Genomic DNA, 46,392 nt, shown 5'->3' on the forward strand with positions numbered 1-46,392 from the left:
GACGCGCTGCAGCGCCTCGGCCTCGTCGATGAGGCCCTGGTCGACGAGCTGGGTCGCGATCCGGAAGGCGGCACCGGCGGTGCGCTTGCCGACCCGGGTCTGCAGCATCCACAGCTGGCCGCGCTCGATGGTGAACTCGATGTCGCACAGGTCCTTGTAGTGCGTCTCGAGCGTCTCCATGATCTGCATCAGCTGGTCGTACGACTTCTTGTCGATCGTCTCCAGCTCGGCGAGCGGCACGGTATTGCGGATACCGGCGACGACGTCCTCGCCCTGCGCGTTCTGCAGGTAGTCGCCGTAGACGCCCTGGTGGCCGGAGGCGGGGTCGCGGGTGAAGGCGACACCGGTGCCCGAGTCGGGGCCGAGGTTGCCGAACACCATGGAGCAGACGTTGACGGCCGTGCCCAGGTCGCCGGGGATGCGCTCCTGGCGGCGGTACAGCTTCGCGCGGTCGGTGTTCCAGGAGTCGAAGACCGCCTTGATGGCGAGGTCCATCTGCTCGCGCGGGTCCTGCGGGAAGTCGCGGGCGGTCTGATCCTTGACGATCTTCTTGAACTGCTTGACCAGCTTCTTCAGGTCGGCGGCGTCGAGGTCGGTGTCGACGGTGACCTTCTTGGCCTCCTTGGCCGCCTCCAGGGCCTCCTCGAAGAGCTCGCCGTCGACGCCGAGGACGGTCTTGCCGAACATCTGGATGAGCCGGCGGTACGAGTCCCACGCGAAGCGCTCGTCGCCGGCCTGCTTGGCCAGGCCCTCGACGGACTTGTCGGAGAGGCCGATGTTGAGGACGGTGTCCATCATGCCCGGCATCGAGAACTTGGCTCCGGAGCGTACGGATACGAGGAGCGGGTTGTCGGCCTGGCCGAGCTTCTTCTCCATCCGCTGCTCCAGCGCGTCGAGGTGCGCACTCACCTCGTCACGCAGTGCCGCGGGCTCCTCGCCGCTCTCGAGGTAGACCTTGCACGCCTCGGTGGTGATGGTGAAGCCCGGGGGAACGGGCAGCCCGAGGTTGGTCATCTCGGCGAGGTTCGCGCCCTTGCCACCGAGGAGGTCCTTGAGGTCCTTGTTGCCCTCGGTGAAGTCGTAGACGAACTTCTGATCTTTGTTTTCCGACACGGGTCTCGACTCCTCGAGGACTCGGTGGCTGCCCTGACGGCGAGGAACATACCCAGATCGAAGGCGCCTGGGTACGTCTACTTGTCCGTCATTCGGCCGTAACCACCCGTCCGCCAGCAGATCGCAGGTTACTGAAGCGTAAAAAGTCACCACTCGACTTCTTCATGCCTCGAAGAGCGCTTGACCCAAAGCGGGCAATGCGCGCTCGAATGAGCGCTCTTCCGGGCATCTGAGTTCAACTCTTGAACACAGAAAGGGTGGCACTCAGTGCCACCCCTTCTAAAGGTGGACCCACCCAACTTTCGCTCATCTGAGCGCAACCCTTATCAAGGGTGGCGAGAATCACGCCGCTCCGGACGGCGTGATACCAGCATCCGGACCCGTCCGCGCCCGAAAACGGACACGGGTCCGGAGCCCGGTCCGGTGCCCGGGCCGAGGCCCGGCAAGCGGCCTGCCACCAGCCCGGATCCAAGCCCTGATCAGCCCCCCGAGGTGTCCAATTCCGCATCCTCGCTCACACCCGCACAGTCGTAGGGGTCCTTCAGCCAGCCGTCCGGGAGGACGACCCGGTTGTTCCCGGACGTACGCCCACGCGGCCCGTCCGCGCCCACCGGCCACGGCTGGTCCAGGTCCAGCTCGCTCAGCTGAGCGCGCAGCTCGTCCAGCGACGACGTCACCGCGAGCTTCTTCCGCATTTCGGAGCCGACCGCGAAGCCCTTGAGATACCAGGCCACATGCTTACGGAAGTCGATCACTCCACGGGACTCGTCACCGATCCACTCGCCCAGCAACTGGGCATGGCGCACCATGACGTCCGCGACCTCGCGCAACGACGGGCGCGCATAGGTGTTCCTACCCTCGAAAGCGGCGACCAGATCGCCGAACAGCCACGGCCGCCCCAGGCAGCCGCGCCCCACGACCACGCCGTCGCAGCCGGTCTCCCGCATCATCCGCAGCGCGTCGTCCGCCGACCAGATGTCGCCGTTGCCGAGCACCGGGATCTCGGGGACGTGATCCTTGAGGCGGGCGATCGCGTCCCAGTCCGCCGTGCCGCCGTAGTGCTGCGCCGCCGTGCGCCCGTGGAGCGCGATCGCGGTGACACCCTCCTCGACCGCGATCCGACCCGCGTCGAGGTAGGTGATGTGGTCGTCGTCGATGCCCTTGCGCATCTTCATCGTGACGGGGAGGTCCCCGGCGTTGCCGACGGCCTCGTTGAGGATGGCCCGCAGCAGATGCCGCTTGTACGGGAGCGCCGAGCCGCCGCCCTTGCGCGTCACCTTCGGGACCGGACAGCCGAAGTTCAGGTCGATGTGGTCGGCCAGATCCTCGTCCACGATCATCCGCACCGCCTTGCCGACGGTGACCGGGTCCACTCCGTACAGCTGGATCGAGCGCGGCGTCTCGGTCTCGTCGAAGTGGATGAGCTGCATCGTCTTCTCGTTGCGCTCGACCAGCGCCCGCGTCGTGATCATCTCGCTGACGAACAGTCCCTTGCCGCCCGAGACTGTGCCCATCGGGGGGCGACCCCCGAACCCCCGCACGCCTTCGGCGAATTCGCGGCAGAGGGTGCGGAACGGGGCGTTCGTGATGCCGGCCATGGGCGCGAGTACCACAGGGGGCTGTACGGCGTGCGGGCCGATGGACAGCGTCGAGGGCTGGGCGAGCGTGGTCATTCGCCCATTGTCGCGCATTCCCTGGTTCATTAGTTAGGCGTACTATGCATACATGTCCGAGCCTGTGCCCGAGCTGAGCCGCCGGCGACGGCTGCTGATCCTGGCCATCTGCTGCATGAGCCTGCTGATCGTCAGCCTGGACAACACGGTCCTCAACGTCGCGCTGCCCTCCATGCGCCGGGAGCTGGGCGCCACGGTCGCCGGAATGCAGTGGACGATCGACGCGTACACACTCGTCCTCGCCTCACTGCTCATGCTCGCCGGCTCGACCGCCGACCGGATCGGCCGCCGCAAGGTCTTCAAGACCGGGCTCGTCCTCTTCACCCTCGGCTCGGTCCTCTGCTCGCTCGCGCCGAACCTCGAATCGCTCGTGGCGTTCCGCATGATCCAGGCGGTGGGCGGCTCGATGCTCAACCCCGTCGCCATGTCGATCATCACCAACACCTTCACCGCCCCGCGCGAACGCGCCCGCGCCATCGGCGCCTGGGGCGGCGTCGTCGGGATATCGATGGCCGCGGGCCCGCTCATCGGCGGCCTCCTCACCGAGACCGTCGGCTGGCGCTCCATCTTCTGGATCAACGTCCCGGTGGGCCTCACGGCCCTGCTCCTCACCTGGCGCTACGTCCCCGAGTCCCGCGCCCCGAAGCCACGCCGCCCCGACCCGGTCGGCCAGCTCCTCGTCATCGCCCTCCTCGGCTCGGTCACGTACGCGATCATCGAGGCGCCCGACAAGGGCCTCGGCGCCGTGCTCCCCTTCGCCGCGATCGCCGTACTCGCCCTCGCCGGACTGCTCGCCTACGAGCCCCGGCGCCACGAACCCCTCATCGACCTGCGCTTCTTCCGCTCCGCACCCTTCAGCGGCGCGACCGTCATAGCGATCAGCGCATTCGCCGCGCTCAGCGGCTTCCTCTTCCTCAACACCCTCTATCTGCAGGAGGTACGCGGACTGTCCGCGCTCCAGGCCGGCCTCTACATGCTGCCCATGGCCGCGCTCACCTTCGTGTGCGCCCCGCTGTCGGGCCGTCTCGTCGGCGGCCGCGGCCCGCGACTCCCGCTGATCGTCGCGGGGGTCTCGATGGCCGCCAGCGGCCTGCTCTTCGCCGCCTTCGAGGCCGAGACGTCCACCCGTCCCCTCTTCACGGGATACGTCCTCTTCGGCCTCGGCTTCGGCATGGTCAACGCCCCCATCACCAACACCGCCGTCTCCGGCATGCCCCGCTCCCAGGCGGGCGTCGCCGCCGCCATCGCCTCCACCAGCCGCCAGACCGGCGCCACCCTCGGCGTCGCGGTCATCGGCTCGGTCCTGGCAGCGGGCACGAGCGCGGCCGCCCCCGCGGCGGGCTTCGTCGACGCGAGCCGCCCCGCCTGGTGGATCATCATGGGCTGCGGGCTGTCCGTACTGCTCGTCGGCCTCGCGACCAGCGGACGGTGGGCACGGGAGACGGCGCGGCGGACGGCGGAACGGCTGGAGTCGTCGAAGGCGCGGGTGCCGGCGGAAAGCCGTACGTCCTGATCACCGCGAACCGACGCCTGCTGTCACACCCCATCGATACTCTGAGTGCTCGACGCATTACGCGTGGCTGTATGGCACCGTGCACGAGGAAGGGCGCATCATGACAGCGATGCTTGAGCGACCGACGACCATAGAAGCTGCCGACGGCTCACCGCGCTTCGAAGCGCTCTGCCGGACATTGCTGACCATGGAGGTGCCCGACGGCTACCGGGCGGAGATCGTCGGGGGAAACATCGTCATGTCGCCGTGGTCCAGGGGCTTCTATCTGCCGATAATGCGCTCCATCCGTTCGCAGCTCGAACCGCACGCGCGCAAGGACCATGTGCTCGACCACGCCCCGTTCCTGTTCACCTTCCCCGGTGAAGAGCGGGCGTACGGTCCCGACATCTACGCCGCCGCGGCGTCCGCCTTCCAGACCGAGGCCCAGCACATCGACGGCGAGGCCCTCTCCTTCGTCTGCGAGCTGACGTCGTCCTCGACACGGCTCGTCGACTGGCAGGACAAGGTCCCGGTCTACGGCAGGTCAGGCGTGCCGGTGTACCTCCTGATCGACATGCAGGAGAAGGCTGCGACGGTGTTCTGGGAGCCGTCCGCGAAGGGCTACTTGTCGCGGACGACGGTTCCGTTCGGTGCCAAGCTCGAGATCCCCGATCCCTTCGGCTGCGAACTCGACACCTCGACGTTCCAGGTCCCTGCCGAGGCCGCCGAAGGCTGACGGCACCGCGCGAGCTGCGACGCGTTCATGGATCGCAGGCTCCGAAAACGCCGACGGGCCCGGGCCGCATGATGCGACCCGGGCCCGCGGTGTGGCGAGTGAGCGTCAGCCCTGCGCGCTCGGAGCGGCGGAGCCGCTGTCGTCCTGGGCGGTCTGCTCGCCATGGGTTCCCTGGGTGCGCTCCTTCATCTTGCGCAGCAACTCCTGCTTCTGGTCCGAGGCCGCCTTGCGCTCGGCGTTCCGCGTCGGACCGTTTCCTTGCTGGTCGGCGCGGGACAGCTTCTTTCGCTGTCCGCCGACGCCGAGGAGGTTGTTACGGCTCTTGGCCACGGGGTTCTCCCATCGTGGTGAGAAGTGATCCGGATGTCATCTGGTGGGGGCGGAACGCGGTCCGCCGCACTCTCACTCGTAAATCTGGAAGAAGGAGGACATGCGGGCGACGCTACCGCCCCGAAGGGGCCGGAGCATCCGGATTTCCACGCTGCCTCTGCCGTCACCGATCAGACACGGAGAGCATCGCTGACACATGACGAATGACAGATATTGAAATCTGTCATTCGTCATGTCATAGTCGTTATACGACATCCCCCCACACCCCTCCCCAGGAGTCCCCATGACGTTCAACGTCCCGCAGCCCATCCCCACCCGCACCCTCGGCACCACCGGCCCCGAGGTCTCCGCCCTCGGCCTCGGCGCCATGGGTATGTCCGCGCTGTACGGAGACGCCGACCGGGCCGAGTCCATCGCGACGATTCATGCCGCGCTGGATGCCGGGATCACGCTGCTCGACACCGGCGATTTCTACGGAATGGGTCACAACGAGCTGCTGATCAACGAGGCGCTGCGCACCGCCCCCGCCGCGGCGCGCGAAAGGACGCTCACCAGCGTGAAGTTCGGGGCACTGCGCGATCCGGACGGAGGCTGGTCCGGTTATGACGGCCGGCCCGCCGCCGTGAAGAACTTCGCGGCGTACTCGCTGCAGCGCCTCGGCACGGACCACATCGACATCTACCGGATCGCCCGCGTCGACCCCGATGTGCCCGTCGAGGAGACGGTCGGTGCGATCGCCGAGCTTGTCCAGGCGGGTCATGTCCGGCACATCGGCATGTCCGAGGTCGGCGCGGAGACCTTGCGCCGGGCTGCCTCGGTCGCCCCGATCGCCGACCTCCAGATCGAGTACTCGCTGATCTCGCGCGGCATCGAGGACGCGATCCTGCCCACCGCCCGCGAGCTGGGCATCGGCATCACGGCGTACGGCGTGCTGTCGCGCGGGCTGATCAGCGGCCACTTCACCAGCGACCGGAAGTTCGCCGCCAATGACTTCCGGGGCATGAGCCCGCGCTTCCAGGGCGAGAACCTGAAGCACAACCTCGACCTGGTCGAGCAGCTGCGCAAGATCGCGGAGCAGAAGGGTGTCTCGGTCGCCCAGATCGCCATCGCCTGGGTCCTGGCGCGCGGCGAGGACATCGTGCCGCTCGTCGGTGCGCGCCGCCGCGACCGGCTCTCCGAGGCGCTCGGCGCGCTGGCGGTCACGCTCGACGCCGCCGATCTGGACGCGATCGAGCGTGCGGTCCCGGCGGACGCGGCGGCCGGTGCGCGCTACTCGGAGGCGCAGATGGCGCACCTCGACAGCGAGCACTGAGCGCATTGCCGCCGGTCCGGCCGGGTACCGTCAATGCCATGTCCACCAGCGAAACTCTGACCACTGATCGCATCCTCGAAGCCACGGAGGAGGTGCTGCGTCGGTACGGCCCGGCGAAGGCCACGGTCGTCGACGTGGCGCGGGTGCTCGGCGTGAGCCACGGGAGCGTCTACCGGCATTTCCGTACGAAGGCGGCGCTGCGCGAGGCAGTGACGGCGCGCTGGCTCGGCCGGACGGAGGCGCTGTTGTCGGAGATCACGGAGGCGCCTGCCCGGTCGGCCGAAGAGAAGCTGCGTGCCTGGCTCGCGGGTCTCTTCGAGGCGAAGCGTCACAAGGCGGGCGACGATCCCGAGCTGTTCGCCACGTACGGTGTGCTGATCACGGAGGCCAGTGACGTGGTGGACGAGCATCTGGTGGTGCTGGTCGGCCAGCTCGCACGGATCATCGAAGAGGGCGTGCGCGGCGGGGAGTTCGAGGCCCCGGCGCCGATTTCTGCGGCGCAGGCGGTGTTCCACGCGACGGCGCGTTTCCATGATCCGGTGTATGCGCCGGAGTGGCGGCGGGCCACGATCGACGACGAATTCCGCGCGGTGTGCGAGCTGTTGCTGCGCGGGCTGCGGGCCTGAGCCCGCGGGTCGTCACGGGGTGCCGTTTCCTGCTGCCGGGTCCACCGTGGCCTGGTGGGCCTCCGCCAGGTGTTCCTCTGCCTTGAGCCAGGGCAGGAACTGCGCGCCTTTGCGCCAGCCGCAGGTGTCGCAGGTCAACGACCGCTGTACGCCTGCTTTCTGGACCCTGACGACATGTTCCCGCCCGTGCTGGTCCCATCTGCTGACTTTGCTGCTGGTGGTGGACGGCATCGTGAGCCTCCCTGTCGACGAGTGGGCCCCAGTGTGCAACGAAGCCCCCGGTTCCGGGTACGGAACCGGGGGCTTGTTGCTGTCGTAACGGTGAACTGATGTCCGTCAGCAGCCGATGAGGCGGGTGGCGAGGTACGCCTGGATCTGGTCCAGGGACACGCGCTCCTGCTTCATGGTGTCGCGCTCGCGCACGGTCACCGCGTTGTCGTCGAGCGTGTCGAAGTCGACGGTGACGCAGTACGGCGTGCCGATCTCGTCCTGGCGGCGGTAGCGGCGGCCGATGGCGCCGGCGTCGTCGAACTCGATGTTCCAGTTCTGCCGCAGGTCGGCCGCGAGGCCCTTGGCCTTCGGGGAGAGCTGCGGGTTGCGGGACAGCGGCAGCACGGCGACCTTGACCGGGGCGAGGCGGTGGTCGAGGCGAAGCACGGTGCGCTTCTCCATGACGCCCTTGGCGTTGGGGGCCTCGTCCTCGTTGTAGCCGTCGAGGAGGAAGGCGAGCATGGTGCGGCCGACGCCGGCGGCGGGCTCGATGACGTACGGCGTCCAGCGCTCGCCGGCTTCCTGGTCGAAGTACGACAGGTCCTGGCCGGAGGCCTTGGAGTGGGCGTTGAGGTCGTAGTCGGTGCGGTTGGCGACGCCCTCGAGCTCGCCCCACTCGCTGCCGCCGAACTGGAAGCGGTACTCGATGTCGGCGGTGCGCTTGGAGTAGTGGGAGAGCTTCTCGGCCGGGTGCTCGTACCAGCGCATGTTCTCCTCACGGAGACCCAGGCCGGTGTACCAGTTCCAGCGCTGCTCCATCCAGTACTCGTGCCACTTCTCGTCCTCGCCGGGCTTGACGAAGAACTCCATCTCCATCTGCTCGAACTCGCGGGTGCGGAAGATGAAGTTGCCCGGCGTGATCTCGTTGCGGAAGGATTTGCCGACCTGGGCGATGCCGAACGGGGGCTTGCGGCGCGAGGTCTGCTGGACCTGGGCGAAGTTGGTGAAGATGCCCTGGGCGGTCTCGGGGCGCAGGTAGGCGACGGACCCGGAGTCCTGCGTGGGGCCGAGGTGGGTGGAGAGGAGACCCGAGAACTGCTTGGGCTCGGTGAACTGGCCCTTGTTGCCGCAGTTCGGGCAGTTGATGTCGGCCAGGCCGTTCGCGGGGGCGTGGCCGTGCTTCTCCTCGTACGCCTCCTCGAGGTGGTCGGCGCGGAAGCGCTTGTGGCAGGAGGTGCACTCGGTGAGCGGGTCGGTGAAGGTGGCGACGTGGCCGGAGGCCTCCCAGACCTCGGTCGCCAGGATCACAGAAGAGTCGATACCGACGACGTCCTCACGCGAGGTGACCATGTAGCGCCACCACTGGCGCTTGATGTTCTCCTTGAGCTCGGTGCCCAGCGGCCCGTAGTCCCAGGCGGCACGCTGCCCGCCGTAGATCTCGCTGCACGGGTAGACAAAGCCACGGCGCTTGCTCAGGTTGACGATCGTGTCGATCTTGTCGGCGGCCACGGTGCTCTCTTCATTACGACGACGGGCTGAAGCGAATGCTTCAGATTACCGGCGGGCGCACCCCCCGGATCAAATCGGTACCGGGTAGGGAGCCTGCCCACCCTTTGTTGACAATCGTTTCCATGTTTGTTGAAAATGACTGTCATGAACGTACGACGCCTCATACCCACCACCGCCGTCGCCGGCGTGGCCGCTCTCTCCCTCGTCACCCTCTCGGCCTGCTCCGGTTCCTCCAGCGCTGCGAAGAACGGCGACAAGGGCGACGGCAAGCTGGATGTGGTGGCGTCGTTCTATCCCATGCAGTATCTCGCCGAGCAGATCGGCGGTGACCATGTCTCGGTCACGACCCTGACCAAGCCCGGCGTCGAGCCGCACGACCTGGAGCTGAAGCCCAGGGAGACCTCCGAGCTCCGCCAGGCCGACTACATCCTCTACCTCAAGGGTATCCAGCCCGCCGTCGACGAGGCGATCAAGCAGGCGGACGTCAGGAACACCGTCGACGCGGCCACGCTCACCGAGCTCGAGGACCACGGCACCGCGGTCGGCCACGACCACGGCCATGAGGGCGAGACCCCCGAGGAGCACGCCGAGCACTCCGACGAGCATGCGGGCGAGGAGCACTCCGACGAGCACGGCGCGGAGGGTGCCGCCGCCGACCCGCACATCTGGCTGGACCCGGTCAAGTACGCCGAGGTGGCCAAGGGCGTCGGCGCATCCCTGGAGAAGGTCGACCCGGCCAACGCGGCCGACTACAAGAAGAACACCGACGAGCTGGTCACCAAGCTGAACGGCCTGCACACGAAGTTCGAGCAGGGCCTGAAGAACACCGGCACCAGGACCTTCATCACCACCCACTCCGCCTTCGGCTACCTCGCCGAGCGCTATGGCCTGGAGCAGGAGGGCATCGCCGGCATCGATCCCGAGAACGAGCCGACCCCCGCCCGTATCAAGGAGCTCCAGACCATCGCGAAGCAGGACAAGGTCACCACGGTCTTCTTCGAGACGCTCGCCAGCGACAAGACCGCGAGGACCCTCGCCGAGGACGCGGGCCTGAAGACGGACGTCCTGGACCCGCTGGAGGGAATCACGAAGCAGTCCAAGGGCGATGACTACATCGAGGTGATGGAGTCCAACCTCGCCGGGCTGCAGAAGGCTCTCGGCGCGAAGTGACCAGCACTACCGCAGCCGTGGCAGCGGCAGCCACAGCCACAGCCACAGCAGCCGAAGCCGAAGCCGAAGCAGCAGCAGTCACGGCAAGAGCAGCATCCGAGGAGCAGTTGTGAGCGTGAGTGATCCCGTCATATCCGTCCGCGGGGCAAGGGCCACGCTCGGCTCGCGCCCTGTGCTGCGTGGTGTCGACCTCACCGTGGGCCACGGTGAGGTCGTCGCGCTGCTCGGCGCCAACGGCTCGGGCAAGTCGACGGTCGTTCGGTCGTTGATCGGCCAGGTGTCGCTCACGGGCGGCTCGGTGTCCCTCTTCGGTACGGAGCTTCGCCGCTTCCGTGACTGGTCGCGCGTCGGGTACGTACCGCAGCGCACGACCGCGACGAGCGGCGTCCCGGCGACCGTCCGCGAGGTCGTGTCGTCCGGCCGGCTGTCGCGTACGAAGCTGCGTTGGCCGTCGAAGGACGACAGGGCGGCCGTGCAGCGGGCGATCGAGCTGGTCGGGCTCGCCGACCGGACGAAGGACGCGGTGAGCGCGCTGTCCGGCGGTCAGCACCAGCGGGTGCTGATAGCCCGCGCGCTGGCGACCGAACCCGATCTGCTGATCATGGACGAGCCGATGGCGGGCGTGGACCTGGCCAGCCAGGAGATCCTCGCGGCGACGTTGCGCGAGCAGGTCGCCGCGGGGACGACGGTGCTGCTGGTGCTGCACGAGCTGGGGGCGCTGGAGCCGCTGATCGACCGGGCGGTGGTGCTGCGCGACGGCTGCGTCGTCCATGACGGGCCGCCGCCCGAGGCCGTCGGGCAGCATGCGCTGCCGGGCCATGACCACGTACATCCGCACGCGGCCGACGAGCCGCTCCGCACGGGACTGCTGACCTGATCATGGACATCCTCCAGGACCCCTTCATGCAGCGGGCGCTGCTGGCCGCCGTGCTCGTCGGGATCACCGCACCCGCCCTCGGCATTCATCTGGTGCAGCGTCGGCAGGCGCTGATGGGCGACGGCATCGGCCATGTCGCGATGACCGGCGTCGGCCTCGGCTTCCTGCTCTCCACCAGTCCCGTGTGGATGGCGACGCTGGTGGCCGTCGTCGGCTCGATCGCGATGGAGCTGATCCGGGCGTACGGGCGCACACGCGGCGACATCGCGCTGGCGATGCTCTTCTACGGCGGTATGGCGGGCGGCGTCATGCTGATCAACCTGGCGCCGAACGGCTCGAACGCCAACCTCGTGTCGTATCTCTTCGGTTCGCTGTCGACGGTGTCCGACGAGGACGTCACCTCGATCTGTCTGCTGGCGGGCTTTGTGCTGCTGATCACGATCGGTCTGCGGCGGCAGCTCTTCGCGATCAGCCAGGACGAGGAGTTCGCGCGGGTCACGGGTCTTCCGGTGCGGACGCTGAATCTGCTGGTGGCGGTGACGGCAGCGGTGACGGTCACGGTCGGGATGCGGGTGGTCGGTCTGCTGCTGGTCAGTGCGCTGATGGTGGTGCCGGTGGCGGCGGCGCAGCAGGTCGCGAAGTCGTTTGTGGTGACGTTCGCCGGCGCGGTGGCGATCGGAGTGTCGGTCGCGCTGTCGGGCACGGTCGTCTCGTACTACCAGGACGTGCCGCCGGGCGCGACGATCGTGTTGCTGGCGATCGGGGTGTTCGTGCTGCTGACGATGCTGGCGACGCCGCTGGCGCGACGGCGGGCGAGAGCCCTGGAGGCGGCGGAGACGGAGTGCGATCTGGACCTTCCGGTCACGCGTCGTCCCGCGGACGGTGCCATGGACGACGTCCGGGTCTGATTCCGGCCCGGACCGGACCGGGCCGGACCCGCGCCCGGACCGGGCCAGGATCCGCGCCTGGCAGAATGGCCCGACGAGGAGCGGGCGGAACGTAAGGAGGCACCTGTGGCGACTGCTGGACCCCCCGTACGCGGCCGGGCGACCCGGCAGCGGGCTGCGGTGGCGGCGGCGCTCGACGAGGTCGACGAGTTCCGCAGTGCGCAGGAGCTGCACGACATGCTCAAGCACCGCGGCGACTCGGTGGGCCTGACGACGGTCTACCGGACGCTGCAGTCCCTTGCCGAGGCCGGCGAGGTCGATGTGCTGCGTACCAGTGACGGCGAGGCGGTGTACCGGCGCTGCGCGTCCGGTGAGCACCACCACCATCTGGTCTGCCGCGTCTGCGGCAAGGCGGTCGAGGTCGAGGGCCCGGCCGTCGAGCAGTGGGCGGAGACGATCGCGGCGGCGCACGGGTATGTGAACGTGGCGCACACGGTGGAGATCTTCGGTACGTGTGCGGAGTGCGCGGCGGCGCAGTAGGCAGGTCGACGTGGAAGGGGCCCGCACCGGATGCCGGTGCGGGCCCTTTCGCGTACGTCAGACGCGGGTGGTGTGCCGGTCCAGGACGGCCCGCAGCCGGTCGGCGTCGTCGGGCGTGCTCAGCCCGTGTTTGGGCAGGACCGAGAGACACATGATGTTGGGGTCCCGGCTGAGGAGGACGAAGTGGCCGGGCGTCTCACGGTAGCCCTTGAGGACGGACCACTTCTGGATCAGCGTGCTGTGGTCGGTGCTGCAGGTGATCCCGGCCGGAGACACGGTGGTGCGGTACTCGCCCTGCCATCCGATGATCCGCTGCACATGGGCGGCGTGTATCCGGGGATAGCCCCACACGAACAGGACGACGGCGAGGAACAGAGCGGTCGAGATGGGCTCGATGCTTCCCCGGCGTACGGTGCCGAGCAGATGGACCCCGGTGAAGAGTGTGAGGAACACGCCCCGCAGCAGGAGCCCGGTCCTCTTGATCCGTTCGCGGACCCGCAGGGCGACCAGTGTGTCGGCGGGGGTCGGCCGGTAGACCAGCTCCACGCTGTCCGTGCTCTGGTCCGTCTCCGGCATGCTCGTGTCCCCGGCCATGGGCCCTCCCCGGTGTCTGCGGTGAATCGGCCGTGATCGTAGCGGGCAGGCCGGCGGCCGGGGAGCCGGGTCCGCGGTCGGGTCACATGCGGGTGACGTGCCGGTCGAGGAGCACCCGCAGCCGGTCCACATCGGCCGGGCCGGTCACGCCCCGCTTCGGCAGGACCATCATGCCGATGGCCGCCCTGTCCGGGCTGAGCAGGACGAAGACCCCGTCCGTCTCGGCGTATCGGCCCCAGCTCTGCCACCCGTACCGGGCCGAGTTGTTGTCGGTGGCGATGAGGATGCCCGTGTCGTCGACGGCCACCCGGAACTCGCCCTGCTGCTCGGCGTGCTTCGCCACGGCCCGGGCCTGCAGCCGCGGGGTGCCCCAGAGTGTGAGCGGGAAGACGATCATCACCACCCACACCGCGGGCGGCATCGCGCCGAGGCCGCGGCCGGTCAGCAGCAACAGCAGGATGAGGAGGGCGACGATCACGGCGCAGAAGACGCCCATCACCCAGGCGAAGCGCCAGCCCAGGGACCGCTTCAACCTCGCCCGGAGGGCCTGGTTCACATCGTCCGCGGTCGGACGGTAAACCAGTTCCACCGCCTGCCCGTGCACGACTTCCTCCGCGTTCATGCCCTCGGCCATGGCCCCTCCCCGGTGCGAACAACGTACGGAGCCTACTGGTCGGCCCTCAATGCTGGAGTCGGCGGCGGCCGAAGCGGGGCAGGTGACGGTCGAGTATGCCGCGCAGGCGATCGGTGTCGGCCTTGCCCATGGAGCGCTTCGGCAGATAGTGGACGACGACCGAGTACGGGGCCGGCGACAGCAGGACGAATCCGGCGGCGGTCTCCACGTACCCGCCGAAGGCCCGCCAGCCCCGGCGGGTCTCCATGTCCGTGCCCGTGAAGCGCACCGCGTCGTCGGAGTCGGTGACGGTCACGGTCCAGGGCCCCAGCGGGGCGCCCATTCCGGCGTGCCGCGCGGCCAGGACGCCTGTCCTGGCGACGAGGCCGAACAGGCTGCCCACGAAGGCGAAGCCCGCGGCCATGGCGTCGTCGGCGAGGAGCCACACCGCCGCCGCGAAGAGCACCGGCGTGAGCAGGCCTTGCAGCCGGCCCTTGATCCCCCGTACCCGCCCGCGGGCACGGAACGCGTCGGACCAGTCCGGCTGCCTCAGCTCGTATCTCAGCTCGACGACGGCGTGCGCCTCCGTCACGCCTTGCCCCTCGGTCACGGCCCCTCCCCTGTCCTCTTCCTCGGACGAGCCGTGATCGTAGCGGGCAGGTCGGACAGCGGGTCGGCCGGTCAGACGGCCGGGTCGGGGGCCGGGTTCTCGGCCGGGTCCTGGCCCCGCATCGCCAGCAGTTCCTCGTTCGGGATCGCCCCGCCGAAGCGGCGGTCGCGCTGCGCGTACTCCAGGCAGGCCCCCCACAGGTCGCGGCGGTCGAAGTCGGGCCACAGCACGTCCTGGAAGACCATCTCGGCGTAAGCGCTCTGCCAGATCAGGTAGTTGGAGGTGCGCTGCTCGCCGCTCGGCCGCAGGAAGAGGTCGACGTCCGGCATGTCCGGGTAGTACAGGTACTTCTGGATCGTCTTCTCGGTGATCTTCGACGGGTCGAGCCTGCCCGCCTTCACCTCCTCCGCCAGCGCCTGCGCCGCGTCCGCGATCTCCGCGCGCCCGCCGTAGTTCATGCAGAAGTACAGCGTGAGCCTGTCGTTGTCCTTGGTCTGCTCCTGCGCGATCTGGAGCTCCTTGGCCACCGACTTCCACAGCTTGGGCATCCGGCCCACCCAGCGCACCCGGATGCCGAGCTCGTCGAGCTGGTCGCGGGTCTTGCGGATGAAGTCGCGGTTGAAGTTCATCAGGAAGCGCACCTCGTCCGGCGAGCGCTTCCAGTTCTCGGTGGAGAAGGCGTACAGGGAGATGCTTCCGACGCCCATCTCGATCGCGCCCTGCAGTACGTCCAGCACGCGCTCGGCGCCGACCTTGTGCCCCTCGGTGCGCGGCAGACCGCGCTCCTTGGCCCAGCGGCCGTTGCCGTCCATCACGATCGCCACGTGCTTCGGCACCAGCTCACCGGGGATCTTCGGCGGGCGTGCCCCTGACGGGTGCGGCTCGGGGACCTTGTGGTCGCGGCGGGAACGTCCCAGGATTCCGCGTCGTGCCATGGGGGTCACACTCTCCTAGCTTTCGCTTTCCTAGCTTTTCTCTACGTACCGCAGCGAGCGCAGGCCGCGCTCCAGGTGCCAGTGCAGATAGGCGGACACCAGCCCGCTCCCCTCCCGGACGTGGCGCGCCTCGCAGGCGTCCGCCGTGTCCCAGTCTCCGGTGAGCAGTGCGCTGAGCAGACCGATGGCCTCCGCAGAGGGTACGACGCTGCCGGGCACCCGGCAGTCGCCGCATATGACGCCGCCGGCAGCGACGGAGAAGAAGCGGTTGGGCCCGTGGAGGCCGCATCGCGCGCAGTCCTCGAAGCTGGGCGCGTAGCCGTTGACGGCGAGGGAGCGCAGCAGGAAGGCGTCGAGGATGAGGTTCGGCGCATGCTCGCCCTGGGAGAGGGAGCGCAGGCCTCCGACGAGCAGCAGGTACTGCTGGACGGCCGGCTCGCCCTCGTGGTCGGTGAACCGTTCCGCCGTCTCCAGCATCGCCGTCCCGGCGGTGTAGCGGGCGTAGTCGGTGACGATCGCGCCACCGTACGGAGCGATCGTCTCGCTCTGCGTGCACAGCGGCAGCCCGCGTCCGACGAGCTCGCTGCCGCGTGCGAAGAACTGCACGTCCACGTGCGAGAAGGGCTCCAGCCGCGCCCCGAACTTCGACTTGGTGCGCCGCACCCCGCGCGCGACGGCACGGACACGGCCGTGGCCGCGGGTGAGGATCGTGATGATCCGGTCCGCCTCACCCAGCTTCTGGGTGCGCAGCACGATGCCGTCGTCGCGGAACAGACTCATGGGGTCATTGTCCCGTACGTGACGAGCGGGCCATCAGCCGACCTGGAAAGTCCGTCGGCGCAGCACCGTGCGCGCCGACCGCTCGGGTGATCAGGGCACCTCGCCCCGGCTGCGGGCGTTCGCGTAGGCCGTCGCCGCGCTCAGGCGCTCCTGGGCCGTCGCGATGCGCAGCGTCTCCGGGGTGCAGTCCCATTCGCGGCCGCCGCCGATGGGTCTGAGCTGGACGTACGGCCCCTCGTGGCCCATGACCTGCCCCACCTGTCCGGTGCTCGTGTCGATCACGTACGACCCCACGGCCGGTGCCGTCATCGGTCCGTCTCCTCCCCCGGTCCGGGGAGCGCGGCGGCCAGCTGCCGCGCGGTCTCGACCGTGCAGCGGCCCAGCTCGACCAGCACCCTCGGACTCCTCCCTGCGCACGTGACCGGGTCCAGTCCGAGCGACGGCAACGTCACTCCGGCCCGGGCCAGTGCGCACCTCAATTCCGTCACAGCCGCCTCGGCTTCTTGGAGATGGCCCATTTCTTCCACGGCGCTCCTCTCGTCATGCCTCGGATTCTTTTTCTGTCTTCCCCTCATGAGTGTGAGGACACAGACCTAGAATCGGCAGACATACGCGCGCTACAACTGCACGGCAGCACAAAGGAGTTAATCCATGGCCAACGCAGGTAAGGGGCGAGGGGTGGGGTCCAGGCAGGCGGCCTGGGAGTTCTTCGGGCAGGAGCTCAAGGCGAGGCGGGAGGCGGCGGGGCTGACGCAGGGGGAACTGGGGCGGCGGGTATTCGTATCCGGCGGTTACATCGGCCAATTCGAACAGGCTATTCGGAAGCCGCAGAAGGATGTGGCGGGGCGGATTGACGAGACGCTACAAACCGACGGTTTTTTCGAGCGGATGTGGAAGAAGATGATCGCCAAGTCGCCATATGCGGACTATTTCGCGGCGGTGGCGGAGCTGGAGGCGCTGGCGACGAAGATCTGCGAGTTCGCGCCGACGGTCGTGCCGGGGCTGTTGCAGACTGCCGAGTACGCGCGGGCGGTCACCCTCGCCGCCAACCCGTTCGTCTCCGAGCGGTACGTCGAGGAGAAGGTCACGTCCCGGATGGAACGGGCGCACATCCTCAAGGACGCTACAAGGCCGGAGTATTGGGCGACCCTGCACGAGAACGCGTTACGTGTCCCTGTGGGCGGCCCGGCCGCGATGGCCCGGCAGTTGGAGCACATCGTGGCGATGATGTGCGAGCGCACCACGCTGGTGACGGTGATCCCGTGCGAGGCCGGGGCACATGCTTCCATGGCCGGGACCCTGAAGCTCATGGAGTTCGAGGACGCACCGCCCACCGCCTATACAGAGACGTCGTTTTCGGGGACTCTGCTGGACGATCCGGCGGTGGTGAAGCGAGCACAGCGCGCCTACGATCTGCTCAGGGTCGCCGCGCTGTCGCCGGAGGCGTCCCTCGCCCTGATCGAATCGGCGGCAGAGGACTACAGACGATGCGCGAGTACGACCTGAGCAACGCCCGCTGGAGCAAGAGCAGCTACAGCAACGGCGAGGGCGGCGACTGCGTCGAGGTGGCGTACGACTTCCCGGGCGCCGCCCCGTGGCGCAAGAGCAGCTACAGCGACGGCGACGGCGGCGAGTGCGTCGAGGTCCTCGACGACATCCCCGGCGTCGTCCCCGTCCGCGACTCCAAGAACCCCGCCGGCCCCGCGCTCATCGTCCCGGCCGCCGCCTGGACCGTCTTCGTGGACGGCGTGGTCAAGGCCTGACAGCGGTCCGGTCCCGGGCCGTGCGGCCCGGGACCGGTGTGCGTCGGGCCGTTTGGCCGTCAAGCCGTCAGCGTGCCCTTGCCGCTTGCCAGGGGCCATTCGCGGTGGAGGCTGCCCAGCGGGATGCGGTGCTGGAGGATCGGCGTGCCGAAGATCGACAGCTGGAGCAGGAGGTTTCCGCTCAGGTCGAAGCCGCCGTGCAGTGCCCACGTACCGGTCAACGACGCCGTGCCGTCCGTGGATGCGTCGGCGCGGGCCTCGGCCTCGGCGCGCAGGTACGGGGCGAAGTCGGCGGTGAGGCCGACCATGCCGTACAGGCCGACGGACGCCTCGGCGCCGAGGGTTGTCTTCGCCCGGCCCGCGGCGGTGACGGTGGTGGTCACCGGGGTGCTCTTCACGTCGGAGGTGCTGACCGGGGTCCAGCCCTTGCCCGGGGCGTAGCTGCCGCCGACGCGGAAGTCGCCCTTGACGCTCTGCTGGACGTCGAGGGTGATGCGGCCGTCGGCCTCGACCTGGAGGTAGCAGGTCAGGTCGAGGTTGACGACGACGGGCACGGGGCCGACCTGGATCACCGGGTCGGCGTGGAGCTTGGCGAAGGGGATGCGCTGGGTGGCCTTCGCGGAGGCGCGGCCCTTGAGGGCCCACTGGGCGGTCCAGTCGCCGGTCATGCCGAGGAACGCGGAGCCGGGCGCGGGGCGGCCCGACTGGCCGTTGGCGCTGCCGTCGTAGGAGAACTCCACCTGCGGGGCGAGCTGGACGAAGCCGGAGACGGACGCGGCGGCGGAGACGGGTGCGTCCTCGGCGGTGGCCAGGGAGGCGCCGACGTCGAGGCGCAGGCTGCCGAGGGGGACCTTCGCTCCGTTGGGGCCGAAGGTGGCGCCGCCGGTCCTGGCCCAGGAGAGCTTCACGCCCTTGACGAGGGGCTCGACGTCCATGGTGGACGGGTCGACGGGGACCTGGCCGTCGGCCTTGTCGTCGCGGAGGAGGGCACTGAGGGTGGCGGGCTTCGTGCGGACCTCGGTGCCCTGGTCGGTGGTGCCGACGACCTCGGTGACCTGGGCCAGCAGACCGTCGGGCGCGCCCGGAGCGGGGGCACTGGCGATGACGTCGCCGGTTCTGACCGGGGCCTCGGCCACCGCCGACGGGGTGGCGGTGGGGGCGGGGGTGGGGGCGGCCGACGGGCTCTCGCTCTTGTGCGGGTCGGATATGACGGCGCGTCGGGTGCGCTTGTCGTAGGAAGCGACCTTCAGCGTGCTCTTCTTCGCGCCGCTGCCGCCGTTGGCGGCCTGGCGGGCCACGGCCGTCGGGGTGGGTGCACCGTCCGGGGCCGCTTCGACGTCGAGCTGCTCGCTCGCGTCGTCCGCCGCTGCCGCGGCTGCGGCTGGAGTGGGCCCGGTGGCGGGGCGGTTGGTGCTGTCGGGGGCGGCCGAGCAGCCGCTCGCGACGAGCGCGAGCGCGGTCAGCGCGGGGACCAGGAGTCTCCTGGTGGAATGACGCACGGGGGTGTCCTCCGGCGAATGTGATGAGGGGGGTGGCTGCTGTCACCCGTACTTACTCGGAAGTAACAGCGGGGGAATCATGCCATGTGCGCACGGGTCATTCACAATCAGTCCGACCCTCAACAGCCCTATGAACAGGGATAGTTGAGCCCTTGATCACATGCTGAGCTTGCGTCGCACCTCGGCCTCACGGACGTGGTCGCCCAGCCCGCCGTAGACGGCCGCCGCGTGGCGGTACTCCGCGTCGGCGCCCGCTTCGTCGCCCTGCGCAAGCAAGTTGTCGCCGATGGCCTCGGCCGCCGCGGCGACGCCCGTGCCGTAGCCGACGCGGTCGAAGGCGGCCAGGGCGGCGCGGTGGTGGTCCGCGCCCGGCCCGAACGCCCATCGCCGCTCTTCCAGGTAGCCCAACTCGCGCAGGGTCCAGCCCTCCCCCACCGCGCGACCCAGGTGCCGGTACGCCGCGAGGGCCGATCGCAGGCATCGCTCGGCGGCGGTGAGGTTGCCGGTCTGGACGTACGCCGAGCCCAGGATGCGGCGGATGTCGGGGCAGCCCGTGAGGGGGACGGCCGCTTCGAGGCAGGCGATCGCCTCGTCGGGGCGGCGGCGGTCGAGGTGGAGGGCGCCGAGGCCGCGGAGGATCTCCGCCTCGCCCGTCGGTCCGCACAGGGCGCGGCAACCGTCCAGGGCCGTACGGAACTCGCGCAGTGCCTCGTCGTAACGGCCCGCCCGGTGCAGGGCGTCGCCGAGGAGCCGGCGGGTCTCGATCTGGACGGCGCGGGCGCCCGCTCGCTGCTGGACGGCGATGGACATGCGCAGATGGTCCACGGCCCGGTCGTACCGGCCCTCGTGCCGGTAGGCGTCGCCCAGGCCGCGGAGGGCCTGGGCGGCCCAGTCGTGCTCGCCCGCCCGACGGGCCGCGTCGAGGACGGCCGACCACATGGCGATGCGCGGGAGCTGGCCCGGCTCGTCCCTCATGCGGCTGTCCGCCGTGGTCGCCAGGCGGTACGCAGCGCCGTGGAGGCCTTCCCGTACTCCGGCGCGTACGAGGCGGGAGACCGCGGTGGGATCCGCCGGGTCGGCGGCGAGGAGCCGTGCCAGGGCCGCTCGGCACCCGGCGGGTCCCGTGTCGTGTTCGAGACGCTCGGCGGCGAACCGGTGGATCAGGTCGTGGAGGCGGTACGCGCCGGGGGCCTCGGCGGGCTGCACGAGTTGGGCGGCCGTGAGGCGCTCCAGGCCCTCGTGGGCGGCCTGCTGTTCCCAGCCTGCCGCGGCGGCGGCGATGCGGGCTGTCAGGCGTGCACCGGGATACGCGCCGAGGGTGCGGAGCAGGTGACGGTCGGCGTGCGTCAGCGCGGCGTAGGCGGCCTCGAAGGCGGCGCGGGCGGCCACGTCGCCGATGTGGAGGGCGTCGAGGCGGGCGCGTTCGGCGGCGATGCGGTCGGCCACCTTGGCCGGGTGGGCCCCTGCCGCGGCGGCCATGCGGATCGCGAGGGGCAGTCGGCCGCAGACGTGGACGAGGTCGAGTGCGCCGACGTCGTGGGCCGGGTGCGGGCCTGAAGGTGAAGGTGGGCACAGCCCGAGCGCATCCGATTCCGTGAGGGCGTCCAGGGGGAAGGGGGTGGCCTCGGGCAGGTCGGTCAGTGCGTTGCGGCTGGTGATCAGGGTGAGGCAGCCGTCGCCCGCCGGGAGCAGAGGGCGGACCTGGGATGCGTCGGTGGCGGCGTCCAGGACCAGGAGGATGCGGCGGCTCGCGGTGCGGCTGCGGAAGCGGGCGGCGAGGGCGCCGGGCTCGCCCGTCCGTTCCTCCTCGGGCGTGCCGAGGGCGCCGAGGAGGCGCGCCAGGACGTCACCGCGGGCGGCGCCGAGGTCGGCGTACAGACGGCCGTCGGGGTAGAGAGGCCGCAGCTCGTGCGCGAGGCGGACGGTGAGCGCGGACTTGCCGAGGCCGGCGGCGCCGGTGACGGCGATGGCGCGGTGGCCTGCGTGGACGAGGCGGAGCAGCGCGGCGAGATCGTCCGCCCGGCCCACGAAGTCGGGTATGGGGGCGGGCAGTTCGGCCCCGCGGGTCGTCTCGGGCGTGGCGGGTGCGGCCACCGGGCCCGTCGGGGCGGCCTCGGGGTGGCGGGCGCCGCGCAGCCGACGTAGTAGCAGCACGAGGGCCGTCGGGACGAGGATGAAGGCGACCACGAGCAGCAGCACAGTCCCCCCGTCCCCCAACCGCCGTACCTGTCCGCCCATTGTGGCGCAGAGGATGGTGGGCGCGTATGTGCCTTTTCCCCACCCCGCCCTTCCCGAACTGGGGCTCCGCCCCCGAACCGACCCCGCCCGGACGGTAACGGGCACACTTCAAGCCCGTCCGGCGCTTGAGGACGGACATCCCGTCCCACTGCACGTTGCAGGGCACACTTCACGCCCAGACCGTCAGCCCGCGCCCGTGCCCGCGCCCGTGCCCGGGGTCACCAGGCCCGACTCGTAGGCCGTGATGACGAGTTGGGCGCGGTCGCGGGCCGCGAGTTTGCCCATGATGCGGCTGACGTGGGTCTTGGCGGTGAGGGGGCTGAGGGCGAGCGTTTCGGCGATCTCGGTGTTGGTGAGGCCGCGGGCGACGAGGGTGAGGACCTGGCGTTCGCGGTCGGAGAGGCAGCCGGGGCCGGGGCCGCCGCGCGGTGGGACCGCCGGGGCGGCGAGGACGCGGGCGATGAGGCGGGCGGTGGGGCCGGGCGAGAGCAGGGAGTCGCCCGCGGCGACGGTCCTGATCGCGGCGAGAAGGTCGGCCGGGCGGATGTCCTTGACGAGGAAGCCTGAGGCGCCCGCGCGAAGGGCCTCCAGGATGTGGTCGTCGGTGTCGTAGGTGGTGAGGACGAGGACCTTGACGCCGGCGAGGTCGTCGTCGGCGGCGATGCGGCGGGTGGCCTCGATGCCGTCGAGTTCGGGCATGCGGATGTCCATGACGACGACGTCGGCGCGGGCGGAGCGGGCCAGTTCGACGGCTTCGAGGCCGGTGCCGGCCTGGGCGACGACCTCCATGTCGCGGGCGGACTCGACGAGCATCGCGAACGAGGCGCGGACCAGGGTCTGGTCGTCGGCGAGCAGCACGCGAATCGGGCCGGTCATGCCAGGGTCTCCTCTTCACCTTCACCGAGCGGCAGTACGGCGACCACCTCGAATCCTCCTCCGTCGCGCGGTCCAGCGGACAGGGTGCCCCCGACGCTGCGGGCGCGCTCGCGCATCCCGACGATCCCGAAGCCCGAACTCCCGTCGGCCGGGCGGCTGTTGCCCCTGTTGCTGACCGTGACCCGCAGGTCGCGGTCGTGGTCCGCCTCCACCAGGACGCGTATCCCGGCGTCGGGCCCCGCATGCCGTACCGCGTTCGTCAGGGACTCCTGCACGATGCGGTACGCGGCGGCCGCCGATGCCGGCGGAATGCGCGCTTCGCCGGTCCGCATCGTGAGTTCCGCCTCCGCCGTGCGGACGAGACCGGGCAGCGCGGCCAGACCCGGCAGGGGGCCGTCCGGGGCGTCGTCCGGGGTGCCGTCCGCGCGCAGTACCGCCAGTGTGGTGCGCAGTTCGGCCCGCGCCTCCCGGCAGGTCTCCGAGATCTCGTCCAGTGCGGCGGCGACGGCCTCGCGGTCGAGGCGGTCCGGGTCGACGGTCAGGATGTGCGCGGCGACCGAGGTCCGCACCCCGATCAGGGTGATGCTGTGGGCGAGGAGGTCGTGCAGGTCCCGGGCGATCCGCAGCCGTTCCTCCGCGACGCGGCGGGCGGCCTCTTCCTCGCGGGTGTGTTCGGCGCGTTCGGCGCGGGCCACGACGGAGGCGATGTAGCGGCGGTAGGTGCGGACGTCGACGCCGAAGACGATCACGGCGAGGATCCAGCCGGTGGTACGCAGCGCCTCCAGGCCCTGGTGGGTGTTGACGCCGAACATGACGGTCAGGGTGGTGCCGATGACCCCGGCGCCGATGAGGAACGTGTGCAGGGGCCGGGCGGTGGCCGCCACGGTGTAGAGGGCGAGCATCGCTCCCGGGAGGGGTGCGGCGTGCGTGTAGTCGGCCGCGTGGTACGGCGCGACGCACACCAGCACGGCGAACAGGACGAGTACCGGGCGGCTGCGGCGCCGGGCGAGGGGCACGATGCTGCCGGCCAGCAGGGTCCAGCCGAGGGCGTCGGGGGTCCGGCCGTCGTGGACGACCAGCGCGAGGACGAGGGAGAGGGCGGCGACGCCCGCGGCGATCAGCGCATCGTTGCGGCGCCGGTGCGGCACGGTCATGGGGTCGCGGCTGACGGCGGTGAGCACGCGCTCCCCCAGGCGGGGACGCGCCGCCCCTCCCTCGTTCTCAGGCATGTTCACTCGTTCATCCTCCGGTACGGGCCCGGCCCTCGGTCACAGGGGTCACGGGGGTCACGGGGGTGACGGCGGTCGCGGGCGTCACGGCGGTCGCGCGGGTCACGGCGTTCGCACCGGCCTTGCCGAGCCGTCCCGGCCACCAGACCCGGCGGCTGAGCAGCAGGCTCGCGCTCGTCACCAGGTAGGTCCGTACGAGGAAGGTGTCCAGCAGCACCCCCACCGCGACGACGAAGCCCATCTCGACCAGCGGGACCAGCGGGAGGTTCATCAGGACTGCGAAGGTGGCCGCCAGCACGATGCCCGCGGAGGCAATGACTCCACCGGTCGTGCGCAGTGCGGTCAGTGCGGCTGTCCGGGGTTCGGCGCCGGACAGGGCTTCCTCGCGCATCCGGTGCATCAGGAAGATGCCGTAGTCGACGCCGAGTGCGACGAGGAAGACGAAGGAGAGCAGCGGCAGTCCGGGGTCGACGCCCGCGAAGCCGAAGAGCGGTTCGAAGACGAGCCCGCCGAGGCCCATGGCAGCGCCCCATACGGCGACGACCGCGACGATGAGCATGAGGGGGGCGACGAGGCTGCGCAGCAGGGCGACGAGGATGAGCAGGACCGCTGCGAGCACGAGCGGGATGACGATGATCCGGTCGCGGCTGTTGGTCTCCTCCAGGTCGAGCTGCTGGGCGCTCACCCCGCCGACGTATGCGCCGTACGGGCCGTCGAGGCCCGCGCGCAGCGCGTTGATGGTGGCGGTCTCGCCCTCGGTCTCGGGTGCGTCCTTCGCGAAGACGGAGAGTTCGGTCCAGCCTCCCCCATGGCCCTTCGGGCCTGGGGGGACCCCCATTCGCTCCGCTCCCGTGCGTCCTCGTTCGGCCGCCGCCACTCCGTCGGTGGCGCGGACCTCGGCGAGCACCCGTTCGGCGGTGGCCGCAGGGGCGACGACGCTGATGGGCTGGGCGCTGCGCTCGGGGTAGGCGGCGGCCAGGGTCTGCATCGCGGAGACGGACTCGGGCCGTTCGGTGAAGCTGTCCTCGTTCTTGAGGGTGCCGGGCAGATTCAGCGCGCCGAGCGCGAGCGCGCCGAGCAGCACCGTTCCGGAGGTGAGGACGGCGACCGGGCGGCGGGCGGCGGAGCTGCCCATGGCGGCGAACAGGCTGCGGCGCTGCTCGGCCTCGCTCCCGTACCGGGGGACGATCGGCCAGAAGACCCTGCGCCCCAGCAGGACGAGGAGGGCGGGCAGCAGGGTCAGCATGGCGGCCAGCGCGCACACCACGCCCACCGCCCCGACGGGGCCGAGCCCGCGCGCGCTGTTGAGGTCGGCGGCGAGCAGGCACAGCAGGCCCGCGGCGACGGTCCCCGAGGAGGCGAGTACGGCGGGCCCGCAGCCGCGCAGGGCCGCGCGCATCGCGTCGTACGGCTGCGGGACGCGCCGCAGTTCCTCGCGGTAGCGGGCGACGAGCAGCAGTGCGTAGTCGGTGCCCGCGCCGAAGACGAGGACGGTCATGATGCCGGCGCTCTGGCTGGTGACCGTGATGTCGAAGCCCTGGGCGAGGCCGTAGATCACGGCCCTGGTGGTGAGGGCGGCGACGCCGACGACGAGCAGCGGGACGAGCCACAGGAACGGGCTGCGGTAGGTGAGTATCAGCAGGACGGCGACGACGAGGACGGTCGCGATCATCAGGGTGCCGTCGATGGTCTCGAAGACGGCCTCCATGTCGGTCTGAAGGGCGCTCGGTCCGCCGACCTCGACGGTCAGCCCGTCGCTCGGTCCGCCGCCGGCGGACACCTCGGCGCGTACGTCCTCGACGAAGGCGGCCCGTGCCTTCTCGTCGTTTCCGGGTTCGGTCGACGACACGGGGAACATGAGGGTGGTGCCGTCCTTCGACGGGATGCCCCTGGGCTCGTCCGTGAGGTCGTGCGCCGCGGCGATCCCTGCGGCCTGGCCGGTGGCGGTCGTCCGGTCGGAGGCGGTCAGTCCGCTGTCGCGGTGGTAGACGAGGACGAGTTGGGTGGCCTCGCCGCCCGGCAGCTCCTGCTGGATCTTGGCGACCTGGGTGGAGTCGGCGCCCGCGGGCAGGTAGTCCACGATGTTGTCGCGCTGTACGTCGGCGAGCTTGCCGGCGAAGGGCGCGGCGACGGCGAGGACCGCGATCCACAGGGCGAGCACCGCCCAGGGCAGTGCGGCACGGCCCGTGCGCCGCTTCCCGGGGCCGGTGCCGGGCGGGGCGGCCGGTACGGCGTCGTACGAGGTGGTCGGGGCCCCCATCTCGGGCCTCCCTCCGGCTGGGTGTCTGGACGGATCCAGACTCCCGCCGCGACAGGGCCGATTCGTCGGGCCGCAGGGCGAGTTCGGGGGTACTGCGCGGGGTGGCATGCGCGGGCGGTTACTCCCCGGGGAGTAGCGGGACGGTGTCCCGGTACTCCCCTGGTAGCTGCTGGCTTCGCCCCACCGCGCCGGGTCGGGGCGGCGCTCCCCGTTACGACGACGGCGTGCGCGCGGTCGCGAGCAGTCGCGTGGTGTCGTCCGCGCACAGCTGCAGTGCGTTGCCCACGGTCGTCAGCACGTCGCGCTCGGCCGTGCTGTACGGCCCGTCCGCGAGGGCGATCCGGGCGCCCTGGAGCAGGATCGATTCGCGGCCGGCCGGGGCGAGATGCGGGGCGAGGGGCTCGAGGGCCTCGTGGAGTTCGATGGCGAGGGCGGCGCCGCACGGTCCCTCGTCGGTGACGAAGCGGCCGGTGTCGGCGGCGAGCGCCTCGATCATCGTGGTCAGCTGGTCCTCGGTGCAGTCGACGATCCCCGCGGCGCGGACCGTGGCGACGGCGGTCTCCCTGACCGTACGCGACGAGGTGCCGCCGGCCGCGAGGACGGCGAGGGCGACCGTGTGGACGGCGTCGCGGAGCATCGCGGAGAAGCGTGCGGTCGTCGGGTGGTCGAGGGCGTCCGTGCCGAAGTGGGCGTGGCAGGCGGCGCATTCGAGCACCGGGCCCGCGAAGCCGCGCGGGAGGACGGGGATGCCGAGGACGGTGAAGCGGCGGCGGCCGGTGCGGCGGCGGTAGTTGCGGTCTCCTCCGCATGCGGAGCAGAAGAACTCGCCGTCGCCGATGGTGGTCCAGGACGTGCGCATGCCGAAGACACGAATGAGACGAATGCCGTTGATGCTGAGTTTTCGGCCACGTTGTCCTCGGGCTGGCAGCACGTCGCACCTCCGTCATGCTCCGGCAACATTGCCGCATTGACGTGATGTTAGCCACACCGATGATGTGGCGTCAGCACCCGGGCGCGAGATCGCCGGGACATGGCCGAACCCCGCCCCATGGCTGGGGCGGGGTTCGGGGGAGGTACCGGCGGGCGGTACTAGCGGGCCGCGCGGTTGACGGCGGAGACGACCGCCTTCAGCGACGCACGCGTGGTGTTCGCGTCGATGCCGATGCCCCACAGGACCTTTCCGTCGATGGCGCATTCGATGTAGGAGGCAGCCTGCGCGGAGGCGCCCTCGCTCATCGTGTGCTCCTGGTAGTCCAGCAGGCGGGCATCCACGTCGATCGCCGCCAGGGCGTCGAAGAACGCGGAGATCGGACCGTTGCCGGAGCCGGTCAGGACGGTGTCGACACCGTCGACGACCGCCTCGACGGACAGCGTGTCCGTGCCGTCCTTGTCGGTGGTCGCCTGGCCGGTGCGCAGCTGGATCCGGCCCCACGGATTGTCCGGGTTGGGCAGGTACTCGTCCTGGAAGACCGACCAGATCTCCTTCGGCGTGACCTCGCCGCCCTCGGCGTCGGTCTTGGCCTGAATGATGCGGGAGAACTCGATCTGCATGCGGCGCGGCAGGTCCAGCTTGTGGTCGTTCTTCAGGACGTACGCGATACCGCCCTTGCCGGACTGCGAGTTGACGCGGATGACCGCCTCGTAGGAGCGGCCGACGTCCTTCGGGTCGATCGGCAGGTACGGAACCGCCCACTCGATGTCGTCCACGGTCTTGCCCCGGGCGGCCGCGTCGGCCTCCATGGCGTCGAAGCCCTTCTTGATGGCGTCCTGGTGGGAGCCGGAGAAGGCGGTGTAGACCAGGTCGCCCGCGTAGGGGTGGCGCGGGTGGACCTCCATCTGGTTGCAGTACTCGCTCGTGCGGCGGATCTCGTCGATCTGCGAGAAGTCGATCTGCGGGTCGACGCCCTGTGAGAACAGGTTCATGCCCAGGGTGACCAGGTCGACGTTGCCGGTCCGCTCGCCCTGCCCGAACAGGCAGCCCTCGATACGGTCGGCGCCCGCCATGATGGCCAGCTCGGCGGCGGCGACGGCGGTGCCGCGGTCGTTGTGCGGGTGGACGGACAGGCACACGTACTCGCGCCGGGTCAGGTTCCGCGACATCCACTCGAAGCGGTCCGCGTGCGTGGACGGCGTCGAACGCTCCACGGTGGCGGGCAGGTTCAGGATGATCTCGCGGCCGGGACCGGGCTGCCAGACGTCGCAGACGGCCTCGCAGACCTCCAGGGCGAAGTCCAGCTCGGTGTCGGTGAAGATCTCGGGGCTGTACTGGTAGCCGAAGACCGTCTCGTCGCCCAGCAGCTTGTCCGCGTACTCCATCACCAGGCGGGTGCCGTCGACGGCGATCTGCTTGATGTCGTCCTTGGAGCCGCGGAAGACGACCCGGCGGAAGACGGGGGCCGTCGCGTTGTAGAGGTGGACGGTGGCGCGCTTGGCGCCGACGATCGACTCGACGGTGCGCTCGATCAGGTCCTCGCGGGCCTGGGTCAGGACGGAGATGGTCACGTCGTCGGGGATCGCGCCCTCTTCGATGATCGACCGTACGAAGGCGAAGTCCGTCTCGCCCGAGGACGGGAAGCCGACCTCGATCTCCTTGTAGCCCATGCGGACCAGCAGGTCGAACATCTCGCGCTTGCGGGCCGGCGACATGGGGTCGATCAGGGCCTGGTTGCCGTCGCGCAGGTCCGTGGACAGCCAGCGCGGCGCCTTGGTGATCCGCTTCTCGGGCCAGGTGCGGTCCGGGATCTGCACGGCCTCGTACTGGCCGTACTTGTGGATCGGCATGCCGGAGGGCTTCTGGGTGTGCGTCGTGTTGGTGATCGGGGTGGGACGGCCGATCCACTGCGACTGAGACATTGCGTAGGGCTCCTCGGGGTCCTGCACGGGGGACGGCCGACTGTCGAAGCAGCACCAGACTCCGCGGGGAGGGGGTCGGCCTACGACTACAGGCCCTCGCCGCGGCAGCTAAGGAGAAGCAGCCCGAAACGCATGATGCGGACGAGCCTAGCTGAGCCTGGGCGTGAGCGCCGGTCCTGTTTCAGTATGCGGGACGACCGATCAGTAACGGGAAAATAACGGCTAAATGTGACGTATCACCCCACTCGGTGATCAATGCAGCACTAATCATGGTCGCAGCTAGTGACAGTGTCATGACCCAGTGCCACATTGCCAAGCATGGATTCCTCCACGACACCGGCCCTGTCCCCTGTCTTCTGCGGCATCGTGCCGCCGCACCTCCTGGACAAGCTCGCCCGCTCGGACGACCCGGCGATCTCCGCGGCCGCCCGCCGCACCCTGGTCGCGGACGCCGCACAGCGCACCAGCCGCCGTCTGACCACCGTCATCGGCGCCCCCGCCCCGACCGAGGCCGTCGTGGACGGACCGCAGCGGACCGTGTACGACGCCGGGCACGGCACCGCCCTCCCCGGCACGAAGGTCCGCGCCGAGGGCGACGAGCCGGGCCGGGACGCGACCGTCAACCGCGCGTACGCCGGCCTCGGCGCGACCTTCGAGCTGCTGCTCTCCGCGTACGGGCGGAACTCGATCGACGGTGAGGGCCTGCCTCTGATCGCGTCCGTCCACTACGACGAGAACTACGGAAACGCGTTCTGGAACGGCGAGCAGATGGTGTTCGGCGACGGTGACGGCGAGATCTTCCTCGACTTCACCGTGCCGGTCGACGTCATCGCGCACGAGCTGGCCCACGGCCTCACGCAGTACACGGCGAATCTGACGTACTTCGGCCAGCCGGGCGCGCTCAACGAATCCGTCTCGGACGTCTTCGGCTCGCTGGTCAAGCAGTACACCCTCGACCAGACCGCCGACGAGGCCGACTGGCTGATCGGCGCCGGCCTGCTCGCCCCACGGGTGACGGGCGTGGCGCTGCGGTCGATGAAGGAGCCGGGCTCGGCGTACGACGACGACGTGCTCGGCAAGGACCCGCAGCCCGGGACGATGGACGACTACGTCCGTACGGGACGGGACAACGGGGGCGTGCACATCAACTCCGGCATCCCCAACCGCGCCTTCTGTCTGCTGGCCACCCAGCTCGGCGGCAAGGCGTGGGAGCGGGCGGGGCAGATCTGGTACGACGTGATGGTCTCGGGGACCCTGGAGGTCGACGCGTCCTTCACCGACTTCGCCAGGGCCACGGTCGCGGCGGCGGCGGAGCGTTACGGGGAGGGTGAGGAGCACGAGGCGGTGCTCAAGGCCTGGTCGCAGGTCGGCGTACCGGCCAACTGAGGCGCCGGCGGAGGCGGATCCGGTCGAGACGCGCTAGACAGGACCCATGCGTATTCAAGTGCGACGCACGGGTGGTTTCGCCGGGATCGAGCGGGTCGCCGAGGTGGACACCTCGGGTCGGCCCGATGCCCATGAGTGGCATGCCCTGGCCGAGGAGGCCGTACGCGACGGCCGGGGCACGCCACCCGTCGGGGTCCCCGACGGATTCCAGTACCAGCTCACCGTGGACGGGAAGACGGTCTACTGCGCGGATCCGCGGCTCACGGAGCCGCAGACCAAGCTGATCTCGATGGTCCTGAAGGAAGGGGCCTAGGACGACCCGGGCCGCCCTCAGAAACCGAGCTTGCGCAGCTGCTTCGGATCCCGCTGCCAGTCCTTCGCCACCTTCACATGAAGGTCCAGGAAGACCGGCGTGCCCAGGAGCGCCTCGATGTGCTTGCGGGACTTGATGCCGACCTCCTTGAGGCGGCTGCCCTTCGGGCCGATGATGATGCCCTTCTGGCTCGGGCGCTCGATGTAGACGTTCGCGTGGATGTCCAGGAGCGGCTTGTCCGCCGGGCGGTCCTCGCGGGGGAGCATCTCCTCGACGACCACCGCGATCGAGTGCGGCAGCTCGTCCCGTACGCCCTCGAGCGCGGCCTCGCGGATCAGCTCCGCGACCATGACCTGCTCGGGCTCGTCGGTGAGATCGCCCTCCGGGTAGAGCGGGGGGCTCTCCGGCATGAGCGGGACGAGGAGGTCGCCCAGCAGGGCGACCTGCTTGTCGCCGACCGCCGACACGGGAACGATCTCCGCCCACTCGAGGCCGAGCTCCTGGCCGAGGCGGTCGATGGCGATCAGCTGCTCCGCGAGCGTCTTGGAGTCGACCAGGTCGGTCTTCGTCACGATCGCGACCTTCGGGGTCTTCTTGATCCCGGCCAGTTCCTTGGCGATGAAACGATCCCCCGGACCGATCTTCTCGTTCGCCGGCAGACAGAAGCCGATCACGTCGACCTCGGCCCAGGTGGTCCGTACGACGTCGTTGAGCCGCTCGCCGAGCAGCGTGCGCGGCTTGTGCAGACCGGGCGTGTCGACCAGCACGAGCTGGGCGTTCAGGTCCGGGCGGTGCACGATGCCGCGGACGGTGTGGCGGGTGGTCTGCGGCCGGTTGGAGGTGATGGCCACCTTCTGGCCGACCAGAGCATTCGTGAGGGTGGACTTGCCCGCGTTGGGGCGGCCGACGAAACAGGCGAAGCCGGCGCGGTGCGGGGCCTCGGATCCAGGGGTGTGAACGCTCATGCGGGCCATTCTCCCCGATCCGCGGCGCCCTCACGTACCGCGTACCCCTGCCGGGCGGGACCTCACGTACCGCGCACCCCTGCCGGTCCGACGCCGTCACGTGCCGCGCACTCTCCGGTGCCGTACCCGCAGCCATGTCCCCGCGCCCGCGGCCGCCGCCAGCAGCAGGGCCGTGACCAGCCACGGAAGGGCGAAGAAGGACACCGCCGCGGACTCGCGCACGTCACGCGCGCTCGCGGTCAGCGTGACCTCGCCCCAGTCGAGCTGCGGCGCTCCCGCCCACCTCTCGGTCAGCCGGATCTTCTGGCGCGGCAGCAGTTCGCCGGGGACCTTCGTCAGATCGCGGGCCAGGAGCGTACGGCCGAAGAGGCCCTCGGCGCGGAGGGCGACCCTGGGGTTGAGGGTGACGTTGCCGCGGTTGTGGAGCGTGTACGAGATGAGCGCGCTGCTCTCGCCGGTGCCCGGGACCAGCGGCCGGTCCGGGGTGTACCGGACGTCCTCGACCGACAGCGCGGCCATCGTCGGGCCGTTCACCCGCACGTAGATCCGGGCGCCGACGGCCCGCTGGATGCCGACCGCGACCGCTTCCCCGGACCCGGCGGCGACGCGTTCGTCGAGGGCGACGACGGCACCGGGGTGGTCGCCGGGCTCGGCGGTCCCGGGCACGGTGAGGGTGTACGGAACGGTGACCGAGGAGTGCGCGGGGACGGTGACCCGGTCGCGTTCCGGTTTCGCCCAGGCGCCGACGCCGCGCTGGGGCTCGCTGCGGGTGCGTACGGCGAAGCCTCCGTCGCGTTCGGTGTTGTACGCGTCGGCGGCGTACAGCCGGAAGGTCAGCGGGGCCCCGGTCTTGTTCGTCACGGTGACCCGGTCGGTGAGCGCGGTGCCGGGAGCGGCGGAGAGGTAGAAGTACGGGCGGCTGCCGGGCCCGAAGGCGGCGGGTTCGACGGACCACTCGCCGTTGTCGGCGGCGTGGGCGCCCGGGGCGCTGTACAGGAGCGCGGTCAGGGCGAGGAGCAGTGCGGACGGCTTTCGCACGGGTGCGGAACCCCCGGGGTCGGGGCGGGCCGACCGGGTGCGCGCCCGGCCCGCCTGGTGGTCACGTGAGCGTCAGGGTGAGTACGGCTGCGTACGTGCCGGGGGCCGTGAACGCCGGGACGTCCAGCGACACCTTCGCGCCCGCGGTGAACTCACCGCCGGTGAACGCTCCGTCGGGGGTGGACGCCAGGGTCGCGCCGGCGCTGCCGACGACGCCCGCGGAGCCCGCCGCGCAGGTGCTGGGGCTGCCCGCCTTGGTGGTGCAGGACGGGGTCCAGGAGAGCTTGCCCGCATCGATCTTCCCGCCGGGTCCGGTGAAGTCGGTGACCCTGCCGGTCAGAGACCAGCCCGCGGGGCCGCCGCGGAAGTCCTTGACCGTCACCGCGTTCAGGTCTCCGGTGGCGGCGCCGCCCCGGCCGAAGTCGACGGACGTCAGCTGGACGGAGTCCCCGGCCTGGGTCATGGACAGGGTGCCCGCCTTGACCGAGGAGTCGAGCTGCTGGCTGAGCGGGGGCACGTCGCCGACGAGGGTGTACGCGGCCGGACCGGCGCCCTTCGCCGGATCCCAGCTCTCGCCCTCGAACGCGACGATGCCGGCGGTCGCCGGATCGTTGATCGCCGGCCGGAAGATGAAGGTGCCCGTGGCGGTCGCCTTGGCGGTGATCCTGTCGGCGGTCGGCGCGGAGCCGTTCCAGCCGGCCACGGTGACATCGGCGTTCGGGGTGAACCTGGCGCCGGTGACGGTCACCCGGTCGCCGGGCTTCCCGGAGGCCGCGCCGAGCGTGATGCTGCGCTCGTTGACCGGACCGCCCTCGTCCGTCGCGATGATCGTCTGGGAGACGGGGGCGGGCGGGTTCGTCACCGTACAGGGGGTGTCCAGCTCCATGATGTAGCTGGTGTGGATGTTGTAGTCGCCCGGCGAGAGGGTGATCGAGCCGGGCGCGGTGATCGTGAAGGTCCCGGTCATGGAGAACGGCGGGAACGCGCCCTTGCCCGGCACCGGCGGGTTCTTCTTGGGGCCGGTGACGGTGACGCTGCCGCTCTGGGCGCCGCCGAGGGCGACCTTGCCGCTGGGCGTCATGATGTCGGCGGGGAGCGCGAGGTCGACGGGGTTGCTCGCGGCGGGTTTCGTCACCGTGTAGGTGACGGTGACCGTGTCGCCGACCTTGGGTGCCGCGTTGTCGACGGTGATCTCGGCGGTGGTGGTGCCGTCGATCGGCGGGATACCGGCGATGGGTGGCGGCACGCAGTGCGTGGGAAAGTCCACCGCCACGGACGCCGTCGCCCTGGCGACGGCCGGCGGTGCCAGTACCCCGGCCCCGGTGACCGCGAGCGCGGTCACCCCCAGAGCTGCCGCCCAGCGGCGTCTTCGGCCGGCAGATCTTCGGTTCGGTGGACCCGAGATGGCCATGGTTGCCCCTCCAGAGGGTGTGGGTGCAGCGGCTCTTGCGGTACTTCCGCACCTACGGGGGGCCATTGACGACCGGTGGGCAGAAGAAGTCAATGGAATCGAAATGTCCCAACTGATGGGTCATCAGATACTGTCAACTTCCCGCATCTGCGGGATGATCGGTACTCACCGGACGACAGAAATGCCGGAGGGCCGCTGCCGCCGATCGATGCGGCGACAGCGACCGTTGTGCGTCCGGCCGCATCAGTCGGCGACGGGGCGCGTCCCGGCCGGCGCGTTCATCGGCCTCGGCCGGCGCGTTCGTCCGCCTCGGCCGCCGGCCGGGACCGCGAGCCGTCAGGTGGCCTGGGGCGGGCTCAGTTTCCGGCCGGGACCATGAGACGCAGCGTTCCGTCCGGGCCCGCCAGCAGGACGGGGGTCTCCGGGCCGCCCAGGTCGCGCACCGCAGCGCGGTCCGCGTCCGCCGCGGCCTCGGCCTCGGTCACCACGGCCGCGGCCTCCAGGGATTTCGCACCGCTCGCCACCGCCATCGCGACCGCGGTCTGCAGCGCGCTGAGCTTCAGCGACTCCAGCGCCACGGTCCCCGCGACGTACGTACGCCCGGTCTCGTCCCGTACCGCCGCGCCCTCGGGCACACCGTTGCGGGCGCGTGCGCTGCGGGCCAGCGTGATGATCTTGCGGTCCTCGGGGCCAAGCTCGGTGCTCTCAGTCATGTGGCGAGCATAGGACGGGGGTCGTCGGCCGGCAGGCAGGCCCCGTCTCAGGGCCGGTCCAGGCGGAGCCGCTCCGCCTTGGGGAGGCCCGCGACGACGAGGTCGTAGGAGTCCTCGATGAGCTCGCGGACCATACGGGCCGGGAGCTCGCCCACCGTCACCGTGTTCCAGTGGCGCTTGTTGAGGTGGTATCCGGGGACGATCGCCGGATACTCGGCGCGCAGCCGGACCGCCTCGTCCGGATCGCACTTGAGCGCCACCGTCAGGGGGGCGGCGTCCAGGTCGGTGATGGCGAACATCTTCCCCGCGACCTTGAAGACCGAGTGCTCGGGCCCGAAGGGGAAGTCCTCCACCGCCGCGTTCTGCTCCAGGCAGACGGCCTTCAGCTGCTGAGGGGTCATCCGGCTGCTCACGCGGGCTCCACCAGGACCGTGACGATCTTGTTCCGGCGGCCGGCCGGCGACTCCGCGGTCAGCCGCAGGGAGCGGCCGTCCGGCAGCTCCACCACCGCGCTCGCGCCCGCGATCGGGACGCGCCCGAGGGACTTGGCGAGCAGGCCGCCGACGGTCTCGACGTCCTCGTCGTCGAACTCGTCGAGACCGAACAGCTCACCGAGGTCCCCGACGTCGAGCCGTGCGGTGACCCGGTAGCGCGCGTCGCCCAGCTCCTGCACGGGCGGCAGCTCCCGGTCGTACTCGTCGGTGATCTCGCCGACGATCTCCTCCAGGATGTCCTCGATCGTGACGATCCCGGCCGTGCCGCCGTACTCGTCGATGACGACCGCGACGTGGTTGCGCTCCTGCTGCATCTCGCGCAGCAGATCCCCCGCGTTCTTGGTGTCCGGCACGAAGGCCGCGGGCCGCATCGCCGTGGAGACCAGCTCGGCCTCCGCGTCCCGGTTGATGTGCGTCTTGCGGACGAGATCCTTCAGATAGACGATCCCCACGATGTCGTCCTCGTTCTCCCCGGTCACCGGGATCCGGGAGAAGCCCGAGCGCAGGGCAAGGGTGAGCGCCTGGCGGATCGTCTTGTAGCGCTCGATGCAGACCAGGTCCGTACGCGGAACCATGACTTCCCGCACGAGTGTGTCGCCGAGCTCGAAGACGGAGTGCACCATACGGCGCTCCTCGTCCTCGATCAGCGACTCCTGCTCGGCGAGGTCGACCATCGCGCGCAGCTCGGCCTCGCTCGCGAACGGGCCCTTGCGGAAGCCCTTGCCGGGCGTCAGCGCGTTGCCGATGAGGATCAGCAGCTGCGGGACCGGGCCCATGACACGCGCCAGCGGGAGCAGGACGTACGCCGCGGCCGTCGCCGTGTTCAGCGGGTGCTGGCGGCCGATGGTGCGCGGCGAGACCCCGACGGCGACGAAGGAGACGAGGACCATCACGGCGATGGCGACGGTCAGCGCCTCCCAGGTCTCGGAGAACTCCTGCAGACAGGCGTAGGTGACGAGGACCCCCGCCGCCATCTCACACGCGACCCGGACGAGCAGGGCCATGTTGAGATAGCGGGTGGGATCGGACGCCACCTGGACGAGCCGCTCCGCGCCGCGCCGCCCGGAGCGCAGCGCCTCCGCGGCGCGGAAGCTGGAGACGCGGGCGATGCCCGCCTCGGCGCACGCCGCCAGCCAGGCGACGACGACGAGCAGGACCGCACCGATGACCAGCTGGGCGCTCATGAAACGGTCGGCGCCGGGGACGGCCCGGTCAGGCCCTTCTCCGAGCGCCAGCCGTCGACGATCGCCGCCTGCAGGCCGAACATCTCGGCGCGCTCGTTCGGCTCCTCGTGGTCGTAGCCGAGGAGGTGCAGCACTCCATGGACGGTGAGGAGCTGGAGCTCCTCGTCCATGGAGTGCTGGGTCGGCGCCTCCTCGCCCTGCTTACGGGCGACCTCGGGACAGAGCACGATGTCGCCGAGGAGCCCCTGCGGGGGCTCCTCGTCGTCCTTGACCGGCGGGCGCAGCTCGTCCATCGGGAAGGACATGACGTCGGTCGGGCCCGGCAGGTCCATCCACTGGATGTGGAGCTGCTCCATGGCGGCCTCGTCCACGACGATCACCGAGAGCTCGGAGAGCGGGTGGATCCGCATCCGCGCGAGTGCGTAGCGGGCGATGTCGAGGATCGCCTGCTCGTCGACCTCGGTTCCTGACTCGTTGTTGACGTCGATCGACATGGTGCTGACCGGTTCACTTCCCGTTGATGCCGTTACGGCTGTCGTACTGCTCGTACGCGTCGACGATACGGCCGACGAGCTTGTGCCGGACGACATCCTGCGACGTCAGCATGGAGAAGTGCACATCCGGGACGCCGTCCAGGATCTCCCGGACCTGGCGCAGACCGCTCTTGGTGCTGCCGGGCAGGTCGACCTGGGTGATGTCACCGGTGACGACGATCTTCGAATCGAAGCCGAGACGCGTCAGGAACATCTTCATCTGTTCCGGATTCGTGTTCTGCGCCTCGTCGAGGATGATGAACGCATCGTTGAGCGTACGACCGCGCATGTACGCCAGCGGCGCGACCTCGATCGTGCCCGCGGCCATCAGGCGCGGGATCGAGTCGGGGTCGATCATGTCGTGCAGCGCGTCGTAGAGCGGCCGCAGATACGGGTCGATCTTCTCGTAGAGCGTGCCGGGCAGGAAGCCGAGCCGCTCGCCCGCCTCGACGGCCGGCCGGGTCAGGATGATCCGGTTGACCTGCTTGGACTGCAGCGCCTGGACCGCCTTGGCCATGGCCAGATACGTCTTTCCCGTACCGGCGGGGCCGATGCCGAAGACGACCGTGTGCTTGTCGATCGCGTCGACGTAGCGCTTCTGGTTGAGGGTCTTGGGCCGGATGGTGCGGCCCCGGCTGGAGAGGATGTTCTGCGTGAGGACTTCGGCCGGGGTCTCGTCCGGTCCGTTGCCGTTCTCGCTCGCCCGGAGCATGGCGATCGAGCGTTCCACTGCGTCCTCCGTCATCGGCTGTCCGGTGCGGAGCACCAGCATCATCTCGTCGAACAGGCGCTGGATCAGTGCGACTTCCGCCGCGTCGCCGACCGCGCTGACCTCATTGCCCCGGACATGGATGTCGGCCGCCGGGAAGGCCTTCTCGATCACGCGCAGCAGAGCGTCACCCGAACCGAGAACGGTCACCATCGGATGCTTGGCGGGGACGGTGAAGTGGGCTCGCGCCTGCCCCGGCGCTGGGGTCTGGGCTGTGGGTGTCTGAGTCATGGGCCGGCTCTCTGGCCTGCACATACCTCCCGTTGCAGGGTTCTCGCTGCTCGACAACCTCTGGAGTACCAAGCGTACGACCCCGCACTGACAGTCCCGAAGCCTTTTTCCGCACCCATCCGCGCCCGTGCGCCGTCGAGCGGGGGGACGGGGGCTCCCCGGGCACGCGGAGTCACGCGGAGCGGCGGAATCCGATCGTCGGGACCGCGCGCCGCAGCGGCCACGGGCGGCACGCCGCGGGCAGCAGCTCGCCCAGGAACCTGTACCGGGCCAGCGCCTGCGGGTCCTGGTCGGCGCACCCCTGCACCCGCTGCCACCAGGCAGCCACCTCCGACCAGCCGGGCGCGGAGAGCGACCCGCCGAACTCCTGCACCGACAGCGCGGCCGTCAGGCCGGCGAAGGCCAGCCGGTCGGCGAGCGGCCAGCCGGCGAGCGTGCCCGTGACGAAACCCGCCATGAAGACGTCGCCCGCGCCCGTCGGGTCCAGCGCCTCGACCTCGATCGCGGGCACCTCCGCGGTCTCGCCGGTGGCGCCGTCCACGGCGTACGCACCCTCCGCACCGAGCGTGACGACGGCGACCGGCACCTTCTCGGCCAGTGCGCGGGCGGCGGCGCGCGGGCAGTCGGTGCGGGTGTAGCGCATCGCCTCCTCGGCGTTGGGCAGGAACGCCTCGCACAGCTCCAGACCAGGGAGGGCGGCGAGGTCCCAGCGGCCGGTTTCGTCCCAGCCGACGTCGGCGAAGATCCGGGCGCCGCGGGCGGCCGCTTCGGCGATCCAGCCCTCGCGGCGGCCCGGTACGAGGGAGGCGACGGCGGCCCGTGCGCGGGGCGGCCCGGCCGGGACGGTGTTGCCCGGGTCCGCGGGGGGCGGGGCCTCGTGTCCGTGCGAGACCATCGTCCGCTCGCCCTCGTACGCCATGGAGACCGTGACCGGGGAGTGCCAGCCGGGGATGGTGCGGGACATCGAGAGGTCGATGCCCTCACCCTGTTCGAGCGCGTCCCAGCAGTACTCGCCGTAGTGGTCGTCGCCGAAGGCCGCGGCGAGGGACGTGTGCAGGCCGAGACGGGCGAGCGCGGTGGCCATGTTGGCGACGCCGCCGGGACTCGACCCCATACCGCGGGCCCAGGACTCGGTACCGCGGACGGGAGCGCTGTCGAGACCGGTGAAGACGATGTCGAGGAAGACCGTGCCGGTGAGGAAGACGTCGCACGCGGGGTCGCCGTCGCCGCGCACGGCGCTCAGCGGGTCGACGCGCTCGCCCGGCGGGAGGGCGCCGAAGTCCGGCGGGTGGGCACCGGGGACCAACGGGTGGGCACCGGGGGTGCGTTGCGGGTGTCCGTCGGGCGTGATCACGGTGGCTCCCGGAATGCGCGCAGAGCTGTGCGGAGCGGTACGGATCTGGCCAGTGTGCCTGATCCCCGGCCCTCGTCACGGGTTGCGGCGCAGAGAATTCGCGCACCTCTACCCCCGGGATTCCGGAGCAAACGGAATGTGTCCTGGCTCACGCCGTTCCCGCTTCTCCGGGGCCGGGCGCACTTGATACAAATTGGCGCGCGTTCCCGTGCAACACCGGGCGCTCCCCCCTTTTTCACCCCTCTCTGTTCCCGGGAACGCCCATGCCTTCGCGCCCGCGCGCCGCGTGGCCCCTGGTCGCCGTCTTCGCCGCCGGTTACCTCGCCTCCTACCTCCTGCCGACCGTTGTCGGCCGGCTCTCCGCCGGACTCGGTCTCAGCCCCGCCGAAGCCGGTGTCGTGGGCTCCACCCTCCTGTTCCATTCAGCTGTCGCCGGTTTCGTCCTGGCGTCGCGGGTCGAGCGGTACGGGCCGCGGCGGCTGTCCAGGCTCGGGCTGTTGCTGGCCCTCGGCGGGTACGGCTCCGCCGCGATGACCTCGTACGTGCCGCTGGTGGTCGCAGGCGCGGCGGTCGGCGGGCTCGGCTCGGGTACGGCGACGGCGGTCGCGGCGGCGGGGATCGCGGCGCAGCGCGATCCGCACCGGGCATCCTCTCTGGGGCTGCTGGCGGTGTCGGCGGCCGCCGGGGCGCTGTATCTGACGCTTCCGCGGCTGGGGGGCGGGCATGTGCTGCCGTTCGCGGCGCTGGCCGCGGCCGCGGTGGCGGTGTGGCCCGCGACCGGGCGGCTGGAGGCGGCCGGTGGCTCCGGCGCGGGCCGGGCCCCGGCCCAGGCCCCGGCGCCGGTGCCGGTCAGGTCGCGTGTGCCGCTGCCCAGGTTGCGTTCGGGCGTCGTGCTGGCGGGCGCGATGTTCTGCTGGTCGATGGCGCAGAACGCGCTGTGGGGCGTCAGCGGGCGGATCGGCACCACCCAGGCCGGGCTGAGCGAGGTCACCGTCGGCGCGGTCTTCGCGGTGGGCCTGGGCGCGGGGCTCGCGGGCGTCATCGGCGCCGGCGCGCTGGGTTCGCGGCTCGGCCGGGCGGTGCCCATCGGGGCCGGTACGGCGCTGATCGGCGCCTGCATCGTGGTCAGTTCGTCGGCGCGGGGCTTCCTGGGTTTCGCGGTCGGCGAGGTGGCGTGGAACGTCGTCTACCCGGTGGTCCTGTCGTATCTGATCGGCCTCGCCGCGTCACTGGACGCGCGCGGGCGGTGGGCGGTGCTGGTGGGCTCCGCGTCCTCGCTGGGGGTGGCGTGCGGGCCGGTGACCGGGAGTGTCCTCTCGGACCATGCGGGGTATCCGGGGATGGGCCTCGTGCTGTGCGCGCTGCTGCTGGCCGTGGCGGCGCCGATGACCGCGGTGGCCCTGCACACGTCGGGCCGGCCGCTGGTGCCGGGCGCGGTGCGCCGCCGCGGCGGCAACCCGGCGGCGGTGGTCGCGGGCGCCGCTCCGTCGGGCGCGCGCGTCCCGCAGATCGGCGCGCCGGAGCAGGCGGTCGCGGAGATCCCCGTGCCGGCACCCGTACGCGTCAGGCGCCGCCTCCTTCGCGACCGTTCGTCGAAGGCACTCGCGTCCTGACGCCGGTGGCGCGGGCCGCACCGGCCCGCGCACCGTTGTCAGTCCGCGTCGAAGTCGTACGACTCGACCTCTGCGAGGTACCTCTCGCGGCGCTGCTCGTCGTGGTCGAGGAACGCCGCGCGGAAGGAGTTGCGGGCCAGTTCGCGCAGCTGGTCCTGGCCGAGGGACAGGGCCTCGCGGACCGCGTGGAAGGTGTCGCCGACGTAGCCGCCGAAGTACGCGGGGTCGTCGGAGTTGACCGTCACGAGGAGTCCGGCGTCCATCATCGCGCGCAGAGGGTGGTCCTCCAGGGTGTCCACGGCGCGGAGGCGGACGTTCGACAGCGGGCACAGGGTGAGGGGGATCCGGTCGCGGGCGAGGCGTTCGACGAGCTCGGGGTCCTCCATGGCGCGCAGGCCGTGGTCGATGCGCTCGACGCCGAGGACGTCCAGGGCCTCCGCGATGTAGGCGGGCGGGCCCTCCTCGCCGGCGTGGGCGACCTTGCGCAGCCCCAGGGACTCGGCGGCGGCGTACACCTCGCGGAACTTGGCGGGCGGGTGGCCCACCTCGGCCGAGTCGAGGCCGATTCCGCTGATGTGGTGGAGGTACGGCTTCGCGGCGTCGAGGGTGGCCATCGCGGACTCGGCGGACTCGTCCCGCAGGAAGCACATGATCAGCTGCGTGGAGATGCCGTGCCGCTCCTCGCTGCGGTCCAGCGTGTGCGCGAGTCCCTCGATCACGCTGCCGATGGGGATGTCCCTGGCGGTGTGCGCCTGGGGATCGAAGAAGATCTCGGCGTGCCGTACTCCCTGGGCGGAGGCCCTGGCGAGGTAGGCGTCGGCGAGTTCGGCGAAGTCCTCCGGGGTGCGCAGGACCGCCATCAGGCCGTAGTAGAGGTCGAGGAAGGACTGCAGATCGCTGAAGAGGTACGCCTTGCGGATGTCCTCGGCGCCCGCGTACGGCAGGTCGACGCCGTTGCGCTCGGCGAGGGTGAAGGCGAGTTCGGGTTCGAGGGTGCCCTCGATGTGGAGGTGCAGTTCGGCCTTGGGGAGAGTCAGGAGTGACATCGGTGCTCGCTCAGAGGTCGCGTTTGGGTACGGGGACCCGGACGAGGTCCCGGGCCACGGAGAGTTCGCCGTCGAAGCCCGCGGCCCGGGCCTGGCGCTCGAACTCCTCGGGCTCGCTGTAGCGCTGGGAGAAGTGCGTCAGGACGAGGTGCCGTACGCCCGCGTCGCGCGCCACCCGCGCCGCCTGGCCCGCGGTGAGGTGACCGTGGTCGGTGGCGAGCTGGTGGTCGTCGTCGAGGAAGGTCGATTCGATGACGAGCATGTCGCAGCCCTCGGCCAGTTCGTACGCCCCGTCGCAGAGGCGTGTGTCCATGACGAAGGCGAAGCGCTGTCCGCGGCGGAGTTCGCTGACGTCTTCGAGTGTGACGCCGCCGAGTTGCCCTTCGCGCTGGATACGGCCCACGTCGGGGCCCTTGATGCCGTGCGCGGCGAGCCGTTCGGGCAGCATGCGGCGGCCGTCGGGTTCGGTGAGCCGGTAGCCGAAGGACTCGACGGGGTGGGAGAGGCGGCGGGCTTCGAGGGTGTAGGCGGGGGTGGTGGCGAGTACGCCGCCGGCAGCGACCGGGGCCTCGGTCAACAGGACCGATTCGCGGTAGGCGGTGGCGTACCGGAGGCGGTGGAAGAAGCGCTGTCCGCTCTTCGGGTAGTGGGCGGTGACCGGGTGCGGGACCTGGTCGAGGTTGATGCGCTGGATCACCCCGGCGAGGCCGAGGGAGTGGTCACCGTGGAAGTGGGTGACGCAGATCCGGTTGATGTCGTGCGCGGCCACGCCCGCCCGCAGCATCTGCCGCTGGGTGCCCTCACCCGGGTCGAAGAGGATGCCTTCGCCGTCCCAGCGGAGCAGGTAGCCGTTGTGGTTGCGGTGCCGGGTGGGGACCTGGCTGGCGGTGCCGAGCACGACCAGTTCTCGTACGGACATGGGTGACTCGGTGACTATCCGGGCGGCCAGTTGAAGCCGCGGCCGCCGAGGACGTGGAGGTGCGCGTGGAAGACGGTCTGGCCCGCGCCCGAACCGGTGTTGAAGACGACGCGGAAGCCGGTGGTGTCCACCTTGTCCTCGGCCGCGACCTCGGCCGCCTCGCGCAGTATGTCGGCAACGACGGTGGGCTCGGCCGCGGCGAGCGTGGCGGCGTCCGGGTAGTGCACCCTGGGGATGACGAGCACATGGGTCGGCGCCTGCGGGTTGATGTCGCGGAAGGCGACGGTCGTCTCGGACTCGCGAACGACGGTGGCCGGCACCTCCCCCGCGACGATCTTGCAGAACAGGCAGTCGGCTTGCGGTTCTCCCGCCATGGTCCGGGCCCCTTCACGACTCATGACTCCGACGATCAGTATGTGCGCATGCTATCGCCGCGGGGCTGGGCGGACGGGCACGGTCACTTGCCGGGAGCGCGGGTTTCCGTGACCGTCACCGTGACGGTGACCGTGGGGCGTGGGGTTCCGTCTCCGGGAGCAGGGGCGGGGGCGGGGCCGGTGGTGGCGGTGCAGTCGCCGAGGACATGGGCGCGGAAGACCGTGCGCGGGCCGGCCTTCGCGGTGAGGTCGCCGCGTACGCAGCGGCCGCCGAGCTCCTGGGTGACCGTGCCGGTGATGGTGATCTTCCTGCCGTCGCCGGTCTCCCCCTGGCAGTCGACGGTGGCGACGCTCTGTGGCGAAGGGGAGTTCGTGGCCCCGGAATTGAGCGTGCTCGTACAGCTGAGCCGGCGCACATCGACCCCGGCGCGCTCCAGCGCCCGGGTGCCGGTGGTGTCCGTCGTGTACGACACCGCCATCGTGCTCAGCCCGCCGGTGCCGGGCTCGCACGCCACGGCGCCGAGGGCCGCCGCGCCGGCGAGTCCGATCGCTGCCAGTACACGTGTGTACGCGCCCATACGCGGCAGCGTGCCACCGCCGCTGGGGCCGCGGTAGACCACTTGCGGCCACAACGCACCGCATACGGTGGGGGCATGAGACGCGAGCGCACGCCCCGACGGCTGACGGTGGGCCCGGAGGTCTGGCTCTGGTCGGTCGGGCATCTCCACCCGGAATGCCGCGAAATCCTGACCGTGCGCCGCGCCGACGCCCCGCACGCCCAGCTGCGGTTGGTGTTCCGTGGTGGCTCGGGCCGTTTCGTGGCCGACGCGTACTGGCGGTCCGGCCTGCTCGGCGACAGCCACGACAACACCCTCAACCTGCACGAGCCGGGTGTCGTCCGCCGGTTCCTCGACGAGGCCGGGGCGCGCGGGCTGCTGCCGACCGCGCACGGCGTCGCGGAGACCGACGGATGGCCCCTGTTCGATGCGCTGGTGGGGCGGGCGTTGGCCGGGTCAGGACCAGCGGCCGGTACGGCCCAGTAGCAGCGCGGACGCGGCCGTACCGGCGGTGGAGGTGCGCAGGACGCTCCGGCCGAGGCGGTACGGCTTCGCGCCCGCCTCGGCGAACGCGGCCAACTCCTCGGGGGACACGCCCCCTTCGGGTCCGACCACGAGCACGATGTCGCCGGTCGCGGGCAGCTCGGCAGTGGCCAGGGGCTCGGCGCCCTCCTCATGGAGGACGGCCGCGAAGTCGGCTTCGGCGAGAAGCTGCCCGACCTCTTTGGTCGTCGCCGCGTCCGTGACCTCCGGGAAGCGGAGGCGGCGGGACTGCTTGCCCGCCTCCCGGGCGGTGGCGCGCCACTTCGCGAGGGACTTGGCGCCGCGGTCGCCCTTCCACTGGGTGATGCAGCGGGCGGCGGCCCACGGCACGATCGCGTCGACGCCCGTCTCGGTCATGGTCTCGACGGCGAGTTCACCGCGGTCGCCCTTGGGGAGTGCCTGGACGACGGTGATACGGGGCGCGGGTGCGGGTTCCTCGCGCAGCTCGGAGACCGTGACCTCGAGGCGGTCCTTGCCCTCGACGGCGGCGACGGTGCCGAAGCCGCCGGTGCCGTGGCCGTCGGTCAGGACGATCCCCTCGCCGACGCGGAGGCGGCGTACGGAGACGGCGTGCCGGCCCTCGGGACCGTCGAGGACGACGGTCCCGGCGTGGACGTGGTCGACGAGGAAGACGGGGGCGGTCATGAGGCGTCCCGCAGGGCGAGGGCGGCGCTCGCGGCGTGCATCTCGGCGGCGAGGACCTCGACGAGCCGCCCGGCGGGCAGTTCGCGGGCCAGGCGGTGGCCCTGCCCGGCCCAGAGGGCCATTCCCTGCGGGTCGCCGGCCTTCGCAGCGGCCTTGCGCAGGCCGGAGGTGAGGTGGTGGACCTCGGGGTAGGCGGCGGGGGCGTACGGTCCGTGCTCGCTCATGAAACGGTTGACGAGCCCGCGGGCGGGACGGCCCGAGAAGGCGCGGGTCAGCTCCGTCCTGGTGAACAGCGGGTCGGTCAGCGCCTGCTTGTGCAGCGCGTTCGCGCCGGACTCGGGGCAGACGAGGAAGGCGGTGCCGAGCTGGGCGGCGTCGGCTCCGGCGGTGAGGGCGGCGGCGATCTGGCTGCCGCGCATGAGCCCGCCGGCGGCGATCATCGGGAGCTGCACGGACTCCCGGATCAGCGTGATCAGGGCGAGGAGCCCGATGCCGCTGCCGTCGGTCCCGGGGTCGTCACGGTGCGTGCCCTGGTGGCCGCCGGCCTCGATGCCCTGGACGCAGATGGCGTCGGCGCCCGCGGTCTGGGCGGCCTCGGCCTCCTCTGGCGTGGTGACGGTGACGACGGTGAACGTTCCGGCGCGCTTGAGGGCGGTCACGGCGTCCTGGGCGGGACAGCCGAAAGTGAACGACACGACGGGTACGGGGTCGTCGCGCAGGATGGCCAGCTTGGCGTCGTAGCCGTCGTCCCGGCCGGCCTCGGGGTCGCCGAGCGGAGTGTCGTACCAGCGCGCCTCACCGGCGAGCTGATGCCGGTACACATCGACGGTCGCCGGGTCGGCGTAGTGCGGCTGCGGCATGAAGAGGTTGACCCCGAAGGGGCGCCCGGTGAGCCCGCGCACCTGCTTGATCTCCTGGTACATGCCGTCCGCGGTCTTGTACCCCGCGGCGAGGAAACCGAGCCCGCCGGCCTCGCTCACGGCGGCGGCGAGCTGCGCGCAGGAGGCGCCGCCGGCCATGGGGGCCTGCACGATCGGGTAACGACAGAGATCGGTCAGCGCGGAGGACATGCCCGCATGGTGCCACGTCCCGCGGGCTCGGCCGAATCCCACCCTCCGCCGCGCGCCCGTGCGACACCGGTACGGCGCGGGCGCGCACCCACGCCCGCCTGGTCCCGGCACCCGACGGCCCACCGGGCCCGGCACCCGGCACCCGGCACCCGGCACCCGGGGGTTGTGCCCACCCTCCCCCGTAGCCCTTCGGGCATGGGGGTGCCCCCATTCGTTCGCTCGCCCTGCGAAACGCATGCCCACAACGGTTGGGGTTGCGGAAGGGCGGCACGGCAACGCGGGAGCCGGACCGCAACGGCTCGGGTTACGGGCGGGGCAGCACGGCCCGCAGAAGCCGGACCACAACAGCTCCGGTTACGGGCGGGGCAGCACGGCCCGCAGAAGCCGGACCACAACAGCTCCGGTTACGGGCGGGCAGCACGGCCCGCAGAAGCCGGACCACAACAGCTCCGGTTACGGGCGGGGCAGCACGGCCCGCAGAAGCCGGACCACAACAGCTCCGGTTACGG

At 70.8% G+C, this 46,392-nt stretch carries 48 protein-coding genes (1 of these 48 only partly in view); 14 read left to right on the top strand and 34 right to left on the bottom strand.

Annotation, left to right across the window (positions count from 1 at the left end):
- Together ppdK and dusB are read right to left on the bottom strand one after the other, a co-directional pair.
- Positions 1 to 1,113 carry the 5' end (the start) of a pyruvate, phosphate dikinase gene (ppdK, locus tag ACWCXB_RS11860; protein WP_450721647.1) on the bottom strand. The gene continues 1,596 nt to the left of window position 1, outside the view, so only the first 1,113 of its 2,709 coding nucleotides appear in the window; the start codon lies at positions 1,111 to 1,113; its stop codon lies off the left edge, out of view.
- A 479-nt stretch (positions 1,114 to 1,592) separates the two neighbouring features.
- The gene (dusB, locus tag ACWCXB_RS11865; protein WP_450721649.1) at positions 1,593 to 2,786 is read right to left on the bottom strand and encodes a tRNA dihydrouridine synthase DusB; all 1,194 of its coding nucleotides are present in this window, start codon (positions 2,784 to 2,786) and stop codon (positions 1,593 to 1,595) included.
- Between the two features lie 64 nt (positions 2,787 to 2,850).
- On the opposite strand from dusB, the gene ACWCXB_RS11870 reads away from it, so the two are divergent.
- Both ACWCXB_RS11870 and ACWCXB_RS11875 read left to right on the top strand, forming a co-directional pair.
- The gene (locus ACWCXB_RS11870) at positions 2,851 to 4,299 is read left to right on the top strand and encodes an MFS transporter (RefSeq protein WP_450721742.1); all 1,449 of its coding nucleotides are present in this window, start codon (positions 2,851 to 2,853) and stop codon (positions 4,297 to 4,299) included.
- A 100-nt stretch (positions 4,300 to 4,399) separates the two neighbouring features.
- A complete protein-coding gene (locus ACWCXB_RS11875) occupies positions 4,400 to 5,014 on the top strand; it encodes a Uma2 family endonuclease (protein WP_450721651.1) in 615 nt (204 codons plus the stop codon).
- A gap of 105 nt (positions 5,015 to 5,119) precedes the next feature.
- Here the strand turns inward: ACWCXB_RS11875 and ACWCXB_RS11880 are convergent, their stop codons facing one another.
- Positions 5,120 to 5,344, bottom strand: a complete 225-nt coding sequence (locus tag ACWCXB_RS11880) for a DUF6243 family protein (protein WP_450721653.1) — start codon at positions 5,342 to 5,344, stop codon at positions 5,120 to 5,122.
- A 283-nt stretch (positions 5,345 to 5,627) separates the two neighbouring features.
- On the opposite strand from ACWCXB_RS11880, the gene ACWCXB_RS11885 reads away from it, so the two are divergent.
- Both ACWCXB_RS11885 and ACWCXB_RS11890 read left to right on the top strand, forming a co-directional pair.
- Positions 5,628 to 6,656, top strand: a complete 1,029-nt coding sequence (locus ACWCXB_RS11885) for an aldo/keto reductase (protein WP_450721654.1) — start codon at positions 5,628 to 5,630, stop codon at positions 6,654 to 6,656.
- A 38-nt stretch (positions 6,657 to 6,694) separates the two neighbouring features.
- Positions 6,695 to 7,282: a TetR family transcriptional regulator gene (locus ACWCXB_RS11890; protein ID WP_450721656.1), complete on the top strand. Its 588-nt coding sequence runs from the start codon at positions 6,695 to 6,697 to the stop codon at positions 7,280 to 7,282.
- A 12-nt stretch (positions 7,283 to 7,294) separates the two neighbouring features.
- Here the strand turns inward: ACWCXB_RS11890 and ACWCXB_RS11895 are convergent, their stop codons facing one another.
- A complete protein-coding gene (locus ACWCXB_RS11895; protein ID WP_450721658.1) occupies positions 7,295 to 7,513 on the bottom strand; it encodes a hypothetical protein in 219 nt (72 codons plus the stop codon).
- A gap of 105 nt (positions 7,514 to 7,618) precedes the next feature.
- A complete protein-coding gene (locus ACWCXB_RS11900) occupies positions 7,619 to 9,001 on the bottom strand; it encodes a glycine--tRNA ligase (protein WP_450721660.1) in 1,383 nt (460 codons plus the stop codon).
- A gap of 144 nt (positions 9,002 to 9,145) precedes the next feature.
- Here ACWCXB_RS11900 and ACWCXB_RS11905 point away from each other — a divergent pair, with 144 nt between their 5' ends.
- The 4 genes from ACWCXB_RS11905 (at position 9,146) to ACWCXB_RS11920 (ending at position 12,475) form a co-directional block, all read left to right on the top strand.
- Positions 9,146 to 10,171, top strand: coding sequence for a metal ABC transporter substrate-binding protein (locus ACWCXB_RS11905; protein ID WP_450721662.1), 1,026 nt, complete (start codon positions 9,146 to 9,148; stop codon positions 10,169 to 10,171).
- 109 nt (positions 10,172 to 10,280) lie between these two features.
- Entirely contained in the window at positions 10,281 to 11,048 is a 768-nt protein-coding gene (locus ACWCXB_RS11910) for a metal ABC transporter ATP-binding protein (protein ID WP_450721664.1), read from the top strand.
- 2 nt (positions 11,049 to 11,050) lie between these two features.
- Positions 11,051 to 11,956 carry a metal ABC transporter permease gene (locus ACWCXB_RS11915; protein ID WP_450721666.1) on the top strand — a complete coding sequence of 302 codons (906 nt, stop codon included), beginning with the start codon at positions 11,051 to 11,053 and terminating at the stop codon, positions 11,954 to 11,956.
- 105 nt (positions 11,957 to 12,061) lie between these two features.
- Positions 12,062 to 12,475, top strand: a complete 414-nt coding sequence (locus ACWCXB_RS11920) for a Fur family transcriptional regulator (RefSeq protein WP_450721668.1) — start codon at positions 12,062 to 12,064, stop codon at positions 12,473 to 12,475.
- A gap of 57 nt (positions 12,476 to 12,532) precedes the next feature.
- Here the strand turns inward: ACWCXB_RS11920 and ACWCXB_RS11925 are convergent, their stop codons facing one another.
- The 7 genes from ACWCXB_RS11925 to ACWCXB_RS11955 form a co-directional block, all read right to left on the bottom strand.
- The gene (locus ACWCXB_RS11925; protein ID WP_450721670.1) at positions 12,533 to 13,069 is read right to left on the bottom strand and encodes a YcxB family protein; all 537 of its coding nucleotides are present in this window, start codon (positions 13,067 to 13,069) and stop codon (positions 12,533 to 12,535) included.
- Positions 13,070 to 13,151: 82 nt separating this feature from the next.
- Positions 13,152 to 13,703: a YcxB family protein gene (locus ACWCXB_RS11930; RefSeq protein ID WP_450721672.1), complete on the bottom strand. Its 552-nt coding sequence runs from the start codon at positions 13,701 to 13,703 to the stop codon at positions 13,152 to 13,154.
- Positions 13,704 to 13,749: 46 nt separating this feature from the next.
- Complete coding sequence (locus tag ACWCXB_RS11935) at positions 13,750 to 14,292, bottom strand: YcxB family protein (RefSeq protein ID WP_450721674.1); 543 nt, start codon at positions 14,290 to 14,292, stop codon at positions 13,750 to 13,752.
- A gap of 71 nt (positions 14,293 to 14,363) precedes the next feature.
- On the bottom strand, positions 14,364 to 15,227 hold the full coding sequence (locus ACWCXB_RS11940; protein WP_450721676.1) for an isoprenyl transferase: 864 nt from the start codon (positions 15,225 to 15,227) through the stop codon (positions 14,364 to 14,366).
- A 30-nt stretch (positions 15,228 to 15,257) separates the two neighbouring features.
- Positions 15,258 to 16,007: a DNA repair protein RecO gene (gene recO, locus ACWCXB_RS11945; RefSeq protein WP_450721678.1), complete on the bottom strand. Its 750-nt coding sequence runs from the start codon at positions 16,005 to 16,007 to the stop codon at positions 15,258 to 15,260.
- 90 nt (positions 16,008 to 16,097) lie between these two features.
- Complete coding sequence (locus tag ACWCXB_RS11950) at positions 16,098 to 16,316, bottom strand: hypothetical protein (RefSeq protein ID WP_450721680.1); 219 nt, start codon at positions 16,314 to 16,316, stop codon at positions 16,098 to 16,100.
- Positions 16,313 to 16,525, bottom strand: coding sequence for a hypothetical protein (locus tag ACWCXB_RS11955; protein ID WP_450721744.1), 213 nt, complete (start codon positions 16,523 to 16,525; stop codon positions 16,313 to 16,315). Before ACWCXB_RS11955 ends, ACWCXB_RS11950 begins: the two co-directional genes overlap by 4 nt.
- Positions 16,526 to 16,658: 133 nt before the next feature.
- On the opposite strand from ACWCXB_RS11955, the gene ACWCXB_RS11960 reads away from it, so the two are divergent.
- Positions 16,659 to 17,513 carry a helix-turn-helix domain-containing protein gene (locus ACWCXB_RS11960; RefSeq protein WP_450721682.1) on the top strand — a complete coding sequence of 285 codons (855 nt, stop codon included), beginning with the start codon at positions 16,659 to 16,661 and terminating at the stop codon, positions 17,511 to 17,513.
- The gene (locus tag ACWCXB_RS11965) at positions 17,495 to 17,770 is read left to right on the top strand and encodes a DUF397 domain-containing protein (RefSeq protein WP_450721684.1); all 276 of its coding nucleotides are present in this window, start codon (positions 17,495 to 17,497) and stop codon (positions 17,768 to 17,770) included. Before ACWCXB_RS11960 ends, ACWCXB_RS11965 begins: the two co-directional genes overlap by 19 nt.
- Positions 17,771 to 17,829: 59 nt before the next feature.
- Here the strand turns inward: ACWCXB_RS11965 and ACWCXB_RS11970 are convergent, their stop codons facing one another.
- The 7 genes from ACWCXB_RS11970 to leuA form a co-directional block, all read right to left on the bottom strand.
- Positions 17,830 to 19,269 (bottom strand): hypothetical protein, encoded by a 1,440-nt coding sequence (locus ACWCXB_RS11970; protein ID WP_450721686.1) that lies wholly within the window; start codon positions 19,267 to 19,269, stop codon positions 17,830 to 17,832.
- Positions 19,270 to 19,425: 156 nt separating this feature from the next.
- A complete protein-coding gene (locus ACWCXB_RS11975) occupies positions 19,426 to 21,468 on the bottom strand; it encodes a tetratricopeptide repeat protein (RefSeq protein WP_450721688.1) in 2,043 nt (680 codons plus the stop codon).
- A 222-nt stretch (positions 21,469 to 21,690) separates the two neighbouring features.
- Positions 21,691 to 22,383, bottom strand: a complete 693-nt coding sequence (locus ACWCXB_RS11980) for a response regulator (protein ID WP_450721690.1) — start codon at positions 22,381 to 22,383, stop codon at positions 21,691 to 21,693.
- A complete protein-coding gene (locus ACWCXB_RS11985) occupies positions 22,380 to 23,612 on the bottom strand; it encodes a sensor histidine kinase (RefSeq protein WP_450721692.1) in 1,233 nt (410 codons plus the stop codon). Before ACWCXB_RS11985 ends, ACWCXB_RS11980 begins: the two co-directional genes overlap by 4 nt.
- A 10-nt stretch (positions 23,613 to 23,622) precedes the next feature.
- Positions 23,623 to 25,872, bottom strand: coding sequence for an MMPL family transporter (locus ACWCXB_RS11990; protein ID WP_450721694.1), 2,250 nt, complete (start codon positions 25,870 to 25,872; stop codon positions 23,623 to 23,625).
- Positions 25,873 to 26,083: 211 nt separating this feature from the next.
- Complete coding sequence (locus ACWCXB_RS11995; protein ID WP_450721696.1) at positions 26,084 to 26,803, bottom strand: tellurite resistance TerB family protein; 720 nt, start codon at positions 26,801 to 26,803, stop codon at positions 26,084 to 26,086.
- A gap of 158 nt (positions 26,804 to 26,961) precedes the next feature.
- A complete protein-coding gene (gene leuA / locus ACWCXB_RS12000; protein WP_450721698.1) occupies positions 26,962 to 28,725 on the bottom strand; it encodes a 2-isopropylmalate synthase in 1,764 nt (587 codons plus the stop codon).
- A gap of 318 nt (positions 28,726 to 29,043) precedes the next feature.
- Between leuA and ACWCXB_RS12005 the strand changes: the two genes are divergently transcribed.
- The gene (locus tag ACWCXB_RS12005) at positions 29,044 to 30,111 is read left to right on the top strand and encodes a M4 family metallopeptidase (RefSeq protein ID WP_450721700.1); all 1,068 of its coding nucleotides are present in this window, start codon (positions 29,044 to 29,046) and stop codon (positions 30,109 to 30,111) included.
- A 46-nt stretch (positions 30,112 to 30,157) separates the two neighbouring features.
- Entirely contained in the window at positions 30,158 to 30,424 is a 267-nt protein-coding gene (locus ACWCXB_RS12010) for a protealysin inhibitor emfourin (protein WP_450721702.1), read from the top strand.
- Between the two features lie 17 nt (positions 30,425 to 30,441).
- Here the strand turns inward: ACWCXB_RS12010 and era are convergent, their stop codons facing one another.
- The 9 genes from era to ACWCXB_RS12055 all read right to left on the bottom strand — a co-directional run bounded on the left by era (position 30,442) and on the right by ACWCXB_RS12055 (position 39,005).
- Complete coding sequence (gene era, locus ACWCXB_RS12015; protein WP_450721704.1) at positions 30,442 to 31,389, bottom strand: GTPase Era; 948 nt, start codon at positions 31,387 to 31,389, stop codon at positions 30,442 to 30,444.
- A gap of 96 nt (positions 31,390 to 31,485) precedes the next feature.
- Positions 31,486 to 32,427 (bottom strand): WxL protein peptidoglycan domain-containing protein, encoded by a 942-nt coding sequence (locus tag ACWCXB_RS12020; protein ID WP_450721705.1) that lies wholly within the window; start codon positions 32,425 to 32,427, stop codon positions 31,486 to 31,488.
- Between the two features lie 61 nt (positions 32,428 to 32,488).
- A complete protein-coding gene (locus tag ACWCXB_RS12025; protein WP_450721707.1) occupies positions 32,489 to 33,838 on the bottom strand; it encodes a beta-xylosidase in 1,350 nt (449 codons plus the stop codon).
- Between the two features lie 356 nt (positions 33,839 to 34,194).
- Positions 34,195 to 34,551 (bottom strand): cytidine deaminase, encoded by a 357-nt coding sequence (locus tag ACWCXB_RS12030; RefSeq protein ID WP_450721709.1) that lies wholly within the window; start codon positions 34,549 to 34,551, stop codon positions 34,195 to 34,197.
- A 47-nt stretch (positions 34,552 to 34,598) separates the two neighbouring features.
- On the bottom strand, positions 34,599 to 34,952 hold the full coding sequence (locus ACWCXB_RS12035) for an MmcQ/YjbR family DNA-binding protein (RefSeq protein ID WP_450721746.1): 354 nt from the start codon (positions 34,950 to 34,952) through the stop codon (positions 34,599 to 34,601).
- An 8-nt stretch (positions 34,953 to 34,960) separates the two neighbouring features.
- Positions 34,961 to 36,229: a hemolysin family protein gene (locus tag ACWCXB_RS12040; protein ID WP_450721711.1), complete on the bottom strand. Its 1,269-nt coding sequence runs from the start codon at positions 36,227 to 36,229 to the stop codon at positions 34,961 to 34,963.
- Positions 36,226 to 36,723, bottom strand: coding sequence for an rRNA maturation RNase YbeY (gene ybeY / locus ACWCXB_RS12045; RefSeq protein WP_450721713.1), 498 nt, complete (start codon positions 36,721 to 36,723; stop codon positions 36,226 to 36,228). The genes ACWCXB_RS12040 and ybeY overlap by 4 nt, the downstream gene beginning before the upstream one ends.
- A 13-nt stretch (positions 36,724 to 36,736) precedes the next feature.
- On the bottom strand, positions 36,737 to 37,762 hold the full coding sequence (locus tag ACWCXB_RS12050; protein WP_450721715.1) for a PhoH family protein: 1,026 nt from the start codon (positions 37,760 to 37,762) through the stop codon (positions 36,737 to 36,739).
- A 172-nt stretch (positions 37,763 to 37,934) separates the two neighbouring features.
- Positions 37,935 to 39,005, bottom strand: coding sequence for a carbohydrate kinase family protein (locus ACWCXB_RS12055; RefSeq protein ID WP_450721748.1), 1,071 nt, complete (start codon positions 39,003 to 39,005; stop codon positions 37,935 to 37,937).
- A 374-nt stretch (positions 39,006 to 39,379) separates the two neighbouring features.
- On the opposite strand from ACWCXB_RS12055, the gene ACWCXB_RS12060 reads away from it, so the two are divergent.
- Complete coding sequence (locus ACWCXB_RS12060; protein WP_450721716.1) at positions 39,380 to 40,729, top strand: MFS transporter; 1,350 nt, start codon at positions 39,380 to 39,382, stop codon at positions 40,727 to 40,729.
- 38 nt (positions 40,730 to 40,767) lie between these two features.
- On the opposite strand, the gene ACWCXB_RS12065 is transcribed toward ACWCXB_RS12060, so the two are convergent.
- From ACWCXB_RS12065 to ACWCXB_RS12080, 4 genes are all read right to left on the bottom strand, one after another.
- A complete protein-coding gene (locus ACWCXB_RS12065; RefSeq protein WP_450721750.1) occupies positions 40,768 to 41,766 on the bottom strand; it encodes an adenosine deaminase in 999 nt (332 codons plus the stop codon).
- 19 nt (positions 41,767 to 41,785) lie between these two features.
- Positions 41,786 to 42,694, bottom strand: coding sequence for a ribonuclease Z (locus ACWCXB_RS12070; RefSeq protein ID WP_450721718.1), 909 nt, complete (start codon positions 42,692 to 42,694; stop codon positions 41,786 to 41,788).
- Positions 42,695 to 42,708: 14 nt separating this feature from the next.
- Complete coding sequence (locus ACWCXB_RS12075; protein ID WP_450721720.1) at positions 42,709 to 43,068, bottom strand: histidine triad nucleotide-binding protein; 360 nt, start codon at positions 43,066 to 43,068, stop codon at positions 42,709 to 42,711.
- A gap of 83 nt (positions 43,069 to 43,151) precedes the next feature.
- Positions 43,152 to 43,646 carry a hypothetical protein gene (locus tag ACWCXB_RS12080; protein ID WP_450721722.1) on the bottom strand — a complete coding sequence of 165 codons (495 nt, stop codon included), beginning with the start codon at positions 43,644 to 43,646 and terminating at the stop codon, positions 43,152 to 43,154.
- A 75-nt stretch (positions 43,647 to 43,721) separates the two neighbouring features.
- On the opposite strand from ACWCXB_RS12080, the gene ACWCXB_RS12085 reads away from it, so the two are divergent.
- Positions 43,722 to 44,111, top strand: coding sequence for a hypothetical protein (locus ACWCXB_RS12085; RefSeq protein WP_450721724.1), 390 nt, complete (start codon positions 43,722 to 43,724; stop codon positions 44,109 to 44,111).
- Here ACWCXB_RS12085 and ACWCXB_RS12090 read toward each other — a convergent pair.
- Both ACWCXB_RS12090 and ACWCXB_RS12095 read right to left on the bottom strand, forming a co-directional pair.
- Complete coding sequence (locus ACWCXB_RS12090) at positions 44,082 to 44,813, bottom strand: 16S rRNA (uracil(1498)-N(3))-methyltransferase (RefSeq protein WP_450721726.1); 732 nt, start codon at positions 44,811 to 44,813, stop codon at positions 44,082 to 44,084. The genes ACWCXB_RS12085 and ACWCXB_RS12090 overlap by 30 nt on opposite strands.
- Positions 44,810 to 45,883 carry a nitronate monooxygenase gene (locus tag ACWCXB_RS12095; RefSeq protein WP_450721728.1) on the bottom strand — a complete coding sequence of 358 codons (1,074 nt, stop codon included), beginning with the start codon at positions 45,881 to 45,883 and terminating at the stop codon, positions 44,810 to 44,812. The genes ACWCXB_RS12090 and ACWCXB_RS12095 overlap by 4 nt, the downstream gene beginning before the upstream one ends.
- Positions 45,884 to 46,392: the final 509 nt, after the last annotated feature.

This window comes from Streptomyces sp. NPDC001514 (assembly GCF_053597075.1).

Excerpts from the sequence above, each read along its gene's own strand:
- dusB (WP_450721649.1), bottom strand. The coding sequence starts at position 2,786 with ATGACCACGCTCGCCCAGCCCTCGACGCTGTCCATCGGCCCGCACGCC.
- ACWCXB_RS11875 (WP_450721651.1), top strand. The coding sequence starts at position 4,400 with ATGACAGCGATGCTTGAGCGACCGACGACCATAGAAGCTGCCGACGGC.
- ACWCXB_RS11885 (WP_450721654.1), top strand. The coding sequence starts at position 5,628 with ATGACGTTCAACGTCCCGCAGCCCATCCCCACCCGCACCCTCGGCACC.
- ACWCXB_RS11890 (WP_450721656.1), top strand. The coding sequence starts at position 6,695 with ATGTCCACCAGCGAAACTCTGACCACTGATCGCATCCTCGAAGCCACG.
- ACWCXB_RS11895 (WP_450721658.1), bottom strand. The coding sequence starts at position 7,513 with ATGCCGTCCACCACCAGCAGCAAAGTCAGCAGATGGGACCAGCACGGG.
- ACWCXB_RS11905 (WP_450721662.1), top strand. The coding sequence starts at position 9,146 with ATGAACGTACGACGCCTCATACCCACCACCGCCGTCGCCGGCGTGGCC.
- ACWCXB_RS11915 (WP_450721666.1), top strand. The coding sequence starts at position 11,051 with ATGGACATCCTCCAGGACCCCTTCATGCAGCGGGCGCTGCTGGCCGCC.
- ACWCXB_RS11925 (WP_450721670.1), bottom strand. The coding sequence starts at position 13,069 with ATGGCCGGGGACACGAGCATGCCGGAGACGGACCAGAGCACGGACAGC.
- ACWCXB_RS11930 (WP_450721672.1), bottom strand. The coding sequence starts at position 13,703 with ATGGCCGAGGGCATGAACGCGGAGGAAGTCGTGCACGGGCAGGCGGTG.
- ACWCXB_RS11940 (WP_450721676.1), bottom strand. The coding sequence starts at position 15,227 with ATGGCACGACGCGGAATCCTGGGACGTTCCCGCCGCGACCACAAGGTC.
- recO (WP_450721678.1), bottom strand. The coding sequence starts at position 16,007 with ATGAGTCTGTTCCGCGACGACGGCATCGTGCTGCGCACCCAGAAGCTG.
- ACWCXB_RS11950 (WP_450721680.1), bottom strand. The coding sequence starts at position 16,316 with ATGACGGCACCGGCCGTGGGGTCGTACGTGATCGACACGAGCACCGGA.
- ACWCXB_RS11955 (WP_450721744.1), bottom strand. The coding sequence starts at position 16,525 with ATGGGCCATCTCCAAGAAGCCGAGGCGGCTGTGACGGAATTGAGGTGC.
- ACWCXB_RS11960 (WP_450721682.1), top strand. The coding sequence starts at position 16,659 with ATGGCCAACGCAGGTAAGGGGCGAGGGGTGGGGTCCAGGCAGGCGGCC.
- ACWCXB_RS11965 (WP_450721684.1), top strand. The coding sequence starts at position 17,495 with ATGCGCGAGTACGACCTGAGCAACGCCCGCTGGAGCAAGAGCAGCTAC.
- ACWCXB_RS11980 (WP_450721690.1), bottom strand. The coding sequence starts at position 22,383 with ATGACCGGCCCGATTCGCGTGCTGCTCGCCGACGACCAGACCCTGGTC.
- ACWCXB_RS11985 (WP_450721692.1), bottom strand. The coding sequence starts at position 23,612 with ATGCCTGAGAACGAGGGAGGGGCGGCGCGTCCCCGCCTGGGGGAGCGC.
- ACWCXB_RS11990 (WP_450721694.1), bottom strand. The coding sequence starts at position 25,872 with ATGGGGGCCCCGACCACCTCGTACGACGCCGTACCGGCCGCCCCGCCC.
- leuA (WP_450721698.1), bottom strand. The coding sequence starts at position 28,725 with ATGTCTCAGTCGCAGTGGATCGGCCGTCCCACCCCGATCACCAACACG.
- ACWCXB_RS12005 (WP_450721700.1), top strand. The coding sequence starts at position 29,044 with ATGGATTCCTCCACGACACCGGCCCTGTCCCCTGTCTTCTGCGGCATC.
- ACWCXB_RS12010 (WP_450721702.1), top strand. The coding sequence starts at position 30,158 with ATGCGTATTCAAGTGCGACGCACGGGTGGTTTCGCCGGGATCGAGCGG.
- era (WP_450721704.1), bottom strand. The coding sequence starts at position 31,389 with ATGAGCGTTCACACCCCTGGATCCGAGGCCCCGCACCGCGCCGGCTTC.
- ACWCXB_RS12025 (WP_450721707.1), bottom strand. The coding sequence starts at position 33,838 with ATGGCCATCTCGGGTCCACCGAACCGAAGATCTGCCGGCCGAAGACGC.
- ACWCXB_RS12030 (WP_450721709.1), bottom strand. The coding sequence starts at position 34,551 with ATGACTGAGAGCACCGAGCTTGGCCCCGAGGACCGCAAGATCATCACG.
- ACWCXB_RS12035 (WP_450721746.1), bottom strand. The coding sequence starts at position 34,952 with ATGACCCCTCAGCAGCTGAAGGCCGTCTGCCTGGAGCAGAACGCGGCG.
- ACWCXB_RS12040 (WP_450721711.1), bottom strand. The coding sequence starts at position 36,229 with ATGAGCGCCCAGCTGGTCATCGGTGCGGTCCTGCTCGTCGTCGTCGCC.
- ybeY (WP_450721713.1), bottom strand. The coding sequence starts at position 36,723 with ATGTCGATCGACGTCAACAACGAGTCAGGAACCGAGGTCGACGAGCAG.
- ACWCXB_RS12050 (WP_450721715.1), bottom strand. The coding sequence starts at position 37,762 with ATGACTCAGACACCCACAGCCCAGACCCCAGCGCCGGGGCAGGCGCGA.
- ACWCXB_RS12060 (WP_450721716.1), top strand. The coding sequence starts at position 39,380 with ATGCCTTCGCGCCCGCGCGCCGCGTGGCCCCTGGTCGCCGTCTTCGCC.
- ACWCXB_RS12070 (WP_450721718.1), bottom strand. The coding sequence starts at position 42,694 with ATGTCCGTACGAGAACTGGTCGTGCTCGGCACCGCCAGCCAGGTCCCC.
- ACWCXB_RS12075 (WP_450721720.1), bottom strand. The coding sequence starts at position 43,068 with ATGGCGGGAGAACCGCAAGCCGACTGCCTGTTCTGCAAGATCGTCGCG.
- ACWCXB_RS12080 (WP_450721722.1), bottom strand. The coding sequence starts at position 43,646 with ATGGGCGCGTACACACGTGTACTGGCAGCGATCGGACTCGCCGGCGCG.
- ACWCXB_RS12085 (WP_450721724.1), top strand. The coding sequence starts at position 43,722 with ATGAGACGCGAGCGCACGCCCCGACGGCTGACGGTGGGCCCGGAGGTC.
- ACWCXB_RS12090 (WP_450721726.1), bottom strand. The coding sequence starts at position 44,813 with ATGACCGCCCCCGTCTTCCTCGTCGACCACGTCCACGCCGGGACCGTC.
- ACWCXB_RS12095 (WP_450721728.1), bottom strand. The coding sequence starts at position 45,883 with ATGTCCTCCGCGCTGACCGATCTCTGTCGTTACCCGATCGTGCAGGCC.